General features: G+C 70.8%; 46 protein-coding genes and 1 pseudogene. 19 read left to right on the top strand and 28 right to left on the bottom strand.

The annotated features are described in order from the left end of the window. Positions 1 to 87 precede the first annotated feature (87 nt). The 6 genes from mptB (at position 88) to SSMG_RS11595 (ending at position 5,936) form a co-directional block, all read left to right on the top strand. On the top strand, positions 88 to 1,806 hold the full coding sequence (mptB, locus tag SSMG_RS11620) for a polyprenol phosphomannose-dependent alpha 1,6 mannosyltransferase MptB (RefSeq protein WP_009075910.1): 1,719 nt from the start codon (positions 88 to 90) through the stop codon (positions 1,804 to 1,806). A 6-nt stretch (positions 1,807 to 1,812) separates the two neighbouring features. After that, entirely contained in the window at positions 1,813 to 2,739 is a 927-nt protein-coding gene (locus SSMG_RS11615; protein WP_009075909.1) for an ABC transporter ATP-binding protein, read from the top strand. A 59-nt stretch (positions 2,740 to 2,798) separates the two neighbouring features. After that, positions 2,799 to 3,524: an ABC transporter permease gene (locus SSMG_RS11610; RefSeq protein WP_009075908.1), complete on the top strand. Its 726-nt coding sequence runs from the start codon at positions 2,799 to 2,801 to the stop codon at positions 3,522 to 3,524. Positions 3,525 to 3,672: 148 nt separating this feature from the next. Further along, positions 3,673 to 4,644 carry a heme A synthase gene (locus SSMG_RS11605; RefSeq protein ID WP_009075907.1) on the top strand — a complete coding sequence of 324 codons (972 nt, stop codon included), beginning with the start codon at positions 3,673 to 3,675 and terminating at the stop codon, positions 4,642 to 4,644. A gap of 120 nt (positions 4,645 to 4,764) precedes the next feature. Then, positions 4,765 to 4,911 carry a hypothetical protein gene (locus tag SSMG_RS44720; protein ID WP_199841126.1) on the top strand — a complete coding sequence of 49 codons (147 nt, stop codon included), beginning with the start codon at positions 4,765 to 4,767 and terminating at the stop codon, positions 4,909 to 4,911. A 95-nt stretch (positions 4,912 to 5,006) separates the two neighbouring features. Next, entirely contained in the window at positions 5,007 to 5,936 is a 930-nt protein-coding gene (locus tag SSMG_RS11595) for an acyl-CoA desaturase (RefSeq protein WP_009075905.1), read from the top strand. Here the strand turns inward: SSMG_RS11595 and SSMG_RS11590 are convergent. Then, complete coding sequence (locus SSMG_RS11590; protein ID WP_037713375.1) at positions 5,933 to 6,796, bottom strand: RimK family alpha-L-glutamate ligase; 864 nt, start codon at positions 6,794 to 6,796, stop codon at positions 5,933 to 5,935. The genes SSMG_RS11595 and SSMG_RS11590 overlap by 4 nt on opposite strands. After that, a complete protein-coding gene (locus tag SSMG_RS11585) occupies positions 6,793 to 7,110 on the bottom strand; it encodes a hypothetical protein (protein WP_009075903.1) in 318 nt (105 codons plus the stop codon). Before SSMG_RS11585 ends, SSMG_RS11590 begins: the two co-directional genes overlap by 4 nt. Positions 7,111 to 7,202: 92 nt before the next feature. On the opposite strand from SSMG_RS11585, the gene SSMG_RS11580 reads away from it, so the two are divergent. Continuing rightward, positions 7,203 to 8,174, top strand: coding sequence for a quinone oxidoreductase (locus SSMG_RS11580; RefSeq protein WP_009075902.1), 972 nt, complete (start codon positions 7,203 to 7,205; stop codon positions 8,172 to 8,174). 1 nt (position 8,175) lies between these two features. On the opposite strand, the gene SSMG_RS11575 is transcribed toward SSMG_RS11580, so the two are convergent. The 3 genes from SSMG_RS11575 to SSMG_RS11565 form a co-directional block, all read right to left on the bottom strand. Further along, a complete protein-coding gene (locus tag SSMG_RS11575; protein ID WP_009075901.1) occupies positions 8,176 to 8,691 on the bottom strand; it encodes an FKBP-type peptidyl-prolyl cis-trans isomerase in 516 nt (171 codons plus the stop codon). 9 nt (positions 8,692 to 8,700) lie between these two features. Further along, positions 8,701 to 10,908 (bottom strand): AAA family ATPase, encoded by a 2,208-nt coding sequence (locus SSMG_RS11570; protein WP_199786216.1) that lies wholly within the window; start codon positions 10,906 to 10,908, stop codon positions 8,701 to 8,703. Positions 10,909 to 11,036: 128 nt separating this feature from the next. Further along, positions 11,037 to 12,017: a heme o synthase gene (locus SSMG_RS11565; RefSeq protein ID WP_037713373.1), complete on the bottom strand. Its 981-nt coding sequence runs from the start codon at positions 12,015 to 12,017 to the stop codon at positions 11,037 to 11,039. Between the two features lie 488 nt (positions 12,018 to 12,505). Between SSMG_RS11565 and tkt the strand changes: the two genes are divergently transcribed. The 6 genes from tkt to pgl are packed head-to-tail and all read left to right on the top strand — an operon-like array spanning position 12,506 to position 20,634. Beyond that, positions 12,506 to 14,557, top strand: a complete 2,052-nt coding sequence (gene tkt, locus SSMG_RS11560) for a transketolase (RefSeq protein ID WP_286157044.1) — start codon at positions 12,506 to 12,508, stop codon at positions 14,555 to 14,557. Between the two features lie 13 nt (positions 14,558 to 14,570). Further along, entirely contained in the window at positions 14,571 to 15,683 is a 1,113-nt protein-coding gene (gene tal, locus SSMG_RS11555; RefSeq protein ID WP_009075897.1) for a transaldolase, read from the top strand. A 10-nt stretch (positions 15,684 to 15,693) separates the two neighbouring features. Next, positions 15,694 to 17,313: a glucose-6-phosphate isomerase gene (locus tag SSMG_RS46790; RefSeq protein WP_009075896.1), complete on the top strand. Its 1,620-nt coding sequence runs from the start codon at positions 15,694 to 15,696 to the stop codon at positions 17,311 to 17,313. After that, complete coding sequence (gene zwf, locus SSMG_RS11545; RefSeq protein WP_009075895.1) at positions 17,310 to 18,839, top strand: glucose-6-phosphate dehydrogenase; 1,530 nt, start codon at positions 17,310 to 17,312, stop codon at positions 18,837 to 18,839. Before SSMG_RS46790 ends, zwf begins: the two co-directional genes overlap by 4 nt. Beyond that, positions 18,836 to 19,867 (top strand): glucose-6-phosphate dehydrogenase assembly protein OpcA, encoded by a 1,032-nt coding sequence (opcA, locus tag SSMG_RS11540; RefSeq protein WP_009075894.1) that lies wholly within the window; start codon positions 18,836 to 18,838, stop codon positions 19,865 to 19,867. Before zwf ends, opcA begins: the two co-directional genes overlap by 4 nt. Continuing rightward, complete coding sequence (gene pgl, locus SSMG_RS11535; protein ID WP_009075891.1) at positions 19,864 to 20,634, top strand: 6-phosphogluconolactonase; 771 nt, start codon at positions 19,864 to 19,866, stop codon at positions 20,632 to 20,634. The genes opcA and pgl overlap by 4 nt, the downstream gene beginning before the upstream one ends. A gap of 267 nt (positions 20,635 to 20,901) precedes the next feature. Here pgl and SSMG_RS11530 read toward each other — a convergent pair whose 3' ends face one another. Beyond that, the gene (locus SSMG_RS11530) at positions 20,902 to 21,561 is read right to left on the bottom strand and encodes a GntR family transcriptional regulator (RefSeq protein ID WP_009075889.1); all 660 of its coding nucleotides are present in this window, start codon (positions 21,559 to 21,561) and stop codon (positions 20,902 to 20,904) included. A 525-nt stretch (positions 21,562 to 22,086) separates the two neighbouring features. On the opposite strand from SSMG_RS11530, the gene SSMG_RS11525 reads away from it, so the two are divergent. Then, on the top strand, positions 22,087 to 23,304 hold the full coding sequence (locus SSMG_RS11525) for a sensor histidine kinase (protein WP_009075888.1): 1,218 nt from the start codon (positions 22,087 to 22,089) through the stop codon (positions 23,302 to 23,304). A gap of 549 nt (positions 23,305 to 23,853) precedes the next feature. Here the strand turns inward: SSMG_RS11525 and SSMG_RS11520 are convergent. The 9 genes from SSMG_RS11520 to SSMG_RS11480 form a co-directional block, all read right to left on the bottom strand. Further along, positions 23,854 to 24,198, bottom strand: a complete 345-nt coding sequence (locus SSMG_RS11520; protein ID WP_009075886.1) for an RNA polymerase-binding protein RbpA — start codon at positions 24,196 to 24,198, stop codon at positions 23,854 to 23,856. 76 nt (positions 24,199 to 24,274) lie between these two features. Next, positions 24,275 to 24,505: a preprotein translocase subunit SecG gene (gene secG, locus SSMG_RS11515; RefSeq protein WP_033292761.1), complete on the bottom strand. Its 231-nt coding sequence runs from the start codon at positions 24,503 to 24,505 to the stop codon at positions 24,275 to 24,277. 135 nt (positions 24,506 to 24,640) lie between these two features. Then, positions 24,641 to 25,426, bottom strand: coding sequence for a triose-phosphate isomerase (tpiA, locus tag SSMG_RS11510; protein ID WP_037713368.1), 786 nt, complete (start codon positions 25,424 to 25,426; stop codon positions 24,641 to 24,643). After that, complete coding sequence (gene pgk / locus SSMG_RS11505; RefSeq protein ID WP_037713364.1) at positions 25,427 to 26,641, bottom strand: phosphoglycerate kinase; 1,215 nt, start codon at positions 26,639 to 26,641, stop codon at positions 25,427 to 25,429. Between the two features lie 5 nt (positions 26,642 to 26,646). Beyond that, complete coding sequence (gap, locus tag SSMG_RS11500; protein ID WP_037713361.1) at positions 26,647 to 27,648, bottom strand: type I glyceraldehyde-3-phosphate dehydrogenase; 1,002 nt, start codon at positions 27,646 to 27,648, stop codon at positions 26,647 to 26,649. An 815-nt stretch (positions 27,649 to 28,463) separates the two neighbouring features. Further along, positions 28,464 to 29,741 carry a winged helix DNA-binding domain-containing protein gene (locus tag SSMG_RS11495; protein ID WP_037716954.1) on the bottom strand — a complete coding sequence of 426 codons (1,278 nt, stop codon included), beginning with the start codon at positions 29,739 to 29,741 and terminating at the stop codon, positions 28,464 to 28,466. Positions 29,742 to 29,989: 248 nt separating this feature from the next. Further along, complete coding sequence (locus SSMG_RS11490; RefSeq protein ID WP_009075877.1) at positions 29,990 to 34,456, bottom strand: hypothetical protein; 4,467 nt, start codon at positions 34,454 to 34,456, stop codon at positions 29,990 to 29,992. A 100-nt stretch (positions 34,457 to 34,556) separates the two neighbouring features. Next, positions 34,557 to 35,360, bottom strand: coding sequence for a hypothetical protein (locus SSMG_RS11485; RefSeq protein ID WP_009075875.1), 804 nt, complete (start codon positions 35,358 to 35,360; stop codon positions 34,557 to 34,559). Beyond that, complete coding sequence (locus tag SSMG_RS11480; RefSeq protein ID WP_037713358.1) at positions 35,360 to 36,823, bottom strand: hypothetical protein; 1,464 nt, start codon at positions 36,821 to 36,823, stop codon at positions 35,360 to 35,362. Before SSMG_RS11480 ends, SSMG_RS11485 begins: the two co-directional genes overlap by 1 nt. 77 nt (positions 36,824 to 36,900) lie before the next feature. Between SSMG_RS11480 and SSMG_RS11475 the strand changes: the two genes are divergently transcribed. Both SSMG_RS11475 and SSMG_RS11470 read left to right on the top strand, forming a co-directional pair. Next, positions 36,901 to 37,341 (top strand): PPOX class F420-dependent oxidoreductase, encoded by a 441-nt coding sequence (locus SSMG_RS11475; protein ID WP_009075871.1) that lies wholly within the window; start codon positions 36,901 to 36,903, stop codon positions 37,339 to 37,341. A 180-nt stretch (positions 37,342 to 37,521) separates the two neighbouring features. Continuing rightward, positions 37,522 to 39,597 carry a PQQ-dependent sugar dehydrogenase gene (locus SSMG_RS11470; protein WP_009075870.1) on the top strand — a complete coding sequence of 692 codons (2,076 nt, stop codon included), beginning with the start codon at positions 37,522 to 37,524 and terminating at the stop codon, positions 39,595 to 39,597. A gap of 47 nt (positions 39,598 to 39,644) precedes the next feature. On the opposite strand, the gene SSMG_RS11465 is transcribed toward SSMG_RS11470, so the two are convergent. From SSMG_RS11465 to uvrC, 5 genes are all read right to left on the bottom strand, one after another. Next, on the bottom strand, positions 39,645 to 40,619 hold the full coding sequence (locus SSMG_RS11465; protein ID WP_009075868.1) for an LLM class flavin-dependent oxidoreductase: 975 nt from the start codon (positions 40,617 to 40,619) through the stop codon (positions 39,645 to 39,647). Between the two features lie 569 nt (positions 40,620 to 41,188). Continuing rightward, entirely contained in the window at positions 41,189 to 42,178 is a 990-nt protein-coding gene (gene whiA, locus SSMG_RS11460) for a DNA-binding protein WhiA (protein WP_037359142.1), read from the bottom strand. Positions 42,179 to 42,214: 36 nt separating this feature from the next. Further along, positions 42,215 to 43,192 carry a uridine diphosphate-N-acetylglucosamine-binding protein YvcK gene (yvcK, locus tag SSMG_RS11455; RefSeq protein WP_009075863.1) on the bottom strand — a complete coding sequence of 326 codons (978 nt, stop codon included), beginning with the start codon at positions 43,190 to 43,192 and terminating at the stop codon, positions 42,215 to 42,217. Continuing rightward, entirely contained in the window at positions 43,179 to 44,069 is an 891-nt protein-coding gene (gene rapZ, locus SSMG_RS11450) for an RNase adapter RapZ (protein ID WP_009075861.1), read from the bottom strand. The genes yvcK and rapZ overlap by 14 nt, the downstream gene beginning before the upstream one ends. A 19-nt stretch (positions 44,070 to 44,088) precedes the next feature. Continuing rightward, positions 44,089 to 46,119 (bottom strand): excinuclease ABC subunit UvrC, encoded by a 2,031-nt coding sequence (uvrC, locus tag SSMG_RS11445; protein ID WP_078560745.1) that lies wholly within the window; start codon positions 46,117 to 46,119, stop codon positions 44,089 to 44,091. A gap of 256 nt (positions 46,120 to 46,375) precedes the next feature. Between uvrC and SSMG_RS11440 the strand changes: the two genes are divergently transcribed. Continuing rightward, positions 46,376 to 47,173 carry an exodeoxyribonuclease III gene (locus SSMG_RS11440; RefSeq protein WP_009075856.1) on the top strand — a complete coding sequence of 266 codons (798 nt, stop codon included), beginning with the start codon at positions 46,376 to 46,378 and terminating at the stop codon, positions 47,171 to 47,173. 4 nt (positions 47,174 to 47,177) lie between these two features. Here the strand turns inward: SSMG_RS11440 and SSMG_RS11435 are convergent, their stop codons facing one another. From SSMG_RS11435 to rpe, 5 genes are all read right to left on the bottom strand, one after another. Further along, positions 47,178 to 47,624 carry a PH domain-containing protein gene (locus SSMG_RS11435; protein ID WP_037716947.1) on the bottom strand — a complete coding sequence of 149 codons (447 nt, stop codon included), beginning with the start codon at positions 47,622 to 47,624 and terminating at the stop codon, positions 47,178 to 47,180. Between the two features lie 5 nt (positions 47,625 to 47,629). Beyond that, positions 47,630 to 48,136, bottom strand: a complete 507-nt coding sequence (gene ribH / locus SSMG_RS11430) for a 6,7-dimethyl-8-ribityllumazine synthase (RefSeq protein ID WP_009075850.1) — start codon at positions 48,134 to 48,136, stop codon at positions 47,630 to 47,632. Then, a complete protein-coding gene (locus SSMG_RS11425; protein WP_199841165.1) occupies positions 48,133 to 49,428 on the bottom strand; it encodes a bifunctional 3,4-dihydroxy-2-butanone-4-phosphate synthase/GTP cyclohydrolase II in 1,296 nt (431 codons plus the stop codon). The genes ribH and SSMG_RS11425 overlap by 4 nt, the downstream gene beginning before the upstream one ends. A 69-nt stretch (positions 49,429 to 49,497) precedes the next feature. After that, positions 49,498 to 50,103 carry a riboflavin synthase gene (locus SSMG_RS11420; RefSeq protein ID WP_009075846.1) on the bottom strand — a complete coding sequence of 202 codons (606 nt, stop codon included), beginning with the start codon at positions 50,101 to 50,103 and terminating at the stop codon, positions 49,498 to 49,500. Positions 50,104 to 50,185: 82 nt separating this feature from the next. Then, positions 50,186 to 50,869: a ribulose-phosphate 3-epimerase gene (gene rpe, locus SSMG_RS11415; protein WP_009075844.1), complete on the bottom strand. Its 684-nt coding sequence runs from the start codon at positions 50,867 to 50,869 to the stop codon at positions 50,186 to 50,188. Positions 50,870 to 51,038: 169 nt separating this feature from the next. Here rpe and phoA point away from each other — a divergent pair, with 169 nt between their 5' ends. Next, a complete protein-coding gene (gene phoA / locus SSMG_RS11410; RefSeq protein ID WP_009075842.1) occupies positions 51,039 to 52,442 on the top strand; it encodes an alkaline phosphatase in 1,404 nt (467 codons plus the stop codon). 64 nt (positions 52,443 to 52,506) lie between these two features. Here the strand turns inward: phoA and SSMG_RS11405 are convergent, their stop codons facing one another. From SSMG_RS11405 to fmt, 3 genes and pseudogenes are all read right to left on the bottom strand, one after another. Beyond that, positions 52,507 to 53,013 (bottom strand): flavoprotein, encoded by a 507-nt coding sequence (locus SSMG_RS11405; protein ID WP_037713347.1) that lies wholly within the window; start codon positions 53,011 to 53,013, stop codon positions 52,507 to 52,509. After that, positions 53,010 to 54,351 (bottom strand): annotated as a pseudogene (locus tag SSMG_RS11400) (RsmB/NOP family class I SAM-dependent RNA methyltransferase). Before SSMG_RS11400 ends, SSMG_RS11405 begins: the two are co-directional and overlap by 4 nt. An 83-nt stretch (positions 54,352 to 54,434) precedes the next feature. After that, positions 54,435 to 55,361, bottom strand: a complete 927-nt coding sequence (gene fmt, locus SSMG_RS11395) for a methionyl-tRNA formyltransferase (protein WP_037713345.1) — start codon at positions 55,359 to 55,361, stop codon at positions 54,435 to 54,437. A gap of 125 nt (positions 55,362 to 55,486) precedes the next feature. Between fmt and SSMG_RS11390 the strand changes: the two genes are divergently transcribed. Continuing rightward, positions 55,487 to 55,945: a GatB/YqeY domain-containing protein gene (locus tag SSMG_RS11390; protein WP_009075836.1), complete on the top strand. Its 459-nt coding sequence runs from the start codon at positions 55,487 to 55,489 to the stop codon at positions 55,943 to 55,945. The last annotated feature ends 259 nt before the right edge of the window (positions 55,946 to 56,204 follow it).

Below are 56,204 nucleotides of genomic sequence, written 5' to 3'. Positions count from 1 at the left end.
CCTTCACGGACCAACGGGAGCGACCCCGGCGCCGGGGACCGAACGGCTCGATACGCCGCGCGAACCGGAGTCGATACGCTTCCGGGCGTGGCAGTCGGCGAACACCCGGACCAGCGGTCCCCGGAACCGGACTTATCCGGTGAACCGGGCAGCGCGGACGGTGCTGGCGGCGCCGTGGCCGCCCCGCCGGTCCCCGGGGCCGCGCCGTCCCCGGTCGGGCCGCGCCGCACCGATCCGCTGAACGCCGCCGAGACCCGCGGCCTCGACGTGGTCCGCCGCTTCGGCACCGTCGGCTCCCTGTTCCTCGCGCTCGGCTCGCTCGGGGCCGGGGCCGCGCCGGTGATCAACCCGGTGCAGGACCTGCCGGTGCTGCGCCTGTTCATCCGGATCCCGACGGTCTCGCTCGCGATCGCGTTCTCCGGGATGGGCATCCTGGTGCTGAGCTGGCTCATGCTCGCCCGGTTCGCCCGTCCGGCGAGCGCGCGGCTGGCGACCAGCGGCCAGCTCGCCCGCACCGTCGCGATGTGGGTCGCGCCGCTGCTGCTGATCCCGCCGCTGTTCTCCCGCGACGTCTACAGCTACCTCGCGCAGAGCGAGATCGTGCACCGCGGCATGGACCCGTACCAGCTGGGCCCGGCGCAGGCGCTCGGCGTCGCGGATCCGCTGACCGCGGGCGTCACCAACATCTGGCGCGAGACGCCCGCCCCGTACGGCCCGCTGCTGCTGCGGCTCGGCGGCTGGCTCGCCCCGGTCGGCGGCAACAACATCGTCGCCGGGGTGCTGCTGCAGCGCGGTCTCGCGATGGTCGGCGTGCTGCTGATCGTGTGGGCGGTGCCGCGGCTGGCCCGGCGGTTCGGCGTGCAGCCGGCCACCGCGCTGTGGCTCGGCGCGGCGAACCCGTTGCTGATCTTCCATTTCGTCGCCGGCGCGCACAACGATTCGCTGGCCATCGGGCTCATGGTGGCCGGGCTGGAGATCGGCATCCGGCGGCTGCCGGTGCGGGTGAAGGGCGACAGTCCGCCGCCCTTGGCGAAGGGCGAACTGCTTTTCATCGCGCTCGGCGTCGTCATCATCACCGTCGGCGCCACGGTGAAAATCCCGGCGGTGCTGGCGTTGCCGTTCCTCTCGGTGATGGTCGCGCGGAGATGGCACGGGCGGCTGAAGGACCTGGTGTGGGCGGGCGCGCCGATGGCGCTGCTGTTCGGGGTCGTGATGGTCGCCATCTGCCTCGGCACCGGGCTCGGCTTCGGCTGGATCGGCGCCACCGCGAGCACGCCGGCGCTGGTGCGGTCGTTCATCTCCCCCACCGCGGAGATCGCGAACCTCAGCGGCGTCCTCGGCATCGCGCTCGGGCTGGGCAACCACACCGACGCGCTCGTGCCGATCCTCGGCACCCTCGGCAACGCGATCACCGCGGTCATCACCGTCAAATTCCTGTGGGCCAGCTTCAAATGGCGGTACCGGCCGATCATCGGGCTCGGCGTTTCGCTGGGCGCGGCGATGATCCTGCAGATCAACCTGCAGCCGTGGTACCTGCTGTGGGCGGTGATCCCGCTCGCCGCGGCGGCCGGGACGTCGCGCTTCCGCGTGGTCGCCACGGTGATCAGCGCCGGGCTGCCCTTCCTGCTTCCCCCCACCGGCGGCACCTTCGACGGCCGCTCCTACGTCCTGCCGTGGGCCTACGGCGCGGCCGCTCTGGTGACCCTCGGCGGCCTCGCGATCGTGTACCGGGTTTCGCCGCTGCTGTTGTCCAGGACACCTCCGGCGTCCCCAGCACCGCGCGCGCCCGCCGACGTCGTATCGTGATTCGTTGTGGACAACCCCGCCGTCGAGATCTCCGGCTTGGCGAAAAGCTACGGCTCCACCACCGCGGTCGACGGCATCGACCTGCGCATGGAGCGTGGTTCCCTGCTGGCCCTGCTCGGGCCGAACGGCGCCGGAAAAACGACCACTGTCGAGATTTGCGAGGGTTTCCGCAGACCTGACGCGGGCCGGGTGCGCGTGCTCGGCCTCGACCCGGTAGCGGACAGCTCGCGGCTCCGCCCGCGCGTCGGCATCATGCCCCAGGGCGGCGGCGCGTACCCGGGCGTGCGCGCGGAGGAAATGCTGCGGCTGGTCGCTTCCTGCGCGGCGAACCCGCACGATCCGGCGTGGCTGCTCGACGTGCTCGGGCTCGCCGGCGCGAAGCGGACCCCGTTCAAACGGCTTTCCGGCGGGCAGCAGCAACGGCTTTCGCTGGCGTGCGCGCTGGTCGGACGGCCGGAGCTGGTGTTCCTGGACGAGCCCACCGCGGGCATGGACCCGCAGGCGCGGCGGCTCGTGTGGGACCTGCTCGCGGCCCTGCGCGCGGACGGCGTGAGCGTCCTGCTCACCACGCACCTGATGGAGGAGGCGGAAACGCTGGCCGACCAGGTGGTGATCGTGGACCACGGCAAGGTGGTCGTCGAGGGCACGCCGCATTCGCTGACGCTGGAGGCGGGCGAGGCGGCGCAGCTGCGATTCCGCGCCCGGACGAAACTCGACACGACGCTGCTCGCGGCCGCGCTGCCGGAGGGCTACCGGGTCAGCGAAACCGCGCCCGGTTCGTACCTGGTGGAGGGCGCGGTCGACCCGCAGGTGGTCTCGGCCGTCACCGCCTGGTGCGCGCAACAGGGCGTGCTGCCCGAACAACTGCAAGTCGGACGGCGGACGCTCGAAGAAGTGTTCCTCGAACTCACCGGACGGGAGCTGCGCGCATGAGTTCTCCGTTCCCCGCGGGGACTTTCGCCCCCGCGCCCGGCCGCGGCTCGCTCGGCAAGATGCTGCGCACGCACGCGCGCGTCGAGGCCGCGCTGACCCTGCGGCACGGCGAGCAGCTGCTGCTCACGCTCATCATTCCGCTCGCGCTGCTGATCGGCCTGAGCCTGCTGGACATCCTGCCCGCGAGCCAGCTCGGTTCGACGTCCAAAGTGGACTGGATGACGCCGCGCATCCTCGCGCTGGCGGTCATGTCGTCGGCCTTCACCGGCCAGGCGATCGCACTCGGCTTCGACCGGCGGTACGGCGTGCTGAAGCGGCTTTCGGCGACGGCGCTGCCGCGCTGGCTGCTGGTGGCCGGGCGGGTCGTGGCGGCGCTGGTCGTGGTCGCGCTGCAGTCCGTGGTGCTCGGCGTGGTGGCGGCGTTCCTGGGCTGGTCGCCGTCGGCCGCCGGGATCGGCTCCGCGGTGGTGCTGCTGGTGCTGGGGACGCTGGCTTTCGGCGCGCTGGGCGTGCTGCTGGGCGGCGCGTTGCGCGCGGAAGCGGTGCTCGCGCTGGCGAACATCGTGTGGTTCGTGCTGCTGCTGGCGGGCGGGATCCTGCTGGCTCCGTCGGCGCTGCCGTCCGGGGTCGGCCTCGTGGTTTCGCTGCTGCCCTCGGGCGCGCTGGCGGAAGGCATGCGTGCCGCGCTGGTGGACGGGCAGTTCCCGGTCGGGTCGGCGGCGGTGCTGGCGGTGTGGGCCGCGGTCGCCGGAGTGCTGGCGACGCGGACGACAAAACTCACCTGAATCCCACGTCCGGAATTTCGAGCACCGCCCGGAAATCGGGCGCTATTGTGACTGCCGCCGCACCCGATTCCTTGCGCACGCTGGCAAATCCGGGCGGAACAATACCGCCGCGTGCGGGCGGGAAAACGCGCGCGAGTATTCTTTCCGCGTGTCCCTTCGCAGTTTGATCGCCCGCCTGCCGTATCCGTCCGTCGCGGTCCAGCGCGGCGTCGGGATCGCCGCGGTGATCACGCAGGCAGGCATCGGCGTCACCGGGTCCGTGGTGCGCGTGACCGGGTCCGGGCTGGGCTGCCCGACCTGGCCGCAGTGCGTCGCGGGCAGCCTGGTGCCGGTGCGGCACTCCGGGATCGACGCCGTCACGCAGTGGATCGAGTTCTCGAACCGGATGCTGACCGGCGTCGTGATCGTGGTGGCCGCGCTCGCCGTGCTCACCGCGTGGCGGATCCAGATCGACCACCCGGAGCGCAAGCGGCTGGTGAAGCTCGCCTGGACGATGCCCGGCGGCGTCGTGCTGCAGGCGGTCATCGGCGGGCTGACGGTGCTGGCGAAACTGGAATGGTGGACCGTCGCGATCCACTTCCTGGCTTCGACGCCGCTCGTGTGGCTGGCGGTTTTGCTGCTGAAGGCGTTCCGCGAAGGAGACGAACCCGCGCGCCCGCTGGTCCCGAAGCTGGGACGGCAGATGCTGGTGCTGCTGACGGTGCTGATGTGGGCGGTCCTGATCGCCGGCACGACGGTCACCGGAGCGGGCCCGCACGGCGGCGACGCCAACACGCACCGCCTCGACGCCCCGATCGAGCAGCTGGCCCGGATCCACAGCGGCCTGCTGATCGCGTACCTGGTCGTGCTGGGGGTCTTCGGGCTCACGCTGATGCGGGTCGGTGCGCCGAAGAGCGTCTGGCAGCGGTACGCCTGGGCGTGGATTGTCGCGCTCCTGCAGGGCGTTCTCGGGACAGTGCAGTACGCACTCGGCGTGCCCGAAGCGATGGTGTCGTTCCACGTCCTCGGCTCCGCCCTCGTGATCGTCGTGACGGCCGTGCTGTGGACAGGCACCCGCGACCGCGGGCCGGTCACCTCACTGGAGCCCGCCGAGAAGCGGGAACTCGCCGCCGCGAACTGACGGCCATCCAGACCGCATTCGGGCTCACGCTGATGCGGGCGCGTCTGGCAGCGGTACGCCTGGGCGTGGATTGTCGCGCTCCTGCAGGGCGTTCTCGGGACAGTGCAGTACGCACTCGGCGTGCCCGAAGCGATGGTGTCGTTCCACGTCCTCGGCTCCGCCCTCGTGATCGTCGTGACGGCCGTGCTGTGGACAGGCACCCGCGACCGCGGGCCGGTCACCTCACTGGAGCCCGCCGAGAAGCGGGAACTCGCCGCCGCGAACTGACGGTCATCCAGGCGTAACTGCGCGTCGGCCCGGCGGACAGGTCGGCGGCTTACCGTCGTCGCCGTCCGGCTTTCCGAAAAGCCCGAGGTGCCGCCATGCCGACCGTCCCTGCCCGTGCCGCCAAACCGCTGCTTTCCGGGCGGCGCGGGAACGCCGAGATGATCGTGCTCAAGACGTTCCTGCTCGTGCCGTTCGCCGCGCTGATCGCCGCCGTGCCGCTGCTGTGGGGCTGGGGCATCGGCTGGACCGACCTGATCCTCGCGACCGTCTTCTACGTGTTCGCCACGCTCGGCGTCACCGTCGGGTACCACCGCTATTTCACGCACGGCGCGTTCAAAGCGGGCCGCCCGCTGCGGATCGCGCTGGCGATCGCGGGCAGCATGGCGGTGCAGGGTTCGGTGATTTTCTGGGTCGCGAGCCACCGCCGCCACCACGCGTTCTCCGACCGCGAGGGCGATCCGCATTCCCCGTGGCTGTTCGGCACGTCGCCGTCGGCGCTGCTGCGCGGGTTCTGGCACGCGCACATGGGCTGGATGTTCCAGCGCGAGGTCACCAACGCCGACCGCTTCGCTCCCGACCTCGTCGGCGACCGCGACCTGCGCGTGGTGAACCGGTTCTTCTGGCTGTGGATCACGCTGAGCCTCGCCCTGCCCGCCGCGCTCGGCTGGGCGTTCAGCGGCACCTGGCAGGGCGCGCTGACGGCGTTCTTCTGGGCCGGGCTGGTGCGGATCGCGTTCCTGCACCACGTCACGTGGTCGGTGAACTCGGTGTGCCACCTCATCGGCGACCGCCCGTTCGCGAGCCGCGACCGCGCGGCGAACTTCTGGCCGCTGGCGCTGCTGTCGATGGGAGAGTCCTGGCACAACTCCCACCACGCCGACCCGACCTGCGCCCGGCACGGCGTCCTGCGCGGCCAGGTCGACGTCTCGGCGCGGGTGATCTGGGCCTTCGAACGACTCGGCTGGGCGACCGACGTCCGCTGGCCCCGCGCGGAACGGCTGGCTGCGAAACGGCGGCCGAGCTAGGCCAACTGCTGCCGCACCGCCGACGCGAACCGCAACGGGGCACCCGCGTCCGCGTGCCGGAAGCCCAGCGACGGCTCGGTCAACTCCAGCTCCAGCACCAGCGGACGCCCGTCGTCCCCGCGCACCAAATCGACCCGCGCGTACAACAGTTCGGCCCGCAAAATCCCCAGCAACCCACAAGCCGCGTCCAGCGCGTCCTCCGCGACCGCACGCACTTCCGGAGCCGGGACCGCGGCCGCGAGCCGTTCCTCGCGATACAGTCCGGAACTGTCCAATGCGGACTCCAGCAACGCGAATTTCGTGAAGGCGTGCGAATAAACGCCGCCGAAGAACGTCACCGAGATCTCGCCCTGATTGTCCACACTGGACTGATACGGCTGCACCAGAGCCGTGCGCCCGTCTTCGTGCAACGCGCGCAGATGCTGCTCCGCGTCCGCACCGCCGGAAGAGAACCGGGCGGCGCCGCGGCCTCCCGCGCCCACCGAAGGCTTCACCACGAACGGCTTCTTCGGCCAGCGCGGCTTCTCCCCCGGCGGCACGATCTCGACCGGCACCGTCGGCACGCCCGCGTCGAGCAGTTCGCCGAGATACGTCTTGTCCGTGTTCCACCGCACGACCGCGGCCGGGTTGCTCAGCCCCGGCACGTCCTCGCACCAGCTGAGGAATTCCTCCCGGCGCTCCGGGTAGTCCCAGGCCGCGCGCAGCACGACGATGTCGGCCGAGGAGAAGTCCGCGGCCGCGTCCCAGGCCGCCCAGCTCACCGTGAACCCAAGGTCCGCGAGCGCGGGCAGCACCGCGGCCTCGTCGCCGTCGCCTTCGGGCAACGCGGCGCAGCCGACGAAAATCGCCGAGCGGGTCACCGGCCCGCCCGCGGCCCGGCCATCTTGCGCCGGTGCGCGGCACCGATTTTGACCGTCTTCACGGTTTCGCTGTCCCACTCCGCGGCTTCGAGGTCGTCGACCTGCTCGACCAGCGCGTTCCCGGTCTCGACCCCGGCCACCAGCACGTCGCCCATCGCCCCGTCCGGGCCCACGAGCACGACCCGCGCGCCGGCGAGGCCGATGTTCTCGACCACGGCGCGCGACGGTTTGCCGTGCTTCGCCACGAAGTCGCGGGCGGACGCCAGCTGGCGGGCAGTCGGCGCGGTCGGCGTGTTTTCGGTCTCCTCAGCCACGTCCGGAGCTTAACCCGAGACCCCCGCCCCCGCGGCCTGACCGTGTTCTCGGCCATAGTGGACGCCGGACGCGCACATCTCGAGGAGGAACCATGCCGACCGCAGTGCAGGTGACCCGGACCGGCGGCCCGGAAGTGCTGGAACTGGCCGAGCTCGAACCCGGTCCGCCGGGCGCGGGCGAACTGCTGGTCGACCTCGCCGCGGCGGGCGTCAACTACATCGACACCTACCAGCGCGAGGGCATCTACCCGATCGACCTGCCGTTCGTCCTCGGTTCCGAGGGCGCCGGGACGGTCGTGGAAACCGGCGAGGGCGTCACCGGATTCGCGCCCGGCGACCGCGTGACCTGGCAGGGCGTGCTCGGCAGCTACGCCCAGCGCGCGGTGGTCCCGGCCAGCGCCACGGTGAAGGTGCCGGACGGCGTGTCCGACGAGACCGCCGCCGCCACGATGCTGCAGGGCCTGACCGCGCACTACCTGGTGCGCTCGACCTACGAAGTGCAGGAAGGCGACGACATCCTCGTCCACGCGGCCGCCGGCGGCGTCGGACTGCTGCTGGTCCAGTTGGCGAAGGCGCGCGGCGCGCGAGTGCTGGCCACGGTGTCCACCGACGAGAAGGCCGAGTTGGCCCGGGGCGCGGGCGCGGACCACGTGATCCGCTACGACCGCGAGGACTTCGCCGCCGTAACCCGCGAGCTGACCAACGGTGAAGGCGTCGCGGCGGTGTACGACGGCGTCGGCAAGAGCACCGTCGACGGCAGCCTCGCGAGCCTGAAGATCCGCGGCACCCTCGCGCTGTTCGGCGCGGCCAGCGGCCCGGTGCCGCCGATCGACCCGCAGCGGCTCAACTCCGGCGGTTCGCTGTTCCTGACCCGCCCGACGCTCGCGCACTACCTGCGCACCCGCGAGGAACTCGACTGGCGGGCGGGCGAACTGTTCGCCGCCGTGCAGGACGGTTCGCTGAACGTCCGCATCGGCGGCCGCTACCCGCTCGCCGACGCCCGCAAGGCCCACGAGGACCTGCAAGGCCGCCGGACGACCGGGAAGCTGCTGCTGATCCCCTAGCTCAGCCGACCGAGAGGGCGTCGGTCACGAAGACCAGCGTTTCGTTGGGCGCGATGCCGCGTCCGCCGTCCTTGTAGGCCAGGGCGGGCGGGATGATCATCAGCCGCCGCCCGCCCTGTTTGACGCCGACGAGGCCCTGGTCCCAGCCCTCGATCACCTGGCCGGCTCCGAGGTCGAGGCCGAACGGCTCGCCGCGGTCGAACGAGCTGTCCAGCTTCTTCTTGTTAGACCAGGTGACGACCACGTAGTTCATGGACAGCTTCGACCCGGCGGCCGCGGCCTTCCCGGTGCCCTCCGACAGGTCCTTCGTGATCAGCTTCTTCGGCGGGGCGCAGTCGTCCGGGATGGTGATCGTCGGCGCCTGGCCGAAGTTCCCGGTGGTCTTGATGTCGTCCGCGGTGCACTCGCGGCTCGGGGCCGCCGGGGCCGCGCCGCTGTCGCCGCCGCAGGCCGTAAGGCCGAACGCGGCGACTGTCGCGACCGCGCCGATGACAGCTGTCCTGCCGAATGTCTGCATGGCGGAAGATTAACCAAGCCCGCCGAGAGCAGGCACTGCCGGACCAGTCCGCACCACGCCGAGCCGCTGGGTCGCCCTGGTCAGAGCCACGTACAGGTCGTTGAGCCCGCGCGGCGAGCCCGCCACGATCTCGTCCGGCGACACCAGCACGACCCCGTCGAACTCCAAGCCCTTGGCACGGTCGACGGTCAGCACGCTCAGCCGCTCGTCCTCCGGAAGCAGCTTCCGCACCTCGTCGAGGCGGCCGCCCGGCACCAGCACCGCGACCGTCCCACCGTCCACAGCGGACAGTTCCGCGGCGGCCAGCGAAGGCAGTTCCTCCTCCAGCGAAGCGACCCGCACGCCCCACGGCGGCACCCCGGTCTCGCGCACCGAGGTCGGGGCCACCAGGTCCACGTCGAGTTCGGCGAGCACGCCCGCCGCGACCGCCATGATCTCCGCCGGGGTCCGGTAGTTCACCGTCAGCTGCTCCAGCCGCCAGCGGTCCGCGACGTACGGCGACAGCACCTCGTCCCAGGTCCGCGCTCCCCCGGCGGCCCCGGTCTGCGCGACGTCGCCGACCAGCGTCATCGACCGGTTCGGCGTGCGGCGCATCAGCAGCCGCCAGTCCATCGCGGACAGTTCCTGCGCCTCGTCGACGATCACGTGCCCGAAGGTCCACGTCCGGTCCGCCGCGGCCCGCTGCGCCGCGGTCAGTTCGCTGCGCGCCTGCTGGCGTTCGGCGAACAACTCCGCGTCCAGCACGTCGGACACCCGCAGGATCTCCTCGTCCTGGATTTCCTCGTCCTGCTCGAGAATGTCCAGCACGCCCTCGGCATACGCGCGCTCGACGCGTTCCTGGCGCTTCTGCTCGGCCTGCTCCTCGGAGTCGTCGCTGCCGAGCAGTTCGGCCAGTTCGTCCAGCAGCGGCACGTCAGCGGGCGTCCACTTCGCGTCGCGGCCGCTCTCCAGGTGCTTCCGGTCCTCTTCGGACAGCAGTTCGCCGGCCGCCCGGTCGAGGTGTTCGCGGTCGGCGAACAGGTCGTCGAGCAGGCCCGCCGGGGTGAGTTTCGGCCACAGCGAGTTCAGCGCGGCGGCCACCGCGGGGCTCGCCGCCAGCTCGGCGCGGATGTCCTGGACGTCCTGCGCGTCCAGCAGATCCTCGCCCAGCGCGCGGGCGGCCTGGCGAGTAAGAGCGTCGAGAACGTCGGACACGAACAGCCGCCGCGCGAGGTTGTGCGGCCGCCGCGAACGACGGGCCCGGGCACGCGCCTGCGTGCAGGTTTTGCGGTCGAGCTTGAGGATCTCGCGTTCGTGCTCGATCTCGATCACCGGATCGGGTACCCCTTGCCGGTCGCGGACCGCCTTGGCGAGCACCTCGGCCATCACCAGCCGGCCCTTCACCTCGGCCGCCTCCGGGGACTCGGCGCCGTCCGCGTCCAGTCCCGGCCACAGCTGCCCGATGGTCGAGAGCAGCACGCCGGTCTCGCCGAGCGACGGCAGCACCTGGCCGATGTAGCGCAGGAAGGTCGAGTTCGGGCCGACGACGAGCACGCCGCGCGTGGTCAGCTGCTGGCGGTGCGTGTAAAGCAGATACGCCGCGCGATGCAGCGCGACCGCGGTCTTGCCGGTGCCCGGCGCGCCCTGCACCACCATCACCCCGCCGAGCGGCGCGCGGATGATCCGGTCCTGCTCGGCCTGGATGGTGGCGACGATGTCGGCCATCTCGCCGGTCCGGCGGCGCTCCAGCGCGGCCAGCAGCGCGGCCTCGCCGGCCAGCCCGAGATCCTGGCCCTGGTCGGCGGCGGTCAGGTCGAGGATCTCGTCGTCGAACCCGGTGACGCGACGGCTCAGCGAGCGCAGATGCCGGCGGCGGCGCACGCCGTCCGGCGAAGCGGCGGTGGCGAGATAGAACGGCCGCGCGACCGGCGCGCGCCAGTCGATCAGCAGCGGCCGGTAGTCGTCGTCCTCGTCGAACAGCCCGAGCCGGCCGATGTAGGCGGTCTCCTCTTCGCTGCCGGGCGCGAAGTCCAGCCGCCCGAAGCACAAGCCTTGCTCGACCGAGCCGAGCTGGGCGAGCCGGTCGCTGTGCAGAACGGTGGCGGCTTCGCGTTCGGTCCGCGCCTGCGGCGTCCCGCCGGTCTGGCGCAGGGTCTCGTCCAGCCGGCGCTGGGTCTGGGCACGTTCGGCGTCGAGCTTCGCGAACAGGGCGTCGGTGTAGGCCTGCTCGCGGCGCAGCTCGGCTTCGTAGGCCGGTTCCTCGGGCAAGGAAAGCTCCTGCTTTCAGGTCGGGATCGGGGCCGGAAGAGTGCAACCGGCGAGGATCCCGGGCCATTCCTGCCCGGTCCGGAACGGGTCAGTACGAGTCAGAACGGGAGGCCGAGGACCGGCAGGCCGATCGCCGAGTCGACCGCCAGCGCGACGAACACGATCATCAGGTACGTGTTCGACCGGTGGAACAGCGCCATCGGCTTGGTCTCCTCGCCGCGGTGCACGGCGGCCTGCAGCCGGTGCGCGTAGAAGAGGAACCAGCCGCCGGCGAGGATCGCGAAGGTCGCGTACAGCCAGCTGGTGACCGGGAGCAGCAGCAGCGTCCAGGCGACCATCACCCACGAGTAGATGACGATCTGCCGGGCCACGTGCTCGGCGGTCGCGACGACCGGCAGCATCGGCACGCCCGCGCGCTCGTAGTCGTCGCGGTACTTCATGCCCAGCGCCCAGGTGTGCGGCGGGGTCCAGAAGAAGATCACGCCGAACATCACGAACGCGGGCCACTGCACGGTGCCAGTGACCGCGACCCAGCCGATCAGCACCGGCATGCAGCCCGCCGCGCCGCCCCAGACCACGTTCTGCGACGTCCGCCGCTTGAGGCCCAGGGTGTAGACGAAGATGTAGAACAGGATGGTCGCGATCGCGAGGACCGCCGCCAGCAGGTTCACCGTGAAGTACAGGACGGCGAACGAGGCGAGGCCGAGGACCAGGCCGAAGATCAAGGCGTTGCGCCGCGGCACCGCGTCCTTCACCAGCGGGCGCCGCTTGGTGCGGTTCATGACCTTGTCGATGTCGCTGTCGATCACGCAGTTGAGCGCGTTCGCGCTGCCCGCGGCCATCGTGCCGCCGATCAGCGTCGCGACCACCAGCCACGGGTTCGGCACCTCGCGCCCGGCGAGGAACATCGCGGGGATCGTGGTGACGAGGAGAAGCTCGATGACGCGCGGCTTCGCCAGCGCGGCGTACGCGCCGGCCACCTGGCGGAAGCTTCGCCGGGCCCCGTGCGGTCGCCCGCCGTCCGGGGGTACGGCGCTGGTGTCTTCACTGCGTCCGTGCGCAGCGTTCACCAACGACATTTCTCTCCCTGAGTCAGTCCTGGGCCGGGTGGTCCGGAAGAAAACAGCCGGTGCTGCGTGGAAACTTCCGTGCCTGGCCCGCGATCGATGGTAGACGTGGCGGCCCGGCCCGACGCCCGCGGGTCCGGGACACGCCCGGCGATGTCTTCTCCGTCACGCCGCCCGCCCGGGACGCGATGAGTCGCGAGGGCCCGCGGCGGGTAGCCGAGTACGGACAGGCGGGCAGGATCACCTCACCCGCAGGGCTGTCGCCCGCGCTCGCGCGCACACGTACGCACTAGGGTGACAGCGACGGGCCGCACGCTCCGCCTGCGCAGCGCCGCCAGCAGGAATATCGTCCCTTCGGGATCGATTGAGATAACTGACGGCGCACACCGCAGCACCCGGGCGGCACGCACTGAATACAGCCATCACCTCACCGACGCAGGAGTTCGAGTTCAGTGTCCGAAACCTCTAGCAGCGAGACCAACCCCTTGCTCCGGCGCAACGTGCCGGCCGACTGGACCGAGACCGACACCCGCGCCGTAGACACCGCCCGGGTACTGGCCGCGGACGCCGTCGAGAACTGCGGCAGCGGGCACCCCGGCACCGCGATGAGCCTGGCGCCGCTGGCGTACACGCTGTTCCAGCGCACCATGCGGCACGACCCGGCGGACCCGGAGTGGCCCGCCCGCGACCGGTTCGTCCTCTCCGCCGGGCACTCCAGCCTGACCCTCTACATCCAGCTGTACCTGGCCGGGTTCGGCCTCGAGCTGGAGGACCTCGAGCAGCTGCGCCGCTGGGGCTCCAAGACCCCGGGCCACCCGGAGTACCGGCACACCAAGGGCGTCGAGACGACGACCGGCCCGCTGGGCCAGGGCCTCGCGAACGGCGTCGGCATGGCGATGGCGGCCCGCCGCGAGCGCGGCCTGCTGGACCCGGACGCCGCTCCCGGCGAGAGCATCTTCGACCACTTCATCTACGTGATCGCCTCCGACGGCGACATCGAAGAGGGCGTCACCTCCGAGGCCTCTTCCATCGCGGGCCGCCAGGAGCTGGGCAACCTGATCGTCTTCTACGACGACAACAAGATCTCCATCGAGGACGACACCAACATCGCGCTGTCCGAGGACGTCGCGAAGCGGTACGAGGCCTACGGCTGGCACGTGCAGACCGTCGAGGGCGGCGAGGACGTCGTCGCGATCGAGGCGGCCATCAAGGCGGCGCAGGCCGAGACCACGCGGCCGTCGTTCATCCAGCTGCGCACGATCATCGGCTACCCGGCCCCGACGAAGATGAACACCGGCAAGGCGCACGGCGCGGCGCTGGGCGCGGAAGAGGTCGCGGGCGTCAAGAAGGCGCTGGGCTTCGACCCGGAGAAGAACTTCGCCGTCGAGGACGCGGTGCTCTCGCACACCCGCCAGGCGATCGAGCGCGGCGAGAAGCTGCGCGCCGAATGGCAGGAGCGCTTCGAGGCGTGGGCCGCGGCGAACCCGGAGCGCAAGAAGCTGGCCGACCGGCTGTCGACCCGCACGCTGCCCGAGGGCTTCGCGGACAACCTGCCGTCGTGGGAGCCGGACGCCAAGGGCATCGCGACCCGCAAGGCCTCCGGCGAGGTGCTCAACGCGCTGGCCGAGCCGCTGCCCGAGCTGTGGGGCGGTTCCGCGGACCTCGCGGAGAGCAACAACACCACCATGAAGGGCGCCGACTCGTTCGGCCCGGCCGCGGCCGGCACCGACATGTGGAAGACCAACCCGTACGGCCGCACGCTGCACTTCGGCATCCGCGAGCACGCGATGGGCTCGATCCTCAACGGCATCGCGCTGCACGGCGGCACCCGGCCCTACGGCGCGACCTTCCTCACCTTCTCCGACTACATGCGCCCACCGGTCCGGCTCGCCGCGCTGATGAAGGCCCCGGTCATCTACGTGTGGACGCACGACTCGATCGGCCTCGGCGAGGACGGCCCGACGCACCAGCCGATCGAGCAGATCGCCGCGCTGCGCGCGATCCCGGGCCTCAACGTCGTCCGCCCGGCGGACGCCAACGAGACCGCGTACGCGTGGAAGGCCGTGCTGGAGGACGTGCACCACCCGTCCGGCTTCGCGCTGACCCGGCAGAACGTTCCGGTGCTGGAAGGCACCAACGCCGAGGGCGTCAAGCGGGGCGGCTACGTGCTGGCCGAGGCGTCCAACGGCGCCCCGGAGGTCGTGCTGATCGCGACCGGTTCCGAGGTCCAGCTGGCCGTCGAGGCGCGCAAGACCCTCGAGGCCGACGGCATCCCGGCCAGCGTCGTCTCGATGCCGTGCGTCGAGTGGTTCGACGCGCAGGACCAGGACTACAAGGACGCCGTCCTGCCGCCGACGGTCAAGGCCCGCGTTTCGGTCGAGGCCGGGATCGCGATGCCGTGGCAGCGCTTCACCGGCGACGCCGGCGAGAACGTGTCGATCGAGCACTACGGAGCCTCGGCCGACGCCGCGACGCTGTTCCGCGAGTTCGGCTTCACCGCCGAAGCCGTGGTCGACGCCGCCCGCCGCTCGATCGCCAACACCAAGAACTGAAGGGAGAGCAACCATGAGCACTGATCGGCTCGCACAGCTGTCCGAAGCAGGCGTCTCGATCTGGCTGGACGACCTCTCGCGGGAGCGCCTGAACTCGGGCAACCTCGCCGGGCTCATCCGCGACAAGCACGTCGTCGGCGTGACCACCAACCCGACCATCTTCGCGAACGCGCTGTCGAACGGCGCCGCCTACGACGAGCAGGTCAACGAGCTCGCCGCGCGCGGCGCGGACCTCGACGGCACCGTCCGGGAGCTGACCACCACCGACGTGCGCAACGCCGCGGACCTGTTCCGCGACGTGTACAACGCGACGAACGGCGTCGACGGCCGCGTGTCCATCGAGGTGGACCCGCGCCTGGCGAAGGACACCGACAAGACGGTGGCCGAGGCCAAGGACCTGTGGAAGACCGTCGACCGGCCGAACGTGATGATCAAGATCCCGGCGACCGAAGAGGGTCTGCCCGCGATCACCGCGGTGCTCGCCGAGGGCATCAGCGTCAACGTCACGCTGATCTTCTCCGTCGAGCGCTACGAGGCCGTCATCAAGGCCTTCTTCGCCGGCCTGGAGCAGGCGAAGGCCAACGGCCACGACCTCAAGGGCATCCACTCGGTCGCGTCGTTCTTCGTGTCCCGCGTGGACAGCGAGGTCGACAAGCGGCTGAACGCGATCGGCACCGACGAGGCCAAGGCGCTGCTGGGCGAGGCGGCCATCGCCAACGCGCGGCTCGCGTACGACGCCTTCGAGAAGCTGTTCGCCACCGACCAGTGGAAGGCGCTCGCCGAGGCGGGCGCGAACGCGCAGCGTCCGCTGTGGGCTTCCACCGGCGTGAAGGACCCGGCCTACTCCGACACCCGGTACGTCGACCAGCTCGTGGTCAAGGACGTCGTGAACACGATGCCCGAGAAGACCATGGACGCGGTCGCCGACCACGCCGAGATCACCGGCGACACGGTTTCCGGAAAGGGCGAGCAGGCGCAGGCGATCTTCGACAAGCTGTCGGCAGCCGGCATCGACGTGCCGGACGTGTTCCGCACGCTGGAGACCGAGGGCGTCGAGAAGTTCGAGAAGTCCTGGCAGGAACTGCTGGACACGGTGACCGGGCAGCTGAACAAAGCGAGGGGCTGAACCAGAGACCATGAGCGGGGACGAAACCGGCGTCGTGATCGTCGACGCCGAACTGGCAGAAAAGGCAGCGCCGCTGGCGCAGCGGCTGGCCGCCGACGGCGCCGCTGCCAAGCTCGCCGCCCAGGACTCCACGCTGTGGGGTCCGGACGCCGAGTCCGAAGCGTCGATCCGATTGTCCTGGACGACGTTGCACAAGTCGTCGCGTCCGTTGATCGGGGAAATCGAGACGCTGCGCGCGGAACTGCGCAGCGAGGGCGTGGACCGCGTGGTGCTCGCCGGCATGGGCGGCTCGTCGCTCGCGCCGGAGGTCATCACCGCCACCGCCGGCGTCCCGCTCACGGTGCTCGACACGACCGACCCCGGCCAGGTGGCCGACGCGCTCGCGGGCGACCTCGAGCGCACGGTCATCGTGGTGTCGTCGAAGTCCGGCGGCACCGTCGAGACCGACAGCCACCGCCGGATCTTCGCCAAGGCGTTCGCGGACGCCGGGATCGACGCGGCGCGGCGCATCGTCGTCGTCACCGATCCCGGCTCCCCGTTCTCCGAGCTGGCGGAGAAAGAGGGCTACCGCAAGACCTTCCTGGCCGACCCGCACGTCGGCGGCCGCTACTCCGCGCTGACCGCGTTCGGCCTCGTGCCGGCCGGTCTCGCGGGCGCGGACGTCGCCCGGCTGCTCGACCAGGCCGCGTCGGTGGCGGAAACGCTCGCCGAGGACGCGCCCGAGAACCCGGCCGTGCAGCTGGCGGCGGCTTGGGCGGCGGCGCACGAAGCCGGTGCGGAGAAGGTCGTGCTGGCCGACACCGGCTCTGGCATCAAGGGATTCCCGGACTGGGCGGAGCAGCTGATCGCCGAGTCCACTGGCAAGCTCGGCACCGGTTTGCTGCCGGTGGCCGTCGAGAGCCCGGAAGCGCCCGGCTTCGCCGACCACGGCAAGGACGCGACCGCGGTCGCGATCGGCGCCCCGGAAGGCGCGGCGCAGATCTCCGTGACCGGCCCGCTCGGCGCGCAGTTCCTGCTGTGGGAGTTCGCGACCGCGCTCGCCGGACGGCTGATCGGGATCAACCCGTTCGATCAGCCGGACGTCGAGGCGGCCAAGAAGGCGGCGCGCGCGCTGCTGGACGACCCGGAGAAGCTGAAGGGCGGCGAGGAACCGGCCACTGTGGACGGTGCCGTCGAAGTCTTCGGCAGCGAAGGCGTTGTCACCGAAGGAAAACTCGCCGACATCCTGCGCGCGTTCTTCGGCTCGGTGGCCGACGGCGGGTATATCGCCGTTCAGGCGTACCTCGACCGGCTGGACGACGCGTCGACTTCCTTGCTGCGCGGCGAAATCGCCAAGCGGACCGGCGTGCAGACCACGTTCGGCTGGGGCCCGCGGTTCCTGCACTCGACCGGGCAGTACCACAAGGGCGGCCACCAGAACGGCAGCTTCCTGCAGATCACCGGAGCCGTCGGCGACGACCTGTCCGTGCCCGACCGCCCGTACACGCTGGGGCAGCTCCAGCACGCGCAGGCGCTCGGCGACGGCCAGGTGCTCGCCGAGCACGGGCGCCCGGTGCTGCGGCTGCACCTGACCGACCGCGCCGCCGGGCTCGCCGAGCTCGTGCGGGCAGTGCAGGAGGCCGCTCAGTGACCACCTGGCGCAACCCGCTGCGGGACCCCCGCGACAAGCGGCTGCCGCGGATCGCCGGGCCGTCGAGCCTGGTGATCTTCGGCGTCACCGGCGACCTGGCGCGCAAGAAGCTCATGCCCGCCATCTACGACCTCGCGCACCGCGGCCTGCTGCCGGCCGGCTTCTCGCTGGTCGGCTTCGCCCGCCGGGACTGGGAGCACCAGGACTTCGGCGAGCTGGTGCACGATTCGGTGCGCGAGCACGCGCGGACGCCGTTCAAGGAGTCGGTGTGGAACCGGCTCGCCGAAGGGATCCGGTTCGTCCAGGGCACTTTCGACGACGACGAGGCCTTCGACCGGCTCGCGAAGACCGTGCGCGAACTGGACGAAGAACGCGGCACCGGAGGCAACACCGCGTTCTACCTGTCGATCCCGCCGGGCGCGTTCCCGGTGGTGACCAAGCAGCTGGCGCGCTCGGGCCTCGCGCAGGCCGACGAGAACACCTGGCGGCGCGTGGTCATCGAGAAGCCGTTCGGCCACGACCTCAAGAGCGCCCGCGAGCTCAACGCGATCGTGAACGACGTCTTCCCCGAGGAGTCGGTGTTCCGCATCGACCACTACCTCGGCAAGGAGACGGTGCAGAACATCCTGGCGCTGCGCTTCGCGAACCAGCTGTTCGAGCCGATCTGGAACGCGAACTTCATCGACCACGTGCAGATCACCATGGCCGAGGACATCGGCCTCGGCGGCCGCGCGGGGTACTACGACGGGATCGGCGCCGCGCGCGACGTCATCCAGAACCACCTGCTGCAGCTGCTCGCCTTCACCGCGATGGACGAGCCGCTGTCGTTCGAGCCGAAGGCGCTGCGGTCGGAGAAGGCCAAGGTGCTGGCGGCGACCAAGCCGATGCTGCCGCTCGACGAGACCACCGCGCGCGGGCAGTACGCGGGCGGCTGGCAGGGCGGCACGAAGGTGCCGGGGCTGTTGCAGGAAGCCGGGTTCGCGAAGGACTCGAAGACCGAGACCTACGCCGCGGTGACGCTGGAGGTGCAGAACCGCCGCTGGGCGGGCGTGCCGTTCTACCTGCGCACCGGCAAGCGGCTCGGCCGTCGCGTCACCGAGATCGCGGTCGTGTTCAAGCGCGCGCCGCACCTGCCGTTCGATTCCACCTCCACCGAGGAGCTGGGGCAGAACGCGCTGGTCATCCGCGTGCAGCCGGACGAGGGCATCACGCTGCGGTTCGGGTCGAAGGTGCCGGGGACCACGATGGAGGTCCGCGACGTCACGATGGACTTCGGCTACGGCCACGCGTTCACCGAATCGTCGCCGGAGGCCTACGAGCGGCTGATCCTCGACGTGCTGCTGGGCGAGCCGTCGCTGTTCCCGGTGAACGAGGAAGTCGAGCTGTCGTGGGAGATCCTCGACCCGGTCCTGTCGCACTGGGCCAAGCTCGGCACCGCGCCGGAGCAGTACCCGCCGGGCAGCTGGGGTCCCAAGTCCGCTGACGAAATGATGGAACGTACCGGCAGGCACTGGAGGCGGCCTTGATCATCGACCTGCCGTCGACCACGACGTCGGCGCTGAACAAGAAACTGGTGGAGATCCGCGAGCAGGGCGGCCAGGTCGCGCTCGGCCGGGTGCTGACGCTGGTGATCGTCGCGGACGACGACGCCAAGCTCGAGGACGCCATCGAGGCCGCGAACGACGCCAGCCGGGAGCACCCGTCGCGGGTGATCGTCGTGGCGAAGGGCGCGCGCACGGCCGCGCCGCGCATAGACGGCCAGATCCGCGTGGGCGGCGACGCCGGCGCGAGCGAGGTCATTGTGCTGCGGCTGTACGGCCCGCTGGCCGCGCAGGGGCAGAGCGCCGTGGTGCCGCTGCTGCTGCCGGACGCGCCGATCGTCACCTGGTGGCCCGGGGCCGGTCCGAAGGCCCCCGCGGAGGACCCGCTCGGCCAGCTGGCACAGCGGCGGATCACCGACTCGGCCGCGGAAAAGAGCCCGATAAGGGCTCTCACCACGCGTGCGAAGTCCTATGTGGAGGGCGACACCGACCTGGCGTGGACCCGGCTGACCCGCTGGCGGGCGCAGCTGGTGTCGGCGCTGGACCTGCCTCCGTTCGAGAAGATCACGAGCGCGACGGTGACCGGCGAGGCCGATTCGCCGTCGACCGAACTGCTCGCGGGCTGGCTCGCCGAGTACCTCAAGGCCCCGGTGCACCGGGTCAAGAGCTCGAGCGCGCAGGGCATCATCTCGGTGAAGCTGGAGCGGAAATCGGGCGCGGTGGAGCTGACGCGGCCGGACGGGCGGGTCGGCACGCTGACCCAGCCGGGCCAGCCGACGCGGCGGATCGCGTTGCAGCGGCGCAGCAACCCGGAGTGCCTCGTCGAGGAACTGCGGCGGCTCGACCCGGACGAGATCTACGAGGCGGCGCTGCACGGGCTGCACAAGATCGCCGCGTCCAACGGGTCGAAGCCCGCGGCTGCCAAGGCTCCGGCGAAGGCTTCGGCTTCCGCCAAGCCCGCGGCTGCCAAGCCGAAGGCGGCCCGCAAGACCGCGGAAAAGAGCGGCTCATGAGCCGGACCGAGGTCGTCGTCTACGAAAACCCGGACCTGCTGGCCGCGGCCGCCGCGGCCCGGCTGGTGACCCGGATCGTCGACGTGCAGGCGGCTCGCGGCGCCGCGTCGGTGGTGCTCACCGGCGGCGGCACCGGGATCGCCGTGCTGCGGGAACTGCGGGAGTCGAGCGCGCGGGACGCGATCGACTGGTCGCGGCTGGACGTCTACTGGGGCGACGAGCGGTTCGTCCCGGCGGATTCGGACGAGCGCAACGAGAAGGGCGCGCGCGAAGCCCTGCTCGACCACGTGCCGCTGGCTCCGGAGCGGGTGCACGCGATGGCCCCGTCGGACGAGTTCGGCGACGACGTCGACGCGGCCGCCGCGGCCTACGCGAAGGTGCTGGCCGACGCGGCGGGCCCCGGCGCGGACGTCCCGGAGTTCGACATCATGCTGCTGGGCCTCGGCGGCGAGGGCCACACGGCATCGCTGTTCCCGGAAACCGCCGAGGTGCGCGAAACCCAGCGCTCGGTCGTCCCGGTCCGCGACTGCCCGAAACCCCCGCCGACGCGCGTGTCGCTGACGCTGCCCGCCATCCGCCGCGCCCGCGAGGTGTGGCTGATGACCGCGGGAACCGCGAAGGCGGACGCGGTCGCGCAGGCACTGGCCGGTGCGCCGGAAACGCAGATCCCGGTGTCGGGCGCCCGGGGCTACCGGCGAACGCTGTGGCTCCTGGACCGCGAGGCGGCCGGGAAGCTGACGAAGGTGTATCAGCCGCCTGCCGAGTAGGTTTGCTTTATCGGGAAGGGCTCCTCGCGCGTTTGCGCGGGGAGCCTTTTTCGTTGCGCGGCAAAGGGTTTCTCGTAGCTGCTGTTTGCTGGCCGGTCAGCGCAGCCGACCAATCCGCCGCCCGTCCCTTTCGCCGCAAGGGTTTGGTGCGCCGGTCAGCATCGCCGTCGGGCAATCCACCAGAGACCCCGCCGATTCTCCGACTCCGCGCAGCGCCGCCCGCCGCGCCCGGCCGAGCGTTTTCCGTTGCGCCCCAACGGAATCCCGCTACTCCCCCGCGCCCGTCAGCACCGCCGCGGTCGCCGCCAGGTGGTCCATCAACAGCCCCGCCGCCTCGTCCGGATCCCGGCTCAGCGCGGCCCGCTCCAACTCCTCGTGCTGGGCGATCACATCCTCCACCGGCAGCCGGTACGCCGGGTGCACCGTCCACCGGCGGGCCAGTTCGCTCGCCAGCCACATCCGGTCGAAACTCTCCAGCAGCACGGCGTTCCCGCAGCCGTCGAGCAGCGTGCGGTGGAACAAGCGGTGCGCCTCCGCCCAAGCAGCGGAGTAGTAGCTGCCTTCGGCCGGCACATACATCGGCGTCCGGGCGAGCCGGTGCCCCGCCGCGCGCACCCGCGTCTCCCACTCCAGGTCCCCGCGCGCGACGGACAGCCGCAGCATCGCGGGCTCGACCGTCTGCCGCGCCTCGATGATCTCCTGCCACCGCTGATCGGCCAGCGTGGGCACGGCGAACCCGCGATTCGTCAGCCGTTCCGCCAGACCCTCCCCGACCAGCCGGACCAGCGCCTCCCGCACCACCGCCAGGCTGACCTCGTACCGCGCCGCCAGTTCCTGCGGTTTCAGCGCCTGCCCCGGCTCGACCTCGCCGCGCATGATCGCGTCGCGGACCCGGTCGTAGATCTGCTCGGACAGCATCTGCTTCATGCCGTCAGGATAGACAATCCTTCACATCATCGATCATTAAAGCTTTCGTCGACGAGGCATCGCTTCCAGGCGGAGGAACTCGGGTCCGCCAGCTCCGCGCTCGCGCGCCTCCCCGGGCGCCGGGCTTCGCCCCCCAGCAGCGGCGACCTTCGACTGCGCAGCGACACTTTCCACCCACCCGCATGGGTGATCTCTCCCCTGTACGCGTGGCGCGGATCCAGCGTCGACCTGGACGGCAAATGGACCAACTGACACTGGGCCAAAAAGCGGCTCACCAGTATGTGGGAACCGCCGTATGGTGAACATAAGGTGATGTGATCGACACACGGTGATGTCACCTGCGCATCGTTCATCCTGTTGGAGCAGTTGTGGAGATTAGAACACCACAAAAACCACTCTGGGTGAAACTTACTGTCAACACACACGTTCCCGTTAGCATCCGCACATTTGTTCACCGCCGCGCGTCCCGATCGGGTGGCCGGAGCATCTCATCACTAAGTCCACAAGACGAATGGGGTCGCCGCGATGAGCACTGAGGGACTCTCGATTCCTGGCATCTCGATGAGCAGCTCCGCCGCGGGAGCCGCCCGGCGGGCCAGGCGCGTAAACCTGACCGGGGCGTTCGCTGTGTTCCGGAAGCCCCTCGTCGCGACGATCGCCGTCGAGGCGGTGGTCGTGCTGCTGGCGGTGCTCGACGTCTGGCTCGTCGTGCCACCGAAAGCACAGCCGTATTCGCTCTACCTCTCGGCCGCCGCGTGCCTCGCGGTCGTGGTGCGGCGGCGTTTCCCGTTCCTCGCGGTGCTCGCCGCGGCGCCGGGGTTCTTCGCCGGATGGGCGCAGCTGGCGTCGATGCTCAACCTCGGCATGCTCGCGACGCGGCGGCAATTGCACTGGCAGACCTGGGTCGGCGCGGGATTGGTCTTCACCTGCCGGTTCGTGCGGTGGCCGCTGCAGGAGTTCTCGGAGCTGAGCTGGCGCGAGCACGTCCTGGACGGGATCTACGGCGTTCTGGTCGCCGGAATGCCGATCGCGATCGGCCTGCTGATCGGGGCGCGCGCGGAGATCTCGGCGAAACTGGCCGAACTGGCGAAGAGCCGCGACCGCGAACGCCGCTTCCACGCCGACGCCGTCCGCGCCGAGGAACGCACCCGGCTGGCCCGCGAGATGCACGACGTGGTTTCCCACCAGATCACGCTGATCGCCATGCAGGCCGGCGCGTTGCAGGCACAGGCCAAGGAAGGCCCGGCGCTGGAGACGGCGCAGGTCATCCGCCAGCTGTCGACGCGGACGCTCGAGGAACTGCGCTCGCTGGTGAGCGTCCTGCGCTCCGGCTCCGGCGACGACGGCCCGCGCCCCGGGATAGGGGAACTGGACCACCTGATCCGCACGTCGGACGTCCCGGTGCAGCTGACCGTCGAGCAGCTCCCGGACACCCTGCCGAGCCAGGTCTCGGCGGCGGCGTACCGGACGGTGCAGGAATGCCTGACGAACGTCCACAAGCACGCCCCCGGCGCGACGGCCACCATCCGCATCCACGCGGCGAGCGGCGCGCTGGACATCGAGGTCGAGAACGCCCGCGCCTGCCGCGCCGGAGAAGCCTTCCCGTCGGGCGGCCACGGACTCACCGGGCTCGCCGAACGCGCCCGGCTGCTGGGCGGAAGCTTCGAAACGTCCGGGACGGAGGACGGCGGATTCCGGGTGCGGGCGCGGTATCCGCTGGATCGCCGAGTCTCGTCGGACTGAGGCGGATTGGTCTGGACCGGTTAAGAGTCCCGGCCGCATCGGGTCAGCGATCCGAAGGGGATCGGCGCCGGTCCGGACCGCGGATGTCCGGCTCGGCAACGGAAGCCCGCTTCACAGAGGTCCAGACCACCACCACCTCCGGCGGCCCGGCTCGGTTCATTCGGCCCGGGCAGGCCGGAGGGGAGGGCTTTCCGGCCACGAAGTCCCCGCTGTCCCCGGGTCGGGCCCTGATGCGCGAAATCGGCCTGGACCGGTCAACCGTCCGCCCGAGAGACCACGCAGAGGACCAGACCGCCGTAAACCATCCCCACGAAACCGCACCGTTCACGTCGTCCGCACCGCAGCATCCCTGCCAGCTGTCCCGCAGAGGTCCAGACCTGTCCCCGCGGACTCAGTCCCGCCCTGACGTCGTCAGAGTCCCTCCGCCCGGCTGAGCCGCTCCCCAGGTGGTCTGAACCTTCCCCGCCAACGCCAACCCCCCGGGAACTAAAAAACCACCGACCCCTCGCCCTCGCGGACGGGAAGCCGGTGGTCCCGGAGAACCGTGCCTCAGATCAATTCGCGGCGCTGGCGGAGGCGCTCGAGCGCTTCAGCGAGGATGGCCTCGCCGTCGGCGTCGCTGCGGCGTTCCTTCACGTAAGCCAGATGCGTCTTGTACGGCTCGGTACGAGGCGCGGCGGGCGGATTCTGCTCGTCCTGACCGCCCGGGAGCCCGCAGCGCGGGCAGTCCCATTCGTCGGGGATTTCCGCGTCCATCGCGAACGACGGGCGAGCCTCGTGCCCGTTCGCGCACCAATACGACACCCGGCGCCGTGGCGCCGATTCACCCCGCTCCGATTCGCCCGAAGGACCGGCACCCACGCGGGTGCCGCGAATCGCGTTACCGCCAACCATGAATCCTCACCCGTTGGAATCGGCGGCGCGCCCCCCAATAGGCACGCCGATCGCAAGTCCCCTTCCGGGGACCCGGTCAGACCTTGAGCAGGAGGCCGAGACCCACGATGCTGATCAGCCAGATGGCCCCGAGCAGCAGCGTGATCCGGTCGAGGTTCTTCTCGGCGACGCTGGACCCCGCGAGGCTCGACTGCATCCCGCCGCCGAACAGGGACGACAGGCCGCCGCCCCGGCCGCGGTGCAGCAGCACGGCCACCACCAGCAGGACGCTGGAGGCGATCAACAGGATTTGCAGGAACAGCTTCATGTCATCCTCTGTGCTTGTCGGAGCATGCAGGGGTACGGCCGGACCCGCACACGTGCGGATCTTCACCGTACCCCTGGACTCGTCCACTGCTCTAGTGACGGACCGAACACACAGGCTACCCGGTAGTGCCCACGATCAGGGCAGCGGGCCACCGGCGGCGAGCGCGCAGAGCTTGGTGAACTCCTCGCCGTCGAGGCTCGCGCCGCCGACCAGCGCGCCGTCGATGTTGTCCGCGGCCACCAGCTCGGAGACGTTCCCGGACTTCACCGAGCCGCCGTAGAGCACCCGGACCGCGGTGGCGACCTCGTCGCCGTACTTCTCCGACAGCGTCCCGCGCAGGGATTTGCAGACCTCTTCGGCGTCGGCGGCGGTCGCGACCTTGCCGGTGCCGATCGCCCAGACCGGCTCGTACGCGATCACGACGGCCTGCACCTGCTCGGCCTTGAGCCCCTTGAGGCCCTCGACCAGCTGGTTGCGGGTGTGCTCGAGGTGCTCGCCCGCTTCGCGGATCTCGAGCTCCTCGCCCACGCACAGGATCGGCGTGATGCCGTGCTTGAGCGCGGCCTTGACCTTCTTGTTGACCAGCTCGTCGGTCTCGCCGTGGATCGCGCGCCGCTCCGAGTGGCCGACGGTGACGAAGCTGCAGCCCAGCTTCGCCAGCATCGGGCCGGAGATGTCGCCGGTGAACGCGCCCGAGTCCTGCGGCGACAGGTCCTGCGCGCCGTAGGTGAGCGAGAGCTTGTCGGCGTCGACCAGGGTCTGCACGCTGCGGATGTCGGTGAACGGCGGCAGCACCGCCACGTCCACCTTCGCGTAGTACTTCTCCGGCAGCGCGAAGGCGATCTTCTGCACCAGGGCGATGGCCTCGAGGTGGTTGAGGTTCATCTTCCAGTTGCCTGCCACGAGGGGCTTGCGTGCCACTTAGTTCTTCCCCTCCAGCGCCGCCACGCCGGGCAGCTCCTTGCCTTCCAGGTACTCCAGCGAGGCGCCGCCGCCGGTGGAGATGTGCGAGAAGCCGTCCTCGGGAAGGCCCAGCTGCCGCACCGCCGCGGCCGAATCGCCGCCGCCGACCACGGTGAACGCGTCGCTCTTGACGAGCGCCTCGGCCACCGCGCGGGTGCCGCCGGCGAACGCCTCGAATTCGAAGACGCCCATCGGGCCGTTCCAGAAGACGGTCGCCGCGTCGGCGAGCTTCTGCGCGAACAGCTCGGCGCTGCGCGGGCCGATGTCGAGGCCCATGCGGTCGGCCGGGATCGCGGTGACGTCGACGGCCTCGTGGGCCGCGTCGGCCGCGAAGCCTTCGGCGGCGAGCACGTCGACCGGCAGCACCAGTTCGACGCCGCGCTTCTCGGCCTCGGCGAGGAAGCCCTTGACCTGGTCCAGCTGGTCTTCCTGCAGCAGCGACGTGCCGACCTCGTAGCCCTTGGCCTTGAGGAACGTGTACGCCATGCCGCCGCCGATGAGCAGCCGGTCGACCTTGGTGAGCAGGTTCGCGATGACGCCGAGCTTGTCGGACACCTTCGAGCCGCCGAGCGCGACCACGTACGGCCGCTTGACGTCGTCGGTGAGCTTCTTCAGCACGTCCAGCTCGGCCAGCACGAGGCCGCCCGCGTACGCCGGGAGCACCGCGGCGATCTCGTAGACCGAGGCCTGCTTGCGGTGCACGACGCCGAAGCCGTCGGAGACGAACGCCCCGCCCGGCGTCAGCGCGGCCAGCTCAGCGGCCAGCTCGGAGCGGTCGACGGCGTCCTTGCTGGTCTCGCGCGCGTCGAAGCGCACGTTCTCCAGCAGCACGACGCCACCGTCGGCCAGTCCGGCCACCAGCGTCTTCGCCGACTCGCCGACGAGGTCGCCGGCCAGCGGGACCTCGGAGCCGAGCAGTTCGCCCAGCCGCTTGGCGACCGGCGCGAGCGTGAACTTCGGGTCCGGCTCGCCCTTGGGGCGGCCGAGGTGCGCGGTGACGACGACCTTGGCGCCCGCGTCGGCGAGCTTCTTGATCGTCGGCAGCGCGGCCCGGACCCGGCCGTCGTCGGTGATGGCCGACCCGTCGAGCGGGACGTTCAGGTCGCTGCGCACGAGCACGTAGCGGCCCTGAACGCCCTCGCCCAGCAGGTCGTCGAGGTTCTTGACGCTCATCTGGTTCAGAGCTTCGAGCCGACGAGCTTGATCAGGTCGGCGAGGCGGTTGGAGTAGCCCCACTCGTTGTCGTACCAGCCGACGACCTTGACCTGGTTGCCGATCACCTTGGTGAGCGGCGAGTCGTAGATGCAGGACGCCGGGTCGGTGACGATGTCCGAGGACACGATCGGGTCGACCGAGTACTTCAGGATGCCGGCCAGCGGGCCCTCGGCGGCGGCCTGGTAGGCGGCGTTGATCTCCTCGACCGTGGCCTGCTTCTTGAGGGTGACGGTGAGGTCGGTGGCCGAGCCGGTCGGGACCGGGACGCGCAGCGCGTAGCCGTCCAGCTTGCCGAGCAGCTCCGGCAGCACGAGGCCGATCGCCTTGGCCGCGCCGGTGGAGGCCGGGACGACGTTCAGGGCGGCGGCGCGGGCGCGGCGCAGGTCCTTGTGCGGGCCGTCCTGCAGGTTCTGGTCCTGCGTGTAGGCGTGGATCGTGGTCATCAGGCCCTGCTCGATGCCGAAGGCGTCGTTGAGGACCTTGGCCAGCGGGCCGAGGCAGTTGGTGGTGCAGGACGCGTTCGAGATGATCGTCTGCGAGCCGTCGTACTTGTCGTCGTTGACGCCGAGGACGACGGTCAGGTCCTCGCCCTTGGCGGGCGCGGAGATGATGACCTTCTTCGCGCCGCCGGCGATGTGCGCCTTGGCGGCGTCGGCGTTGGTGAAGAAGCCGGTCGACTCGACGACGACGTCCACGCCCAGGTCGCCCCAGGGCAGGTTCGCCGGGTCGCGCTCGGCGAGGGCCTTGATGGTCTTGCCGTCGACGACGATGCCCTCGTCGGAGACGCTGACCTCGCCCGGGAAGCGGCCGAGGATCGAGTCGTACTTGAGCAGGTGGGCCATGGTGGCGACGTCGCCGAGGTCGTTGAACGCGACGACCTCGATGTCGTGACCGCTCGCCTTCACGGCACGGAAGAAGTTGCGGCCGATCCGGCCGAAGCCGTTGACACCTACGCGAACGGTCACTGCTGCCACTCCTCTGGTGTTGATCACGGCGGCGGCGCGCCGGCCGCCGGCCGTGGGGTTGGACACTGCTGAAGTTCTCGTCCGGGACGCCCGCCCCGGAGAGCGCTTCCGCGACTTCCGGTTTCGGCGCAACCCTAGCGTGCGGGCGCCGTTGCCCCGGACTGCCCTGACGAGACTTCCACCACTGCCCGGGGACGTCAAGAATCGATTAAGAACCCAGCTCAGCCGGGTGAGGCCCCGAAACGGGGCGGGCGCTCCCACGGGCGGCGGGGGCCGGAGCGGACCACTCGCTTGATCGGTCTTGGTGCCCCGGTTCACGCTGTCGGGCGGAGCTGCCGGGGAAGGCGCGGCGGGCGGGGCGGGTTCCGGAGGTCCGGTCGGGGTCGACGGGGCGAGGAAGAGGCCGCGGGGACGACGCGGCGACTGGGATCGGGCGGGGTCGGAGACGGGTGTTCGGGGGCGGCTGGATCTGGTGCTTGCCGGGACTCACGCAGCGGCCGAACCGCCAGCCGGGAACGGAGACGGGTCTTCGTAGGCGACATGGCTCCGAAGCTCACCGGACGGTGCAGCACGCAGCGGCCGAACGAACTGCCAGAAGGGCCGGAGGCGGGCGTCAGGCGGGGTCGGAAGCGAGCGTTCGGAGGCGGCCTGGATCCGAAGCTCGCAAGACTGGCGCAGGGCGCCACGGCCGAACGGACTGCCAGAAGGGACCGGAGGCAGGAGCCAGCGGGATGGGAGGCGGGTCTTCGGAGGCAACATGGCTCCGAGGCTCGCCGGGACTGGCTCAGGCTGCGGCCGACGGACTGCCCGGCGCACTACGATCCAGACAGCTCCTTCTCCGCCGGGGTGCGGAACTTCGGCACCACTCGCGCCTCCCCCAGCCACTCGCTCAGCCTCGCTGCCTCCGCCTCCACGGCGGAGGTCTTCTCGACCCCGACGTCCTCCAGCAGACGGACCGCGACTTCTCCCGACGGGCGGTGGGACCAGGCTCCGACGATCCGGCCGTCGCTCCAGACCGTGGGGCCGATATTGCCGCTGCGGTCGAACAAGGCGGCGCGGTGCGGGCCGACGTACCAGTCTCGCGACTGCCAGCCCATCGCGGTCGGATCCAGGGCGGGGAGCAGGGCGATCCACGGGTCGGGAGCGGGGACCGGGGCGAGATCGTCGGGCAGGGCGATTGCCGGTTCGCCGTCCAGGTCCACCTCTGCCGGGCCGATGGCGGCCAGCGCTTTTTTCGTTTGACCCGCATTCCAGCCGGTCCACCATCGGAGGTCGGCGATCGGGGCGGGGCCGAAGGCGTACAGCCATCGCCGGGCCAGGGCGGTTCGGGCTTCGTCTTCGGAGAGGGCTGGCCAGTCAGCGGTGCCAGGGGCGGGGCGAGTTCGCCGGGCATCGGAATGGCTCGAACCGGCACCGCCGGTGGAGCGGCCCGGGTTGTCGTCAAGGCCAGATCCGGTGGCACCTTCTGCCAGCCAGTCGGTCAGCGGGGACCAGTAGTACTGCGTGCTTTGCCAACTCCCCCGCGGGCGGCCTCGCACGATGTGCCCTTCCGCGGCCAGCTGGAACAGCACCCGGCTGGTCACGTTGCCGATCGACTCGTACGGTTTTCCCTTCGACATCAGCAATTGCTGGCGCAGGCGCGGTTCGTCGTCCGCCAGTTGCTGGGCGGTCGCCGATCCCCTGGCGTGCAAGGCTTTTTCTACGCTCGCCATCACCTCGTCCAGCCAAGCCGCGGGGTTCGGGACGTTGCCCGGGTGACCCAGGGTGCCCAGTTGCTTTTCCAGCAGGCGGCGTTGACGCGCGGCGATGTCGTAGGAACAAGCCGCCTGAACCTGGGCGGCGGTGGCGACATCGGTGACAAACACGGTGCGCCGCATGCCCAGCAAGCGCAGGAGGGTGCGCCGGGAGTACAGGGCCTCCTCGACATCGGCGACCGAGATCGCGTGCACGCGCGACCACGAAGACAGGTAGACCGAGGCGGGATCGGTGGCGTGCAGCGCGACGACGCCGTCGACTGCTTCCTCGACGGTCGTCGTCCGCGCCGCCAGGTGGTGGCGTACGCCGAGGCGGGCCCGGCGCTGGGCGAGGGTCATCTTCACGACTCGATTCCTACCAGGAGGGTCCGACAGAAATCGCACAAGTGCTGGTCAAGAGGACAAACCGGCGAGCAGGGCGGTGCGGAACCAGGCCGGGGCCGGTTCGGGGGGCGCGACCCGCAGTCTGGTGACCGCGTTGGACACCAAAGCGGCAGGCGGACAGGGGCTGGCGTACGTGCCCGTCAGCTCACGGGGTCTCGGCGCGCGGTGTGCCGTCCAAGGCAAACCGCGCGCCAGTCAGACCGTCAGGCCGGTTGTTCTTCTTCGGCAGACGAATCCACCGAAGGAGACGTACGGCTGAACATCCGCGTCGCCGAAAGCCGCGCGACCCCGTCCGGATCCCCGAGGTCGTCGAGGGAGTTCCGGATCGTCGCGTCCACCGACAGGTACTTCCGCCCGGCCCGCAGGTCCGCGTCGTTGCGCAGCCGCACGATCAGCGGGAATTCCGCCAGCGCGCCCGCGTCGAACAGGCCCGTCGTGTAGATCAGCTGCACGCCCAGCGCCTCCGCGACGGCCCGCTGCAGTTCCAGCAGGTACCCGGCCGAGGCGCGGCCGATCGGGTTGTCCAGGAACAGCACGCCCGAATGCCGGTTGCGCGCCTTGCCCCGGTTGTTGGCCCGGAGCGCGGCGAGCGTGCAGTACAGGATGATCGCCGCGGTCAGCTGCTGGCCGCCGGAGAACACGTCGCGGATTTCGGACACCCGCTGGCGTTCGGTGCGCAGCACGGAGTCCGGCTTGAGCATGTCGACGCGATATCCCTTGGGAGCGGCCACATGCACGCCGCGCAGCACCAGCGACAGACCGTCGCGCTTGACGTCGCGGCCGTCGGCCGTCTTGCCCGCGGCCGCCTCGTCGACGACCTCGCCCAGTTTTTCCGCCAGCACATGGTCTTCCAGCTCGGTGAACCGGATCCGCAGGAACTCCTGGCCGGACCAGTCGCCGAGCCCGTCCGGCAGCCGCGAGACCCGCTGCGCCGACCGGAGGGTGCGCAACGCGCCTTCGACCATCCCCTGCAGCCGCGTGATGATGCCGCCGCGGTGCCGGTCGATCTGCGCGAGGTCGTCGGTGAGCGTCCGCAGCCGGGGCCGCAGCGCCTCGCTCCATTCCGCCGCGTGCGCGGGAAGCTGGTCCCGCTTCACGGAAATCACCTGCTGCCGCACCGGCGTGCTGAGCTTTTCGAACCGCTTTTCGGTCGCGTACTGCGCCAGCTGGTCCGCCGCCGCGCGCACCCGCCGGTCGCCGGAATCCGCCGCCGACTGCGCGTCGTTCAGGACCGTGTTGAGCTGGTTGTAGCGGGTCCGCGCGGACTCGACATCGCCGTCGTACGCGTCCGCGGGCTCCTCGGAACGCAAGTGCGCCAACGATTCCGACAGCAACCCGAAGCCGGAAGCGGAAGCCTTCGCCGCGTCGAGCGTCGCTTCCGCCGCAGCCCGGCGTTCCTGCAGCTCTTCCCACTTCCGAGCCGCCGCGGACACTTCCAGCGAGGCTGCGTCGATCAGTTCGAGACCGTGCTCGATGTCGCGCGGCCGCTCGGCCGGAGACGCGACGCCGGTCTGCAGCGGCAGCACATCCAGCTCCGCGCGACGCGTCGACACCTGGCCGATCGCTTCAGTGCGTTCTTCCTCCAGCGCGTCGACGACCCGCCGCGCCCGCGCCAGCGCCGCCGCCCGGGTGGACGCGTCCGAACCGTCCGGCGTCTCCAGCAAGGCCGCCGCGCGCACCCGGACCTCTTCGTCCAGCGCCTCCAACGCCGAAGAAGCCGCCGCCTCAGCGGATTCCGCCTGCTCCAGCTCGGCCCGGAGATCGCTGCCGACCTCGACCTTCGCGTACGCCTCCGAGGCCGACGCGAAGGTGCGCCGCAACGCGTCCACCGGTTCCGAAGGCGCTTCGACGTCCTCCGGCAACTCGGCCGCGCCCGGCACCTCGGCCAGCTCGGACCGCGCGGTGGTGACCGTGCGCCGGTGCCCGTCTGCGGTCCGCTGTTCCTCCGCCGCCTGCTCGCGCAACCGCGCCGCGCGGGCCGACGCTTCGGCCGCCGACGTCTCCGCGCGCTCCGCGATTTCGGTTGCCCGCTCGACCTCTTCGGTCCACTCCGCGACGCGCGCCGCCCGAGTGGCCAGTTCGCCGAGCCGACGCGCCTTCTCCTCGGCTTCCGCGGCCGCGGCGCGCAACGCGGGAACTCGCTCCCGCAAAGCAGTGACTTTTTCGCTCAACCGGGCGAATTCCGCCTCCGCCTGCGTGAGCGCGGTCTGCGCCGTCTCGCGGGCGACGCGAGCGCTTTCGGCCTGCTCCGCGAGCGTTCCGATGGCCCCGGCCGGATAGTCCTCGCGCCAGGTGGTGAGCTTCCAGGTCAACGCGCCGTCAGCGGCCAGCGACTCCGACAGCTGCTCCAGCCGGCGCTGCCGTTCCGCGTGCCGCTGCGCCACGGCCTCGCGTTCGGTGTCGGCGGCTTCCTCGTCGTACATCGCCGGGTTCGGAGGAACGAGGAACTCGACCCCCGAAGCAGCCGGAACATCGGCGGCCTGGAACGCGTCCGTGGTCCCGACCGCGATCACCGCACTCGGCAACAGCCGGGAAGCCGCCAGCACCTCGCGCGCCCGCTTCACCTGCGCCGCGTCGTTCAGCAGCACTCCGGCGACGAGCTGCGGCATCCGTTCCAGCACTTCGTCGCGCCGCACGGAGTCCAGTTTGGACAGATAACGCCAGCCCGACCACGCGGTGATCCCGGCCTGCTCCAACGCGTCGAGCGCGGCCTGCACGTCCTCCGGCGGTGGGAGCAGACCGCCCGACCCGAGCGCGGCGAGCGCCCGCTCGTCGGCCGATTCCTCCATCCGCAACGCGGTCTGCTCCTTCTCGACCGCCGCGCTCGCGTCGCGCAACCGCTGCAGCAGCACCGGAAGGTCGCTCTCGAGCTTGACGTCGTCCGCGCCGAGCAGCTCCATCAACCGCGGTTCCGCCGCCAGCGCGTCGGTCCGCCGGTGCGCGCGTTCGAGGTCTTCGGCCGCGCGCACGAGCCGGTCCTGAGTGGACCCGGCGAGCTGGTGCGCCTCGTTCACCGACCGCTGCGCCGCCTGCAGATCCTCGCCGACCCGGTCGAGTTCCTGTTCCCGGCGGACGGATTCCGCCGCCGCGGCCTCGGCTTCCGCCCGCGCGGACCGCGCCGCCTCGGCGACATCCGCCCCCGAAGGCAACAGTCCACTTCGGACCGATTCGGAGATTTCCTCGCGCAGCTCGGCAATCCGCGACGACAGCCCGCGTGCCTCGGCCCGACGGCCAGCAGCCAGGTTCGCCGCCTCGTCGCGCTCGGTCTGCGCCTTCTCCGCCTCCGCACGCAACGCGTCCGCATGCGCTTCTGCTTTGTCCGCCTGCCGCTGCGCATCATGCGCCAGCGAAAGCAAACCGCGCCCCAACGCGGCCGCCGCAGCATCCCGCGCGGCCAACGCAGGTTTCGCCTTCTCCTCACGGTTTCCGACCAGCTCACGCAGGTCTTTCGCCTTGCGCGCCGCGTTCAACCGGTTCAGCACAGTCGCGGTTTCGCGCCACGCTTCCGCTTGAGTCTTCGCCTCGGCCAGCTCGCCGTCGACGCGCTCGCGTTCGATCTGCGCTTCTTCCAGGCGCAGCACCGCGACCAGCCGCCGCAGCTCGGTGACGCCCGCGGTCAGCCGCCGATGGTCGCCCTCGGCCAGCTTTTCGGCGGTACGCACCTCCTCGACGTGCTCCTCCAGCCCGGACAGCCGCGCGTTCTCCAGCTCGTTGCGCGCGTGGATCCGTCCGGCCAGCTCGCTGAGGTCCTCGCGCGCCGACTCGGCGATCCGCCGCGAAGCCGCGGCCACGCCCTCTTCCTCGGCCAGCGGACCGAGCAGTTCCAGCGCGCCCTCGACGAATTCCTTCTCCGCCATGAGATCGCCGCGCTGCGCAAGGTTGTTCGCATACGTCGACACGACCTCGGCGAGGTCCTTCGGCTCGTCCTCGGACAGCACCGCGCGCAGCAGGAACTCCACGAACGCCTCGTCGGTGGAGAACTGGAACGCGTCGGCCGCCTCGCCTTCGCCCGCGTTCATCGCGCGCTGATAGCGGAACAACTCAGTGTCGAGGCCGAGCTGGTCGAGCCGTCCGGTCCACTCGTGGTGCCGGCGCGTCCAGAACAGCTCCAGCTCCGGTTCGGCCATCGCCGCGCCCGCGATCCGGTCGTGGAACCCGGACATGGTGAGCAGCCTGCCGTCCTCGGTCAGCGGCAGCGAATCGAGGCCGAGGTCGGCGGTCGGGCGGAAGCAGTACCAGGAGTCGACCAGGTTTTCCGAATCCGCCGAGGTCACGTGCCCGCGCCACTCCGACACCTTGCCGGTGATCACCCGCTGGCCGGTCTCGACGTGCAGCCATTCCAGGACCACGTGCGCGACGTCCTTGGCCGTCACGAACTTCTCCAGCACCTTCGTGCTCGTGGTGCCGACGACCTGGCGCCGCCCGGGCAGCATCACCGAGAAGATCAGCTTGATCAGCACGGACTTGCCGCCGCCGTTCTCCAGGAACAGCACGCTCGCCGGCGACGGGCGGCGCACCGGGCCGCCGGCGTGGATGCCCGCGGAGAACAGCGCGTCCTGCTTCGGCGCGGTGATCGTGGCCCCGACGCCGCTGAAGTCCAGCACCACGTCCTGGTACCGGGCGCCCGCCGGGCCCACCGAATGCAGGCGGACCCGCGAAAGCTCGTACATCCGTTTCCCCTCTACCGCGCCTGATCCGCCTGCCGGTCCGTGAGGGGAACCCTGAGGGACTCTGATTCCCTCAGGGTTCCCCTCACGGACTTCGCTTCCCTCACTGCAGCGTGTCCGAGGCCGTCGCGCGCAGCGTTCCCCCGGGTCCGGCGACCGCGACGACGTCGAGTGCGAGCAGATCGTCGAACGCGGCGTCCGCGGCCAGCTCGCGCACCTGGATCTGATACCGCGGCGTCGTCCGGTAAGTGCCGCCCTGTTCGTCGCTCACCGGCACCAGAAAGCCTTGGTCGGCAAGGAAACGCAGCGCCCGAGACACCATGCCGCGCGTGGTGTCCGCCGCCATCCGCCCGTCCTTCGTCGCCGCGGCGGCCGGACGCCGAGCGTACGCGCGCCACGCCTGCTCCAGCTCTGGCGCGTCGGCCAGCGGGTCGTTGTTGGCCTCGGCCAGCTGCGCGCGTTCGTCGAGGACGCGCGCCGCTTCGCGGACCATCGCGTCGACCTGCTCGACGCTCACCCGGCCGATGTAGGTGTCGTTGGCCAGGTCGTCCGGCCGCGGGTAACCGAGCGCAGCCGTTGCGAGGTGGATCAGGCCGTGCAGCACCTTTTCCGTCTCGCGCCGCTCACGGATCTTGGCCTGCCGCGCATAGCTGTCCATCTTGATCTCGAAGACGGACTCGTCGGTGGCCGCCAGCACGCAGCCGGCCTGCTGCGTCACCTCCAGCACCATCAGTCCGAGCCCGGACGCGACCGCGTGGGTGAGCGCCTTGAACGCGTTGTCCTCGCCGTAGCGGCGCACCAGTTCGCCGTACACGACGTCGCGGGCGGGCAGCTGCTTCGGGCGCATCCCGAACGCGACGAGGCGCGCGGCGGCCTCGGCGTCGACGCTCGTGTGCGTCACCGGCATCAGGCGACCTCCTCGGTCTCGTCGTCCGCCCGTTCGACCTCCGCGGTGGACAGCAGCAGATCCGCGCCGCCGAACTCCGGGTCGTCGAGCAGGGTGCCGTCGTCGACGGCGAGCAGCACGTGGCGTTCCCCCTGCCGGCGCGCCGCGCCGACCTCGGGACTGTAAGCGTGCAGCGCACGCAGCGCGACCAGGGACGCCAGGTTCGGCTGCCCCGAGCGGCGCGCGTCCTCCAGCAGCCCGGACAGCCGGCGCGGCACGTCGGGCAGGTCGAGCAGTTCGTCGGCGAGCCGCCACACGTCGTCGCCGAACCGGTCGGTCACCTCGGCGGGCACCAGCTCCGGCTCCGGCACCTCGCCGACCAGCTGGTCGCGCTCCGGGGCGGGCCGCAGCAGCAGCGACACCAGCGAGGACAGCGACGGCACGACCGGCGTCGCGATGCCCGCGACCGCGTGGAAGAAGTGCTCGGCGGGCGCGGTCGCGTCGGCGAGCGGCAGCCCGAGGGTCGGCATCAGGAGCTGGCCGAACAGGTCGATCGTGGCCCGCTGCGGGGGTCCGGAGAACTGCTGGCGGTCCTGTTCGGCGCGGAAGACCGCGCCCGCGTCGGCCAGCCGCGACTGGAGCCGGGTGTGCCGCCGGATGCAGTCGGCGACGATGTCGACCAGCTCGGCCGCGCGGCGCTTGTGGTCGGGATCCTCGGATTCGTCGCGCGCGGTGGTGATGTTCTTCAGGATCGCGTTCTCCGCGCGGAACCGGGACTCGATGTGCCCGAGCGCCGATTCGATCAGCTCCGGCACCTCGCTTTCCCAGTCGACCGCGCGCACGTCGCGGCGGGTCGCGTCGAGCTTCGCGCGCAGCGTCTCGCCGTACTGCACGGTGCGGTAGCGCGCCTGCTCCGCGGCGAGCTTCGCGTCGGCGAGGCGGCCGCGGTTGATCAGGTTCTCCAGCTTCACCTCGGCCGCGATCTGCGCCGATTCGACGTCCGTGTCCAGCGCGCCGACCAGCACGTTGATCGCCTCGTCGGTGGCGCGCAGGTACACCTCGCCGTCCGGCGCGGCCAGTTCGACCAGCAGCTTGAAGTCGAACTGGCGGCGCTGGTAGCCGCCGGGGCCGAGCGAGCCGTACACGCGCCGGAAGCCGCGGTCGGTGGTGCCGACGTTGATCAGGTTGTCCAGCACCCATTTCGCCACGCGCACGTGCTCGTCCGGCATCCGCGACGGCGCCTGCAGCGAGATGAACGGCAGCAGCCGGTCGATCACCTGGTCGTGCCCGGCCCCGGTGTCGAAGTCCATCGCGATGGTGACCTGGTCGATCGTGTGCAGCGCGATCTCGGCCATCTGGTACACCGTGGCGTCGGCCCAGTCGAGCTTCGCCTTGCGCGCGTCGAGGTCGTGCAACGGCGCGGTGCAGGCGAGCGCCTTCAGCCGACGGGTCAGCCCCTCGTCGGCGAGCCCCGCGGCGCCCATCTCGTCGTATCGCACAGCAGGTCAGGCTAGTCGGCCTGTCCGAGCGCCCGCACACGCGGACGGGTAGCGTGGCGGCTATGCGGGAGATGACCAGGGCGGAGTGGTGGGAGTTCGCGAGCGAGGGCACGCGGACCGGGAAGCTGGGGATCGTGCGGGCCAACGGAGCCCCGGTCGTCACGCCCGTGTGGTTCCTGCTGAACGAGGGGCCGAACGGCGACGAGCTGATCTTCACCACCGGCACGGACACGCTCAAGGGCAAGGCCCTGCGCCGCGACCCGCGGATCTCGCTCGCCGTGGACGACCAGCTCCCGCCGTTCTCGTACGTCCAGTTCACCGCCGAGGCGGAACTGCACCACGACTTCGACGAAATGCTGGAGTGGGCCACCCGCCTCGGCGCGCGGTACATGGGCGAGGAGAACGGCCCGGCCTACGGCAAGCGCAACGCCGTCCCCGAAGAATCCCTCGTCCGGGCGAGGATCACGAAGGTGATCGCGCGCGCGGACATCGCCGGGTTCTGACCCGCCGGTCCTCTCGGACAGCGTTCCGCGGCATCCGCTGCGGAGCGTAATGCCGCGATCGCACTATTGACACCGCACCTGCCGAGGGTGTGTGATCTGTCCCGATAAATAGGAAACTTTCCTAACGAAGACGTTCTCTTCCCCGCCGCCGCCCCGATCCCCCTCACGCAGGAGGCCCCCGTGGCACGACGCTCGACGTTGAGCGCGCTGTTCGCCGGTACCGCGGCGACCGCGCTCGGCTGCGCACTGCTGGCCCCCGTGACCGCCACCGCGGCCACCGGGGACTACGAGTCCGAGGACGCGACGCTTTCCCAGGCCAAGATCGCCACGAACCACTCCGGCTACTCCGGCAAGGGATTCGTGGACTTCGAGAACCTCGTCGGCAGCTACGCCGACTATTCGGTCAACGCGGCGCAGGCCGGCACGCACACGCTGACTTTCCGATACGCCAACGGAACCGCCGACGACCGGCCGATGAAGCTCGTCGTCGACGGCGGCGACAAGGGCACGGTTTCCTTCCCCGGCACGGGTTCCTGGGACACGTGGAAGACCGTCACCGCGACCGTCCAGCTCACCGCGGGCGTCAACCACGTGCGCACGGTCTCGGCGTCGGCGAACGGCGGGCCCAACACCGACAAGCTCACCGACAGTTTCTCCGCCCCGGCCGACACCGAACCGCCGACGCCGCCGAAGAACTTCCAGGCGTCGAACATCCGGCCCACCGCGGCGGATTTCCGGTGGGACCCGGCGACGGACAACGTCGGCGTCACGCGGTACGAGATCAACCGCGGCGGCAACACGCTGAAGGTCGTGGACGGCAAAACCACCTCGGCGACCGTCGACCAGCTGACGCCGAACACGTCGTACGACATCTCGGTAATCGCCTACGACGCGGCGGGCAACCCGTCCCAGCCGAGCAACGTCGTCGGCGTGAAAACCCCGCCCAGCGACGACAAAACGCCGCCGAGCGTGCCCGGCTCGCTCAAGGCCACCGGCAGCACTTCGGACAGTATTTCCTTGTCCTGGAAGGCTTCCACCGACGACAGCGGCTCGATCGCGGGCTACGACGTGTACCAGGGCAAGGACATCGTCTCGACCACCACGCAGACCTCGGCGACGGTCACCGACCTCAAGCCGGACACGTCGTACACGTTCACCGTGAAAGCCCGTGACCCCAACGGAAACGCCTCCGCGGCGAGCAACGCGGTCACCGCGAGGACGACCAGCAGCAGCGGTTCCGGTGGCGGAATTCCTTCGTATGACAAGGACATCGCGAAGGTCGACCTCGGCTGGGCGGTCGGTTTCCTGCCGAACGGCAACGCCTTGGTGACCGAACGGGACCGGTTCGAACTGCTGCAGATCACCCCGGACGGCAAGAAGACGACGCTCGGCAAGATCCCCGGCGTGGTCACCACGAACGGCGAGGGCGGGCTGCTCGGGCTGGCGATCTCGCCGCAGTGGAACACCGACCACGCGGTGTACCTGTACCACACGTCGTCCAGCGACAACCGGATCGTGAAGGTCGCCTACGACGGCACCACGCTGTCGAAGACGACCACGCCGGTGCTGACCGGGATGGCGAAAAACCAGTACCACAACGGCGGCCGGATCGCGTTCGGCCCGGACGGCAAGCTGTACGCCACCGTCGGCGACGCGAAGGTCAAGGCCAACGCGCAGAACAAGAGTTCGCTCAACGGCAAGATCCTGCGGCTCAATCCCGACGGTTCCGCGCCGAGCGACAACCCGTTCTACGCCACCGGCGGCAACGCGCGCTATGTCTGGAGCTACGGGCACCGCAACCCGCAGGGCCTCGCTTGGGATTCGCAAGGACGGCTGTGGTCGTCGGAATTCGGCGAGAGCAGCCAGGACGAGCTGAACCTGATCCAGAAGGGCGGCAACTACGGCTGGTCGGCCTGCGAGGGCACGATCGGCGACTGCAAGGGGACGATCGCGCCGAAGAAGACGTGGCCGACCTCGCAGGCCGGGCCGTCCGGGATCGAGATCGTGAACGATTGGATCTACATCGCGGCGGTGACCGGCAAGCAGCTGTTCGTGACGCAGATCAAGGGCGACAGCGTCGGCGACGTGTCGGCGGTGTTCTCCGGCCGCTGGGGCCGGCTGCGCTCGGTGACCAAGACGCCGGACGGGCGCCTCTGGGTGACCTCGACGAACAACGACAAGCTCGGCGGCACGCCGGACACCATCGACAACGTCGTGGTGCAGCTGAAGTTCCCCGGCGCGGCGCTCGCCGGATAAGCCGCGGCAGGGGTGACCGGAGCGGCGCCGGTCACCCCTGCCGCACCTCATTCTTTCAGCAGCTCGTAACAGCGGATGCGCGCCTTCGCGTCGAAAACCGGCACCGTCACCATGATTTCGTCCGCCCCGGTCTGCTTCGCCAGCTCCGCGAGCCGGGCCTGGACCCGCTCCCGCTCGCCATATGCCTGCGCCGCCCGGAACTGTTCGAGCTGCGGCACGATCTCCGGCGCGAACTCGTACCGCGCGGCGTCTTCCGGCGTGAGCAACGGCTGGTCTCCCCCGCCGCCGGTGAGCAGGTGGGACTTGAGCACGTTCATCGGCCCGGAGAGGTACTCGGCCTCGGCCTCGCTGTCGGCGCAGATCGTCTCGACGCACAGCAGCACGTACGGCTCGGACCGCCACTTCGACGGCCGGAACTTCTCCCGGTACCGCTCCAGCGAGGCCGCGGTGTTGTCCGGCCGGATGTGGTGCGCGAACGCGATCGGCAACCCGCGCTCGGCCGCCACCTCCGCCCCCGCCGGGCTGGAACTGAGCAGCCACGGCTCCGGCACCGTCACCCCGCCCGGGAGCACCTTGTCGCTGCCGAGATGCTTCAGAAGCTCGTCGAGATCGGCGTGGTAATCGGCTTCCTGCGCCGGCTCGGCTCCTCGGCGCAAGGCCCGGATGATCTCCGGATCGAGCGCGCCGGGCCCGCGCCCCACGCCGAGATCGACCCGGCCGCCGGTGAGCGCGGACAGGGTGCCGAACTGCTCAGCCAACGCGAACGGCGCGTGATTGGGCGCGAGAACCCCGCCGGACCCGACCCGGACCCGGGACGTCACCGCGCCCGCGTGCGCCGCGAGCACCTGCGGAGAGGCACTGGCGATGGCCGGGGACCCGTGATGCTCGGCGAACCAGAGCCGGCGGTAGCCAAGCTCGTCCACCCGGCGCGCGACGGAGGACAGCGGTTCGAGCGCCGCGGAGGCCGACTGCCCAGCCTCGACCAGCGCGAGTTCAAGTGCGGAGAGCGGCAGATCGATCATGCTCTCTACGGTAGCGAATCCGGTGGTGTGGCGGGGGTGATTTGTCCACTGTGGACGAAGTCTTGACGGCGGGCGGGGCGCGGTGCCGGGAGGGAGTGCCGACACCGGGCAGGTGCCACGCGGAAAGCGCAGTTCTGGGCGATGCGTGGTGCGGAAGACGCAGTGGAACGTCCGTCGGGCGAGGGTTGGCGCGCGGCTCGGCCAGCGGGGGTTGCAGGCCGTCGTGAGTGTTCGGGCCGGTTCCCACCGGTGCGCCCGGCAAGCCGCTCCGAGGCCTAGCGAACTTCCCCGCGCAGGCCGCCACGACCGGACGACGTGGGCAACCGCCTCCTCACGTACGTCACCTTCGGTCTAGGCAGGCCGCCTCCGCGCTCCGAGGCACGCTGAGTCGTGCCCGCGAACCCATCCAGGCAGGAACGCCTCTCCCCACGCAGACTCCGCCAATAGGGCTAGGCAGATCGCCCGCCCAAGCCGCCGCAAACAGAGTTAGACACTGTCGCCCCGCCTCTCGCCCGCTCCCACCTCCGCAGCGGGCTAGACAGTCCCCCAGGCCCCGCCCAACAACCGCCTCAGGCTTCTTCCTCCAGCATCTCCGGGGTCACCGCCGACTCCGTGTCCGGGATGTTCAGCTCCTTCGCCCGCTTGTCCGCCATCGCCAGCAGACGGCGGATTCGGCCGGCCACCGCGTCTTTCGTCATCTGCGGATCGGACAGCTGGCCCAGCTCCTCGAGCGACGCCTGGCGGTTCGACAAGCGCAGCCGGCCGGCCGCGAGGAGGTGGTCCGGGGCGGTGTCTCCCAGGATCTCCAAGGCCCGCTCCACCCGGGCGGCCGCGGCGACGGCGGCGCGGGCCGAGCGGCGCAGGTTGGCGTCGTCGAAATTCGCGAGGCGGTTGGCGGTCGCTCGCACCTCTCGGCGCATCCGGCGTTCTTCCCACTGCAGCACGCTCGTGTGCGCGCCCAGGCGGGTCAGCAAGGCCCCGATGGCGTCGCCGTCCCGGACGACGACTCGGTCCGCGCCCCGCACCTCACGGGACTTCGCCTGGATGCCCATCCGCCTTGCCGCGCCGACCAGCGCCAGGGCCGCTTCCGGGCCGGGGCAGGTGACTTCCAGGGACGACGAGCGGCCCGGTTCGGTCAGCGAGCCGTGGGCCAGGAAGGCGCCTCGCCAGGCCGCTTCCGCGTCGGCCACTCCGCCGGACACCACCGCGGCGGGCAGGCCTCGCACGGGGCGGCCGCGCTGGTCGATCAGACCCGTCTGGCGCGCCAGGCCCTCGCCGTCCTTCACCACGCGCACGACGTACCGCGTCCCCTTGCGCAGGCCGCCGCTCGCGGTGATCACGTGCACGTCCGAATGATGTCCGTACAGCTCGTGGATCTCCTTGCGCAGCCGCCGCGCGACCGAACCCGTGTCCAGCTCCGCCTCGACCACCACCCGGCCGGCCACGATGTGCAGCCCGCCCGCGAAGCGAAGCAGCGACGCGACCTCCGCCCGGCGCGGCCCGATCTTCGTGATCTCGAGCCGGCTCAGTTCGTCCTTCACCGCGGCGGTCATCGCCATGTACTGCCCCTCCTGCCTTTCGCTGCGCGCCCGCCGTCACCCACAGTGCTCCCCGCCGAGGCCGAGTGCCTCTCGCACGCGCTGGGCGAGCGCACCAGGATCATGCCGTCCCGCCACGACCGGGTCGGCCACCGCCCCCAGGCAGGCCCTCGCTCCGAGGCGTTCGGCCGCCCGGCGCAGGCTTGCCGGGTCAGGGACGGAATCACGGTCCGCGATCACGGCGTCGACCCGCAGCGCGGGCGCGTGTTCGAAGAGTACGTCCAGATGCCGCTCCGGGGAGAATCCGCCGGTTTCCCCCGGTTGGGGGACAAGATTCAGCACGACGACCTTGGTCGCCGTCGTGCGCACGAGCGCGTCGTGCAGATCCGGGACGAGCAGGTGCGGCAGCACGCTGGTGAACCACGACCCGGGGCCGAGGAACACGACGTCCGCCTCCAGCACCGCCTCGATCGCCTCCGGGCAGCCGCGCGGCGGGCGTTCCTGGCGGCCGGCCGGGTGCAGCGAGATGCGGTGCACCTGGCCGGGCGTGCTGGCGACCGCGACCTGGCCGCGGATCCGCCGGATCGCGTCCGGGTCCTCGCTGTCCAGGCCGCTGACCTCGCCCTCGATCTCCAGCGGCTCGGGCGACATCGGCAGCACCCGGCCGGAGATCCCCATCAGCCTGCTCGCCTCGTCGAGCGCGGCCACCGGGTCGCCGAGCACCTCGAACAGCCCGGCGAGCAGCAGGTTGCCGACGGCGTGCCCGGCGAGCGCGCCGTCGCCGCCGAAGCGGTGCTGGAAGACCTCCGCCCACAGCCGCCCGCCGTCCTCCGCGGCGAAGGCGGCGAACGCCTGGCGCAGGTCGCCCGGCGGCAGCAGCCCCAGTTCGCGCCGGAGCCTGCCGGACGACCCGCCGTCGTCGGCCACCGTCACCACCGCCGTGACGGCGCGGGTGATCCGCCGGAGCGCGGTCAGCGTCGCGTGCAGCCCGTGTCCTCCGCCCAGCGCCACCGCGCGCACGTCACTCCCGGCCAAGATCCCGGTGCACCACCTTTACTGCCATGCCGTCCTCATTGGACAGTCGCTGGGCGAGTTCCTCGGAGATCGCGACGCTGCGGTGCTTGCCGCCGGTGCAGCCGACCGCGAGCGTCAGGTACCGCTTGCCCTCGCGCTTGTAGCCCGCGCCGATGAGCCGCAGCAGCTGGTGGTAGCGGTCGAGGAATTCCTCGGCGCCTTCCTGAGACAGCACGTAATTGCGCACCTCGCCGTCGAGGCCGGTGTGCTCGCGCAGCTCCGGGATCCAGAACGGGTTCGGCAGGAACCGCACGTCCATCACCAGGTCGGCGTCCATCGGCAAACCGTACTTGTAGCCGAACGACAGTACGGTGACGCGGGTCTGCGTGCTGGCCTCGGAACCGAACGCGTCCTCGATTTTCGCGCGCAGGTCGTGCACCGACAGCGCGGACGTGTCGAGCACCAGGTCGGCTTCCTCGCGCAGCGGCGAAAGCAGTTTCCGCTCGGCGGTGATGCCGTCGGCGAGCCTGCCGTCGCCCTGCATCGGGTGGCCGCGGCGGACCGATTCGAAGCGGCGCACCAGCACCGCGTCGGTGGCCTCCAGGAACAGCACGCGCGGCTTGTACCCGCGCGCGTCCAGGTCCTTGATCACCGAGGCCAGGTCGTCGGTGAACGCGCGCGAGCGCACGTCCATCACCACCGCGACCTTCGTGATCGCCCCCCGCGCCTGCGCGCCGAGCTCGACCATCGTGGCGATCAGCTCCGGCGGCAGGTTGTCGACCACGAACCAGCCGAGGTCCTCCAGGCATTTGGCCGCCGTGGAGCGGCCCGCGCCGGACAGGCCGGACACGACCGCGACCTCCATCCCGCTGCCCCGTTTTTCCTCTTCCGCACTCACGTCTGCGCTTCCTTCCCGATCACGACCCCTGGTCCCCTCCCGGCACTGCTTGCGGTGCGGAGCCGGTCTCCCCGGCCAGCGCCGCCACCACGGCCTCGGCAGTGCGCCTGCCGAAACCGGGCACCGCTTCGATTTCCTCGACCCGGGCCTGCTTGAGCTTCTTCACCGAGCCGAAGTGCTTGATCAGCGCGGTGCGCCGAGCCTGCCCGAGTCCGGGCACACTGTCCAATTCGGACGCCTGCATGCGCTTGGCGCGTTTTTCGCGGTGGTAGCGAATGGCGAACCGGTGCGCCTCGTCGCGCAGCCGCTGCAGCAGGAACAGCGCGTCGGACGTGCGCGGCAGGATCATCGGATCCGGTTCCCCCGGCAGCCACACCTCTTCGAGCCGCTTCGCGAGCCCGACGACGGCGATGTCGGTGATGCCCAGTTCGGCGAGCACGTCCGCGGCCGCGGTGGCCTGCGGGCCCGCGCCGTCGACGACCAGCAGGTTCGGCGGATAGGCGAACTTGCGCGGGCGGCCGGTCTCCGGGTCGATCCCGGCGCGCACCGGCTGGATCGCCTCGTCCCCCGCTTCCTCGCCGGTCTCGTCCGCGGTTTCCGTTGTCTCCGCCGCGTTTTCGGCCGTTTCCTTGAGATAGCGGTAGAACCGCCGCCGCACGACCTCGGCGATGGACGCGACGTCGCCCTCGGTCGCCGCCTCGCGCAGCGCGAACTTGCGGTACTCGGACTTGCGCGGCAGCCCGTCCTCGAACACCACCAGCGACGCCACGACGTCGCTGCCCTGGATGTGGCTGATGTCGATGCATTCGATCCGCAGCGGCGCGGTGTCCAGCGCCAGGTAGTCCTGGAGTTCCTGCAGCGCCGCGGACCGCGCGGTGAGGTCGCCCGCGCGGCGCAGTTTGTGCTGGGTGAACGCTTCCTTGGCGTTGCGCTCCACCGTTTCCGCGAGCGCCTTCTTGTCGCCGCGCTGCGCGACCCGCAGCCGCACCCGCGACCCGCGCAGGCCGGACAGCCACTCCTCGACCGCCTCCGCGTCCGCGGGCAGCTCCGGCACCAGCACCTCGCGCGGGACGACCGGCCCGGTCTCGAGGTCGTCGCGGCCCGCGCGGTCGGATTCCTCGCCGTAGAACTGGGTGAGGAAGTGGTCGACCAGGGCCTGGACGTCCATCTCCTCGGCCTTGTCGATCACCCAGCCGCGCTGCCCGCGCACGCGCCCGCCGCGCACGTGGAACACCTGGACGGCGGCCTCGAGCTCGTCGTGTGCGAAGGCGACGACATCGGCGTCGGTGCCGTCGCCGAACACCACGGCCTGCTTCTCCATCGCGCGCCGCAACGCGCCCAGGTCGTCCCGCAGCCGCGCGGCGCGTTCGAACTCCAGCTCCTCGGACGCGGCGGCCATCTCGCGTTCGAGCCGCTTCATCATCGCGTCCGTGCGGCCGGCGAGGAAGTCGCAGAAGTCCTCGACGATCGCCCGGTGCTCGTCCGCGGACACCCGGCCGACGCACGGCGCCGAGCATTTGTCGATGTACCCGAGCAGGCACGGCCGCCCGATCTGCCCGTGCCGCCGGAAGACGCCCGCGGAACAGGTGCGGGCGGGGAAAACGCGCAGGAGGAGGTCGAGCGTCTCGCGGATCGCCCACGCGTGCGAGTACGGCCCGAAGTAGCGGACGCCCTTCTTGCGCGCGCCGCGGTAGACGTGCAGCCGGGGGAATTCCTCGTTCAGCGTGACCGCGAGGACCGGGTAGCTCTTGTCGTCGCGGTAGCGGACGTTGAAGCGGGGGTCGAACTCCTTGATCCAGTTGTACTCCAGCTGGAGCGCCTCGACCTCGGTGCCGACGACGGTCCACTCGACGCTCGCCGCGGTGGTGACCATCTGCCGCGTGCGCGGATGAAGGCCGGACAGGTCGGCGAAGTACGAGTTCAGCCTGCTGCGCAGGCTCTTCGCTTTGCCGACGTAGATGACCCGCTTGGCGTCGTCGCGGAACTTGTAGACGCCAGGCGAGTCCGGGATGCTCCCCGGCTGAGGTCGGTAGGTGGTCGGATCAGCCACGTGCCCCACTGTATGGCGAGGGTCCGACAGTTTCCGTGAGACCCCACGCTCCGGGCGGGTGCGTCCAGGCTCAGTCGATGCGGGCCGCGAGATTTCCGACGCTGCGGTGTGCGGCCCGGTGTCCGTGGCCCCGCCGTCGCCGCACAGCTTTCAGCCAGCTCGCCCACGGTCATCGGTCGCCAACCCGATCCCGAGCCACACAGCCCGCCTGCCGTAGCCTAGCCTCGCCGACCCGCCGAACGATCAGGGAGCAGCCATGACCGTCCGCGTCGCCACCTGGAACGTCAATTCCATCGTTCCCCGGCTGCCGCGCGTGCTCGACTGGCTCGACAACACCGCGCCGGATGTCCTCTGCCTGCAGGAACTCAAGAACACCACCGAGGCCTTCCCCGCGGACGAGATCGTCGCGCGCGGATACGAGGTCGCCGCGTACGGGCTGGGGCGGTGGAACGGCGTCGCGATCCTCTCGAAGATCGGGCTCGACGACGTGGTGCGCGGGCTGCCGGGCGAACCGGGCTTCGACGGGAAAGCCGAGGCGCGCGCGATCGGCGCAACGTGCGGCGGGATCCGCGTCTGGTCGGTGTACGTGCCGAACGGGCGGGAGCCGCAGAATCCGCACTACGCCTACAAACTCGAGTGGTTCGAGAAGCTCAGCGACCTGGTCGGCGAAGAACTCCGGCACGCGCGCCCGTTCGCGGTGCTGGGCGATTTCAACGTCGCGCCCACGGACGAAGACGTCTGGGACATCTCGGTTTTCGCCGAGTCCACGCACGTCACCGAGCCCGAGCGGGCCGCGTTGAAGAAGCTGCGCGACGCCGGGCTGTCCGACGTGTTCCCGCGGCCGCTGAAGTACGACCACCCGTTCACGTACTGGGACTACCGCGCCGGGAATTTCCCCAACAACAAGGGAATGCGCATCGATCTCGTCTACGGGAACGAGGTTTTCGCCAAGGCGGTCACCGATTCCTACGTGGACCGCGAAGCCCGCAAGGGCAAGGGACCGTCCGACCACGCGCCGATCGTCGTGGATCTGGAGCTGGATCCGGAGCGGTAAGAACTCAAGCCTCGGTGGCGGCGCGGTGCAGCTTTCGCAGCGCGCGCACCGCCGTCACCGCGCGTTCCCGGTCCACGGCCTGCACGGCCATCACCGAGAAGTACTCGTCGTCCGGCAGTTCCAGCCGAGCCCACGAAGCACCGTCGGGAAAGCTGATCGACAGCACTTGATCCCACGTAAACGCGCGGCGCGCGAGCACATTGCGGACCTCGATCCCGGTGGCGTCCGCGCGGACCCGCGCATTGCCGAACAGCATCGTGCCCGCCGACAGCGCGACGCCGATGCCGATCATCGCGATCTGGTCCGACGCCTCGAACACGACGCCGGTGTGCGAACTGCGCAGCAGGACCGCGACCACCACGAACGCCGCGAGCAGCGCCACCGCCAGCACGCTGCACATGATCAGCGCCCGGCGCGGCCGGATCACGAGGGTGGCCTGCTGCTCGGTCATCACGCTCACACGAATCCCCGCTCGGTCCACGGCTTGCCGAGGCCGCGCAGCACGTGCGCGGTGTCGAGCGCCGCCACGGCCGCCTCGTAACCCTTGTCCTCCACCGAGCCGGGCATGCCGGAGCGGTCCAGCGCCTGCTGTTCGGTGTCGCAGGTCAGCACGCCGTTGCCGACCGGAGTGCTCTCGTCGAGCGCGACCCGGGTGAGGCCGGCGGTGACCGCGTCGCACACGTACTCGAAGTGCGGGGTGCCGCCGCGGATCACGACGCCCAGCGCGACGACCGCGTCGTGGTTGCGGGCCAGCGCCTGCGCCGCGACCGGGAGCTCCACCGCGCCCGCGACGCGGATGACCGTGGGCTCTTCCTCCAGCCCGGCGTCCTTCGCCGCGGCGAGCGCGCGCTCGAGCAGCACGTCGGTGATCTTCGCGTTCCACCGCGTCGCGACGACCGCCAGCCGCAGGGACTTGCAGTCGCGCAGGTCGAGCGCGGCGTCCGGCCGCCCCTCGCCGCTCATCGCGTGGTGTCCTCCTCGGTGCCCGGGTCGGACGCGCCGACCTGGTCGTAGTGCTCGAGCTGGCTGAGGTCGTGCCCCATCCGGTCGCGCTTCGTGCGCAGGTACCGCAGGTTTTCCGGGTTCGGCGAGATCGGCAGCGCGACCCGCCCGGTGACGCGCAGGCCGTAGCCCTCGAGGCCGACCCGCTTCGCCGGGTTGTTCGTGAGCAGCCGCATCGACCGGACGCCGAGGTCGCACAGGATCTGCGCGCCGGTGCCGTAGTCGCGCGCGTCCGCCGGGACGCCCAGCGCGAGGTTCGCGTCGACGGTGTCCGCGCCCGCGTCCTGCAGCTGGTAGGCCTGCAGCTTGTGCAGCAGGCCGATGCCGCGGCCCTCGTGCCCGCGGATGTACAGCACGACCCCGCGGCCCTCGTCGGCCACCTTCTGCAGCGCGGCGTCCAGCTGCGGGCCGCAGTCGCAGCGCAGCGAGCCGAACACGTCGCCGGTGAGGCATTCGGAGTGCACCCGGACCAGGATGTCCTCGCCGTCGCCGATTTCGCCGTACACGAAGGCGACGTGCTCGATCCCGTCGAGCAGGCTGTCGTACCCGACCGCGCGGAACGTGCCCGCGGCCAGCGGGATCCGCGCCTCGGCGACGCGTTCGACCTGCTTCTCGGTGCGCCGCCGGTAGGCGATCAGCTCCGCGATCGAGATGATCTTGAGGTCGTGGTCGGCGGCGAACACCTCCAGCTCGTCGCGCCGGGCCATGTCGCCCTCGTCCTTCTGCGACACGATCTCGCAGAGCACGCCCGCCGGGTGCAGCCCGGCCAGCCGGGCCAGGTCGATCGCCGCCTCGGTGTGGCCGGGACGGCGCAGCACGCCGCCCTCCTTGGCGCGCAGCGGCACCACGTGCCCGGGGCGGCGGAAGTCCTTCGCGGTGGCTTCGGGGTCGGCCAGCAGCCGGATGGTGTGCGCCCGGTCCACGGCGGAGATGCCGGTGCTGATGCCCTCGGCCGCGTCCACGGTCACGCTGTAGGCGGTGCCGCGGGCGTCCTGGTTCGTGTGGAACATCGGCGGCAGGTCGAGCCGGTCGGCCTCGGCCTCGGTCAGCGGGACGCAGATGTAGCCCGAGGTGTAGCGCACCATGAACGCGAGCAGCTCCGGCGTCGCCTTCTCGGCGGCGAAAATGAGGTCGCCCTCGTTCTCGCGGTCCTCGTCGTCGACGACCACCACGGCGCGCCCGGCGGCGATGTCCGCGATCGCGGCCTCGACCGCGTCCACGTCGACCGCCGCGCCCGCTCCGCACGGGGTCAGTCCCGTCTGCGGCCCGGCCGCCTTCGTCTCGCTCACGGGTGCTCCTTTGCTCCTGCCGCCAGGTGGATGTCACACATTGTGCGCGTTCGCCGCCACGTGTGGCGCAGTGAGCTTCTCCACGTATTTGGCGACGACGTCCACTTCGAGGTTCACGTGATCGCCTTCTTCCCGCCTGCCGAGGGTCGTCGCCTCGAGCGTGGTGGGGATCAACGCGACCGAAAACCGGTCCTCGGCGATGCTCGCGACGGTGAGCGAAACGCCGTCGACGGCGATCGAGCCCTTCTCCACGACGTACCGCGCCAAGGCCGGGGGCAGGGAGAACGTCGTCACGCCGCGCTCGTCGCGGGAGAGGAAGACGCCGGTGCCGTCGACGTGGCCCTGCATGATGTGCCCGCCGAGCCGTCCGCCCGCCGGGGTCGCGCGCTCGAGGTTCACCGCGTCGCCGACGGCCACCTTCGCGAGGCTCGAACGCTGGAGTGTCTCGTTCACCACATCGACGGTGAACTCGCCGCCGGAGACCGTGACGACGGTCAGGCAGACGCCGCTGACCGCGATCGAATCGCCGTGGCCCGCGTCCGAGGTGACCAGCGGGCCGCGCACGGTGAGCCGAGCCGCGTCGGTGAGCTGCTCTACCGCGGTGACCTCGCCGACCTCTTCGACAATTCCCGTGAACACTGCTGCCTCCTCGCCCGGCCACCGCCGTCGGTGGCCCCTCCATCCAACACCCGCCCGGCCCCGGGAGCTTCCCGGGCCGACGTCAGCTGACGCGGAGGCGGGCGGCCTGTTCGCGCAGCGCGGCGACGGCCCGGCCCGGGTCCTCGGCGCCGTAGACGGCCGAGCCCGCGACGAAGCAGTCGACGCCCGCTTCGGCGGCCTGTTCGATGGTGTCGGAGTTGATCCCGCCGTCGATCTCGACGACCAGCTTCAGGTGCCCGGTGTCGACCAGCCGGCGCGCGGTGCGCACCTTCTCCAGCACGTCGGCGATGAACGACTGCCCGCCGAAGCCCGGCTCGACCGACATGACCAGCAGCGTGTCGTAGTGCTTGAGGGTTTCGAGGTGCGGCTCGAGCGGAGTGCCCGGCTTGATCGACAGACCCGCCTTCGCACCCGCGGCGCGCAGGTTCTTCGCCAGCATGACCGGGTCCTTGGCGGCTTCCACGTGCACCGTGACGTTGTACGCGCCGGCCTCGGCGTACCCGATCGCCCAGCGGTCCGGGTCGTCGATCATCAGGTGGCAGTCGAGCGGCAGGTCGGTCGACTTCAGCAGCGACTGGACCACCGGCAGGCCGAGGGTCAGGTTGGGCACGAAGTGCGCGTCCATGACGTCCACGTGCACCCAGTCGGCCCGCGTCTCCCCGGGGTGCGCGACGGCCGCGATCTCCTCGCCGAGCTTGGCGAAGTCGGCGGACAGGATGCTGGGTGCGATGAGAGGTGAAGCCACGACCCGAGTGTAAGAGGACCCGGTTCCGGCCTGTTCACCGGCCGTGACCGCACCGGAGTTCGCTTTCCGGACACCGGGCGCTCATCCGGATTCTCCGTGTCGAACACATCGGCGAGCACTAATGGGTCACGTCCGGAAGTTCCGGACAAGAGGCACTTCGAGGAGAACCATGAGAACGGTCTTGGCAGGCCGCCGCAAGTGGCTGGCCGCGGGCGCGCTCGGCGTCGCGCTGGTCGCCGCCGCCCCGGTCGCGATCGCCGCGCAGGGCAACCAGGACGACCAGGGCGCGCGGGCCGCTTCGGCCGGCGCGGGCGACCGCACGCAGGAGGTCCGCCAGGCGATCCAGGGCGGGCACGCGCGCAACGTCATCCTGTTCATCGGCGACGGCATGGGCCAGTCCGAGATCACCTCGGCGCGCAACTACGAGCGCGGCGCGGCAGGCCGGCTCGCGATGGACGAGTTCCCGCTGACCGGCGACTACACCACGTACGCGGTCGAGAAGGGCAACCCGGCGAAGCCGGACTACGTCACCGACTCCGCGGCGTCGGGCACCGGCTGGGCGACCGGCACGAAGACCTACAACGGCGCGATTTCCGTGGACGCCTACGGCAACCCGGTCCCGACGCTGCTCGAACTCGCCAAGCGCAGCGGCCTGCGCACCGGCGACGTGACCACCGCCGAGGTCCAGGACGCGACCCCGGCCGTGCTCGGCGCGCACGTCGTCGACCGCGACTGCAAGGGCCCGGACGAGACGACCAAGAAGTGCGCGCGGAACGCCAAGGAGAACGGCGGCGCGGGCTCGATCTCCGAGCAGCTCGTGCAGACCCGCCCGGACGTGCTCCTGGGCGGCGGCGCGAAGTACTTCGACCAGAAGGCGACTGCCGGGCAGTTCAAGGGGAAGCCGGTTCTGGAGCAGGCCAAGGCTGCTGGCTACAACGTGGTCAACACCGCGGACGACCTGGCCAAGGCTCGTCCGGGCCAGCCGCTGCTCGGGCTGTTCGCGCCGGGCAACCTGCCGGTGAACTGGACTGGTCCGAAGGCGACGCAGGGCGGTACCGCGCCGACTCGGTGCACCGCGAACCCGGCGCTGCCGAAGACACAGCCGAAGCTGGTGGCGCAGACGCAGAAGGCGTTGCAGTTACTGGAGGATCGCCGCAGCAACAAGGGGTTCTTCCTGCAGGTCGAGGGTGCGTCGATCGACAAGCAGGACCACGCGGCTGATCCCTGTGGGCAGATCGGCGAGACGATCGATTTCGACGCTGCGGTCGCGGCTGGGCTGGCTTACGCGCGCAGCCACACTGACACGCTGGTTGTGGTGACCGCGGATCACGGGCACACCAGTCAGATCGTGTCCAACGACGCCAAGACTCCCGGCCAGACCGCCACGCTGATCACCAACGAGGGCGCGAACATGACCCTCAACTACGGCACGGCGCTGCCCGGTTCGTCGATGGAGCACACCGGCACGCAGGTCCGCATCGCGGCTTACGGGCCGCAGGCGGCGAATGTCGTTGGGCTGACCAACCAGACCGACCTGTTCGGCACGGTGAAGCGCGCTCTTCGCCTGCGCTGAGCCTGAAGTCCGTGAAGGGCTCCTTGAGGGAATCTGATTCCCGCAAGGAGCCCTTCACGACTTTTTACGCGGGCGAGGGCAGCAAGTCGAGCGGCTCCGACCAGGGGCGGCGCGGGTCGAGCCGGTGGAGACGAACGCCCGCCTCGGCCAAGGTGTCCAGGTGCCGCTGCCAGGCCGGGTGGTGCTCCCGGGTCGGCTGGATCTGGTAAGCGACGACGATGGTGATCCCTGGCGCGCCAAGGACATCGCCGAGCAACGTGAGCGCTTGGTTGTCCGCGATCCCCAGCGCCAGCTTCGCCACCGAGTTCGCCGAGGCGGGCGCGAAAAGGAACACCTTCGGATCCGGATGCGGGCGCGGCTCGCCGGGGAGGCGGGACGTGCTGCGCACCGGAAGGTCCGTGGTGGCTTCGAGTTCGCCCAAACCGCCGGTGGCTTTCAGCCAGCCCCAGGCCGTGGGCGTCAGGGTGATGGCGAGCCGCCAGCCTCGGGCGACCGCTGGTTTCGCCAGCTCGTCGGTGAACCGGGTGTCCAGTCCGCCGCACGAGCTGGCGACCAAACCTAGATCCGTCACGGTTTGCGCAGCACCGCGCAGAACATGGCGTCGGTGCCGTGTCGGTGGGGCCACAGCTGGACGTACGGGCCGTCGCCGAGCTGCGGGACGTCCGGGAAGAACTCGCGGGCGTCCACGATCTCGGACTTGGTCCGGCGGGCGGTTTCGCCTACCACGCCTTCGGTTTCGGCCAGATGCGGCGAGCACACGACGTAGGTGACGATGCCGCCCGGGCGCACCAGGTCGAGCGCCGCCATCAGCAGTTCGCCCTGCAGTTTGGTGAGGTCCGCGACGTCCGACGGCTTGCGGCGCCACCGGGCCTCGGGGCGGCGGCGCAGTGCGCCCAGGCCGCTGCACGGGGCGTCGACCAGGATCCGGTCGTAGCCCGGTTCGAGGCCGGATTCGCGGCCGTCGGCGACGTGCACGGTGGCGGGCAGGCCCTCGGTGGCGTTCTCGATCAGCCGGGCCCGGTGCGGGGCTTTCTCGACGGCGTCCACGTGCGCGCCGCTGATCTTGGCCAGCGCGCCGAGCAGCGCCGCTTTGCCGCCGGGGCCCGCGCACAGGTCCAGCCAGCGCTCGTCGGAGCCTTCCAGCGGGACCTTGGTGACGGCGATGGCGCACAGCTGGCTGCCTTCGTCCTGCACCGCGGCGAGGCGTTCGCGGACCGGTTCCGCGTCGGCCGGGTCGCCCGCGCCGGCCGGCAAGTGCACGCCGTAGGGCGAGTACGGCGCGGGGTCGCCGCCGGTGATGGCGGCCAGTTCGTCGGCGCTGATCTCGCCGGGGCGCGCGACCAGGTGCACCGCGGGGCGGGCGTCGTCCGCTTCGAGGGCGGCTTTCAGCTCAGCGCCCTTGTCCCCCAACGCTTCCGCGAACGACCGCGCGACCCAGCGCGGGTGCGCGGTGCGGAGCGCGTACGCGCCGATCGGGTCGGTGGCCTCGTCCGGCGACAGTTCGTCAAGCCACTGCGCCTCGTCCTTTGTGGACACGGCGCGCAGGATGGCGTTCGCGAATCCCGTTGCCCAGGAACCGGCTTCGGCGCGCACGAGGTCCACAGTGGACCCGACGGAGGCGTGCTCCGGGATCCGGGTGCGCAGCAGCTGGTAGGCGCCGAGGCGCAGCGCGTCGAGCACCACCGGGTCGGTCTTCTCGATCGGTCAGTCGGGCAACGCGGCGATTCACCGCGTCGAACAGGTCCCTGCGGCGCGGGACGGTGCCGTACGTCAGCTCAGTGGCCAGCGCGGCGTCGCGACCGCTCACCCGGCGTTCCCGCAGCAGCTGCGGGAGGACGAGGTTGGCGTACGCGTCCTTCTCGCGGACGGCGCGCAGCACGTCGAACGCGACCTGGCGAGCCGGGTCGATCTCCGGCGGACGCCGCGGTCCCTGTTTGCGCGGAGCCGGACGGCCCCGCTGCGGCCGCGACGGCCGCCGTTCTCCACGCTCGTTCACTGGAGGCGCTCTCCTTCGTCGATCCTCGTGCCGCGCGCCCAGTCGGTGGCCGCCATCCGTTTCTTTCCGGCCGCCTGGACCTCGCCCAGCCGCACCGGTTTCGTCGCCGTGCCCACGAGCACGCGCTTGCGCTCGACCACCAGCTCGCCCGGCCGCGGACCGGGTTCGTCGAGCACGGTGACCGGCCCCAGCTTGAACCGCTCGCCGCGGAACTCCGCCCACGCGCCGGGATCCGGCGTCACCGAACGGATGTGCCGGTCGACCGCGGAAGCCGGGTCGGCGAACGACACGCGCGCGTCCTCGACCGTCACCTTCGGCGCGTAGCTCATGCCCTCGCCCGGCTGCTCGACCGCGCGGAGCGTGCCGTCCTCGATACCGTCCACCGTGGACACCAGCAGGTGCGCCCCGGACTCGGCGAGCCTGCCGAGCAGCGCGCCGGACGTGTCCTCCGGGCCGATCGGCTCGGTCACCACGCCGAACACCGGCCCCGCGTCGAGCTCCTTCACGATCCGGAAGGTGGACGCGCCGGTCATCTCGTCCCCCGCGCGGATCGCCGCCTGCACCGGCGCCGCGCCGCGCCACGCGGGCAGCAGCGAGAAGTGCAGGTTGACCCAGCCGTGCACCGGGATGTCGAGCGCGGACTGCGGCAGCAGCGCCCCGTACGCGACGACCGGGCAGACATCCGGCGCCAGCTCGCGCAGGCGAGCGAGAAACGCCGGGTCACCGGCCCGCGAGGGAGTGAGCACCTCGATGCCGTGCTCGTCGGCGAGGGCGCCCACCGGGGACCGCAGCACCTTGCGCCCGCGCCCGGCCTGGGCGTCCGGCCGCGTGACGACAGCGACGACCTCGTGCCGCTCGGACTCGATCAGCGCGCGCAACGACGGCACGGCAGGTTCCGGGGTGCCGGCGAAAACGAGACGCATCACCGCACCTCCGGAAAGGAAAAGGGGATTTCAGGCTGGTCGGACATCGGAAGCGAGTCTAGAAGACCCCCGTCCCGGCGGCGCGGCGCGGGCAGCCAGCCGCGGCGGGCGCCAGGATCGGGTATATGACCACGCTGAAGGCGACCCTGCACGACGACCTGACGACCGCGATCAAGGCAAGGGACCAGCTGCGCTCGGCAACCCTGCGGCTGACCCTCTCGGCGATCGGCTACGAAGAAACCGCAGGCGACAGCGCTCGCGAACTCTCCGACGACGAGGTACTGAAAATCATCACCCGAGAGGTGAAGAAACGCCGCGACGCCGCCGAAGCCTTCGACAAGGCAGGCCGAGCAGACTCAGCGGAACGCGAACGAGCCGAAGCAGAGGTCCTCACGGCCTACCTGCCCGCCCAACTGTCGGACGACGAGCTTCGCACCCTCGTCACGGAGGCGGTGACCGAAACCGGCGCCTCCGGAATGGCCGGAATGGGCGCGGTGATGAAGGCGGTACAGCTAAAGTTCGCCGGCCGCGCCGAAGGCTCCCGCGTCGCCGCCGAGGTGAAACGCCAACTCTCCGCCAGCTAACGCACACCTCTCCGCCCCTCACGCCCACGCCCCGCCGCCCGGGATGCGCCCCAATGTGGCATTGGGTGCGTCAGACGCAACGAACGCCACATTGGGTGCGTCGCATGCACCCAATGCCACATTGGGGCGCTACCAGCGCACACCGCCCCACTCAAAGCAGCAACGCCAGAGCCACGCAACAAACCGCCGCCGCTGCACCAACCATCGACGCACCAACCAAACCGCCGCCGATGCGCCCAACCACCGGGGGCACCCAGCC

Origin of the sequence: Streptomyces sp. AA4, assembly GCF_000158875.1 — a bacterium.
In the GTDB taxonomy this organism is placed as follows: Bacteria; Actinomycetota; Actinomycetes; order Mycobacteriales; family Pseudonocardiaceae; genus Amycolatopsis.
The sequence above is the reverse complement of the archived record's forward strand: the minus strand, read 5'-3'. Positions and strand labels throughout refer to the sequence as shown.

Coding starts and splice junctions, on each gene's coding strand:
- SSMG_RS11575 (WP_009075901.1), bottom strand. CDS start 8,691: ATGCAGACATTCGGCAGGACAGCTGTCATCGGCGCGGTCGCGACAGTC.
- SSMG_RS11520 (WP_009075886.1), bottom strand. CDS start 24,198: ATGGTTGGCGGTAACGCGATTCGCGGCACCCGCGTGGGTGCCGGTCCT.
- SSMG_RS11440 (WP_009075856.1), top strand. CDS start 46,376: ATGACCGTCCGCGTCGCCACCTGGAACGTCAATTCCATCGTTCCCCGG.
- SSMG_RS11435 (WP_037716947.1), bottom strand. CDS start 47,624: ATGACCGAGCAGCAGGCCACCCTCGTGATCCGGCCGCGCCGGGCGCTG.
- SSMG_RS11610 (WP_009075908.1), top strand. CDS start 2,799: ATGCTGCGCACGCACGCGCGCGTCGAGGCCGCGCTGACCCTGCGGCAC.
- SSMG_RS11495 (WP_037716954.1), bottom strand. CDS start 29,741: ATGACCCTCGCCCAGCGCCGGGCCCGCCTCGGCGTACGCCACCACCTG.
- secG (WP_033292761.1), bottom strand. CDS start 24,505: ATGAAGCTGTTCCTGCAAATCCTGTTGATCGCCTCCAGCGTCCTGCTG.
- SSMG_RS11595 (WP_009075905.1), top strand. CDS start 5,007: ATGCCGACCGTCCCTGCCCGTGCCGCCAAACCGCTGCTTTCCGGGCGG.
- SSMG_RS11465 (WP_009075868.1), bottom strand. CDS start 40,619: ATGATCGATCTGCCGCTCTCCGCACTTGAACTCGCGCTGGTCGAGGCT.
- pgl (WP_009075891.1), top strand. CDS start 19,864: ATGAGCCGGACCGAGGTCGTCGTCTACGAAAACCCGGACCTGCTGGCC.
- pgk (WP_037713364.1), bottom strand. CDS start 26,641: ATGAGCGTCAAGAACCTCGACGACCTGCTGGGCGAGGGCGTTCAGGGC.
- tal (WP_009075897.1), top strand. CDS start 14,571: ATGAGCACTGATCGGCTCGCACAGCTGTCCGAAGCAGGCGTCTCGATC.
- SSMG_RS11490 (WP_009075877.1), bottom strand. CDS start 34,456: ATGTACGAGCTTTCGCGGGTCCGCCTGCATTCGGTGGGCCCGGCGGGC.
- SSMG_RS11525 (WP_009075888.1), top strand. CDS start 22,087: ATGAGCACTGAGGGACTCTCGATTCCTGGCATCTCGATGAGCAGCTCC.
- ribH (WP_009075850.1), bottom strand. CDS start 48,136: ATGAGCGGCGAGGGGCGGCCGGACGCCGCGCTCGACCTGCGCGACTGC.
- fmt (WP_037713345.1), bottom strand. CDS start 55,361: ATGCGTCTCGTTTTCGCCGGCACCCCGGAACCTGCCGTGCCGTCGTTG.
- whiA (WP_037359142.1), bottom strand. CDS start 42,178: ATGGCGATGACCGCCGCGGTGAAGGACGAACTGAGCCGGCTCGAGATC.
- SSMG_RS11480 (WP_037713358.1), bottom strand. CDS start 36,823: ATGGGCGCCGCGGGGCTCGCCGACGAGGGGCTGACCCGTCGGCTGAAG.
- SSMG_RS11580 (WP_009075902.1), top strand. CDS start 7,203: ATGCCGACCGCAGTGCAGGTGACCCGGACCGGCGGCCCGGAAGTGCTG.
- SSMG_RS11565 (WP_037713373.1), bottom strand. CDS start 12,017: ATGTCGTTGGTGAACGCTGCGCACGGACGCAGTGAAGACACCAGCGCC.
- SSMG_RS11390 (WP_009075836.1), top strand. CDS start 55,487: ATGACCACGCTGAAGGCGACCCTGCACGACGACCTGACGACCGCGATC.
- SSMG_RS11475 (WP_009075871.1), top strand. CDS start 36,901: ATGCGGGAGATGACCAGGGCGGAGTGGTGGGAGTTCGCGAGCGAGGGC.
- SSMG_RS11485 (WP_009075875.1), bottom strand. CDS start 35,360: ATGCCGGTGACGCACACGAGCGTCGACGCCGAGGCCGCCGCGCGCCTC.
- SSMG_RS11530 (WP_009075889.1), bottom strand. CDS start 21,561: ATGAAGCAGATGCTGTCCGAGCAGATCTACGACCGGGTCCGCGACGCG.
- SSMG_RS46790 (WP_009075896.1), top strand. CDS start 15,694: ATGAGCGGGGACGAAACCGGCGTCGTGATCGTCGACGCCGAACTGGCA.
- phoA (WP_009075842.1), top strand. CDS start 51,039: ATGAGAACGGTCTTGGCAGGCCGCCGCAAGTGGCTGGCCGCGGGCGCG.